The sequence below is a fragment of the Burkholderia sp. WP42 genome (assembly GCF_000745665.1).
GTDB classification, from domain to species: domain Bacteria; phylum Pseudomonadota; class Gammaproteobacteria; order Burkholderiales; family Burkholderiaceae; genus Burkholderia; species Burkholderia vietnamiensis.
Map to the genome: position 1 here is coordinate 56545 of NZ_JQJT01000006.1, position 54719 is coordinate 111263.

A 54719-nucleotide genomic window follows, 5' to 3' on the forward strand; every position below is an offset into this window, starting at 1 on the left:
ATCCGCGCCGTGCCCCTTGAAGCGGAAATCGTTGCCGAGGCCGATGTCGATGTTCGCGCGCGGCGCGAGCGACGGCGCGGGCTTGTTCTCGACCTTCTGCGGCTTGGCCGCCGCGGTACCCGTCTGCACGTCGCCGCGCACCGTGCCCTCGGGGCCGACGATCACGACGTCGTCGGACAGGTGCGGCGCCGATTGCTCGGGCAGGTCGAACAGCGCGTGATCGACGACGAACTTGCCGTCGATCGACAGCGCGCCGCGCGGCCCGTCGTTCGCGACGGTCGCCTTGCCCGACAGCGACAGCTTGCGGTCCGGCGCGGCGAACAGCTCGAGCTTGTCCGCGACGATGCTCGCGGTCAGGTCGGGCGCCTCGCCGTCGAGCCGCACGCGGCCGATCGCGCGCAGCGTGCCGTCGCCGCCGTGGAACTCGACCTGCTGGAATTCGACGAGGTTCTCCGCCAGCTTGACGCGCACGATGCCGTCCTTCAGCTGCACGCCCTGATCGACCAGCGTCGCGGACAGCTCGTCGCCCGTCAGCATCCCGGACACGCTCGGCTTGACCGGCGTGCCGGCGATCGTCAGCTTCAGCGCCGCGCGCCCGCCGAGCAGGTAGCTCGGCCCGAACAGGTTGCCGGTCGCCCGCAGCGACGGGATGTCGGCGTCGATGCGGCCGGCCAGCGGGCCGTCGTCGACGACGCCGAACACGCCGTCGCGCAGCGCCACCGGCACCGTGACGTTCGCGTCGAGCGTGCCGACCCGGTTCGCCTTCGCGAGCGCCACGACGTTGAGGCGGTTGCCCGGCACGAAGTTCGCGCGCGCCGACAGATCGGTCAGCCCGAGCGATGCGATGCCGCGCCCCGTCTCGATCGTCACGTCGCCGCCGCGCCGCTTCACCTGCAGGTAGCCGGTCGAGTTCGCGCCGAGCGAGAAGTCCCAGTCGGCGTCGAGCACGACGTCGGTTCGCACCGGCGAGCGCTGCCCCGTCAGCGCCTGGCGGATCTCGAGGAAGCGCGCGACCGACGCGCCGCGCACGGCGCCGGCCGAGCGCATCTGGCCGTGATCGAACACGAACGACTTCAGGTCGATCGCGGCGCCTTCGAGCGTGAGCTGCGTGGCGCCGAGCGTCACCCGGCCGGCGCCGGCCGACACGGCGAGCGGCGCCTGCAGCGCGAGCGTCGGCGTGCCGCGGTTCGCGAGGCGCGTGACGGTGCCGTCCCAGCGCATCCCGTCGCGATTCTCGACCACGCCGCCGTTGGCCGCGACCGTCAGGTCGATCATGCGGCCGCCGGCCGCGCCCGTCGCCGATGCCTCCAGCGTGTGCTTCGCGCGCGTGCCGTTCAGGTTCGCGCGCAGCGACTTCAGCTGCAGCGAGCCGAGCGCGACGTCGGTCGCGTCGGCGGTGAACACCAGCGTGCCGTTCGCGCCGTCGCGGATGTCCGCGTGCCCATCGGCGGCGCCGATCCGGTTCGAGCCGATCACCAAGTGCTGCACCTTGTAGGCGGCCGTCACGTTCGGATGCGCGAAGCTGCCGGTCAGGTCGCCCTGCGCCTGCACGAGCCCCTGCAAGCCGAAGCCGAGCCGCTCGAGCGCCGGCGCATCGACGACGAAGCGCAGCCGGTCGCCCGGCGCGCCGAAGCTGCCGTGCAGGTCGACGTGGTTGCCGGCGATCGACAGGTTCGCGTTGCTCGGCAGGATGCGCGTCCCGGCGAGCTGCACGACACCGGCGCCGGTCAGCGGCACGCCGTCGTACAGGCTGTCGCCGAGCTTGAAGGTCGCCTTGGTCGACAACTGCGGCGCCAAGACGCCCGATGCGGTCAGCGTGCCCGACACGCGCGTTTCGCCGCGCCTGGGCCGCGCCGTCGCCGGCGCTTTCGGCTGCTTGCCGCCGCCTGCGGCCGGCGCCTGCAGCGCCGCGAGCAGCAGCGGATCGAACGCGGTCAGCGTCGCCTTCGCGTCGTAGCTCGCATGCGCGTCGTGGCGGAACACGCCGGTCAGGTCGATGCGGCCCTTGCCGGCCGTCACGCGCGCGTCGGACAGCACCGTCTGCTGCGACGTCAGCGCGACCTTCGCGCGCGCGCCCAGTGCGAGCTTCGGATCGTTCAGGTCGAAGTCGACGGTCGTCACGCCGCCGGCCAGCGTCACGCCGAGCGGGCCGCCGAGACGCATCGGCCGCAACTGGGCGACGAACGCGTTGAGGTCGAGATTCGCGGCCTTCAGATCGAAGCGGCCCTTGCCGCCCGTCAGCGTGCCGCCGCCCGTCACGCTGCCGTCGCGGATCAGCTTCAGCGCGAGGCCGTCGACGCGCTGCGCATGCGCGTCGAGCTTCACGGTCGCATGCGCGTCGACGACCGGCAGCAGGTGCTCGCCGAGCGTGCCCGGCTTCGCGTTGACGATCGACACCGGTCCCGTCACGGCGAAGCCCTTCGCGGCCGCGGCGCCCGGCGCGGCGGTGACCGGCGCGAGCTCGGCGCGCAGCGCGAGGTCGGCGGCCGGCGCGCCGGGCGCAAACGCCTGCGGATTCACGTGATCGAACGCCAGCGACGCGCGCGTGAGCGGCACCGCGCCGAACGCCGCGGCCTCGACGTGCGCGCGGCCGTTCAGCTTCATCCCGCTCGCGGACACGTCGGCGACGAGCGCTTCGAGCGAACCCGACACGTTCGCGCTCGCGTTGACCGGTTCGTCCGACAGCTTGCCGGCGTACGTCGCGGTGCCCGTCAGCGCGAACGGCTTCACGCCGTCGAGCTTGGCGCGCGCGGTCAGCGCGCCGTACGGCGTGTCGATGCCGTCGAGCGCGAGCTCGTGGTGACGGCCGTCGCTGCGGCCGTTCAGCGCGAGATGGTCGAGCTGGGTCGTCGATGCGCCTTCGTGGATCGCCAGATGATCGACGCGCAGGTCGTCGATGCGCAGCTGCAGCGGCACGCGCAGGTCCTGCGGCGTCGTGGACGGCTTCGACGGTCCCGGCACGATCCGCACGTCGACGGTGCCCGCGCGCAGATACGCGATCGACAGCCGCCACGGCGCGCGCGTCAGCGCCCAGCGGCCGTCGAGCCGGTCGATCCGCACTTCGGTGCCCGCGCCGGCCGGGCTGGTCCATGCGAAGTCGCGCAGCCGCACGCCGGTCGCGAGCGACCCGCCCTCGAGCGTGCCGGCGAGGCGCCCGCCCAGCACGCGCACCGCGCTCTGCCACGCGAGCCGCGTGCCCCGCTCGGTGGTCGCCGCGGCCAGCACGAGCGCGACCGCCAGCACGACCAGCAACACGAGCGTCGCGAGCGTCCACGCGACGACGCGCCACGCGCGGACGCGCCGCCGCGCACGCGGCGGCGGGTCGGGCTCACCGTGGGGCGCCCCCTCGGGCGAGTCCGGATCGTGAGGCGGCGGCGTGTCGTTCGGGTCCTTCGTCATGCGGTTCGTCGTGGATCGGGCTGCGAGGTCAGAAAGCGATGCCGAGCGTCAGGTACGGGCGCACGCTGCGGTTGCGCAGCCCGTATGCGACGTCGACGTTGATCGGGCCGACGGGGCTGCGCCAGCGCGCGCCGATGCCGACGCCCGGATAGAACACGCGCTCGCCCCACGCATCGGTCGCGGTGCCGATGTCGAAGAACGTCGCGGCGCCCCAGTCGTGGTTGAACCAGTGCTGGTATTCGGCGGTGCCGGTCATGAGGTACTTGGTCGGCAGCACGGAGCCGTCGACGTTGTTGCCGATGCTCTGATAGCCGTAGCCGCGCACCGAGTTCGAGCCGCCCGCGCGGAACAGCAGCGACGCCGGCACGCCGGCCGAGCTGCCGCTGGTGAACACGCCGCCGAGCTCGGCGCGGAACACGAACAGGTCGCGCCTGCCGATCGGCAGGTATTGCTGGCCGCGCGCGTAGCCGCGGATGAAGGTCTGGTCGGTCAGCACGCCCTTGATCGCGAAGCCGGCTTCCGCGTGGATCAGGTTGCCCGAACGCGGGAACAGCGGATCGTCGACGTTGCGGCGCGTCCACGACCACTGCGGCACCAGCGCGCGGCTCGTGGTCGGGCCGGCGCTGTTCTGGTCGAGCCGGTCCTGGTAGTACATCAGCGAGTACGCGTAGTCGATGAACTGGCCGGAGCGCGTGCGCTGCGCGCCGACCCGCGCGCTGTAGATCCGCGTGCCCGACACGTTGGTGTTCGTGTACGACGCGAGCACGCTGTTGGTCCATCCTTTCTGGCCGGGCGGCATCGACAGCTGGACCTGCCCGTACTGCTGGATCTGGTCGAGCCGGCCCGACACGGTGAGCGGCCACGCGGCGCCGAACGTGTCGAGGTACGTGTACGACCCCTGCACGTGCGGGCCCGTGTCCGTCGCGTAGCCGACGCCGCCGCGGATGCTGTTGTACGGAAACTCGCTGACCTTCACGTGTACGGGCGTGCGTTCGGGCTTCGACGTGTCGTCGCCGACGTCGATCGCGACGCTCGCGTAGTACGGCGTGTTCTGCAGCTGCCGCTGCAGCTCGGCGATGCGCTGCGCGTCGTAGATCTCGCCTTCCGACAGCGGATTGACGTTCGTGACGATCTTTTCCGGATAGCGGCGCACGCCGTCGACATCGAGCTTGCCGATCGTGAAGGTCGGGCCGCTGTCGAACGTGACGGCCAGCGTCGCGCGCTGCGTGCGCGGATCGACGCGCGCCTCGGACGACACGATCTTCGCGCCGAGGTAGCGGCGCGACTGCAACTGCTTGAGCGCCGCGTTCTTCGCGCCGTCCCAGTCGGACTGCGTGAACGGGTCGCCCGGTTTCAGCGAGAACGCGAAGCGCGTCGCGGCCTCCTGCTTCGGGTCTTCGGCGTCGACCGGGCCCTTGAACGTCAGGTCGACCGCCGAGACGACGGTCTGCGGCCCCGGGTCGACGGCGACGCGCACGTCGCGCTTGCCGTCGCGGCTGCGCACGTCGGTGCGCACGACCGGCGAGAAATAGCCGGCCGTCGCGGTCAGGTCGCGCACCTGCTGCGGCGTGGCCGTCACGAGGAAGTCGAATTGATCGTCGCTGATGTCGTCGCGCTTCGCGAAGCGCGCGATGTCGAGGTGCGCGCCGAGCAGCTTGCGGATCGCGCGCGGCGCGTCGATGTCGACGTCGTATTTGGCATAGGCGGGCAGCGCGAAGAATGCGGCGACGCAGCCCGCGACGGCGGCCCGCGCCGCGGCGGCGGCGCCGCGGCGCGAGCGCCGGCGCGAATCGCGGGCCGAACGTGCGGCCGCGTCGTGCGCCGTATCTGCGTGGTGGTGGTTCGCCGGACCCGCCAAATATGACCTCGCCCTCGGTTGTCGTGATTTCGTGGAAAACCCTGTATTTGACCACACGGCCGCGGCCGCGCCCGCAGCGGCGCCGCTTTGATGCTTGCACGCAACGCCGGCGGCCGGCAGCGCGGCCAGCGCGGCCAGCGCGTTCGACGTGCGATTGACACCGGCTGTTCCCCGCTATGCGGTAAAATCCCGCCATCGCGAATCCGGCGCATCGTGCGCCGCCAGAAACGGAAAGCCAAGCCATGCCGTACCAGTCCGACGTCACGCAGTTCCTGAACCAGCTCAAGCAACAGAAGCCGACGCTCGAGGAAGAGCAACGCAAGGGTCGTGCCCTGCTGTGGGACAAGCAGCCGATCGACCTCGACGAGCGCGCCGAGCAGCAGGAATCGCGCGTGAAGCAAACGTCCTACGTCTACTACCAGAACTTCTGACGACGTGAGCGCCGCCGACGAGGCCAGCGCCGCCCGCAAGGACGACGCGATCGCCGCGCCCGCGGGCGCCGATTCGACGCCCGACACCGTCGACGGTGTCGCGGCGTTCGCACGTCTGTACGGCGAGCCGCTCTTCAAGCTGCCGCAGGATCTGTACATACCGCCCGATGCGCTCGAGGTGTTCCTCGAGACCTTCGAAGGCCCGCTGGACCTGTTGCTGTACCTGATCCGCAAGCAGAACTTCAATGTGCTCGACATCCCGATGGCGCAGGTCACCGCGCAATACCTCGGTTATGTCGACCAGATCCGCACGTCGAATCTCGAGCTGGCAGCCGAATATCTGCTGATGGCCGCGATGCTGATCGAGATCAAGTCGCGGATGCTGCTGCCGGTCAAGAAGGCCGACACCGGCGAGGAAGCCGAGGATCCGCGCGCGGAGCTGGTGCGCCGGCTGCTCGAATACGAGCAGATGAAGCTCGCCGCGCAGCGCCTCGATCAACTGCCGCAGCTCGGCCGCGACTTCCTGCGCGCCGAGGTCTATATCGAGCAGAGCATCACGCCGCGCTTTCCCGACGTGAACTCGGACGACCTGCGCGCCGCGTGGGCCGACGTGCTCAAGCGCGCGAAGCTCGTCCAGCATCACAAGATCTCGCGCGAGGAGCTGTCGGTGCGCGAGCACATGAGCCTGATCCTGCGCCGGCTGCAGAATGCGCGCTTCATGGAGTTCGCCGAGCTGTTCGACACGTCGCGCGGCGTGCCGGTGGTCGTCGTGAACTTCATCGCGATGCTCGAGCTCGCGCGCGAATCGCTCGTCGAGATCACGCAGCCCGAACCGTTCGCGCCGATCTACGTGCGCCTCGCCTACCTGCCCGCCTGATTCCGGCACGGTCGCAGCGCCCGCCTCCCCTGCAATGCAGCATCGAGCGCGCTCACACCCGCGCCGCCCCGCCGCGCCATGCCCGGATAAAAAGTGAACGACCGTTCTCTTTGCGGTGCGTGCGGCGGCCAAATCCTCTACAATCCGCCGACGCCCGATGCGCCGCCCGCGCACCGGCGTGCTCCGCTTCGACCCCGACGCCGCTGCTGCGGCGCCAACGCGCGCATGCGCGAGGAACCCGCTACCCGATCATGAAAGTCATCAGCTCGATCCAGGAACTGCGCGACCAGCTGCGCGGCCAGAACCGCACGGCGTTCGTGCCGACGATGGGCAACCTGCACGAAGGTCACCTGTCGCTGATGCGCCTCGCGCGCCAGCACGGCGACCCGGTCGTGGCGAGCATCTTCGTCAACCGGCTGCAGTTCGGCCCGAACGAGGATTTCGACAAATATCCGCGCACGCTGCAGGACGATATCGAGAAGCTGCAGAACGAAAACGTCTACGTGCTGTTCGCGCCGACCGAGCGCGACATGTATCCCGAGCCGCAGGAGTATCGCGTGCTGCCGCCCGACGACCTCGGCGGCATCCTCGAAGGCGAGTTCCGGCCCGGCTTCTTCGCCGGCGTATGCACGGTCGTGACGAAGCTGATGTCGTGCGTGCAGCCGCGCGTGGCCGTGTTCGGCAAGAAGGACTACCAGCAGCTGATGATCGTGCGCCGCATGTGCCAGCAGCTGGCGCTGCCGGTCGAGATCATCGCGGCCGAGACCGTGCGCGACGAAGACGGCCTCGCGCTGTCGTCGCGCAACCGCTACCTGACGGCCGACGAACGCACCGAGGCGCCCGAGCTCGTGAAAACGCTGCAGCGCGTGCGCGAAAGCGTGCTGGGCGGCGAGCGCGACCTCGGCAAGCTCGAGCAGCACGCCCGCGCGCATCTGGCCGAACGCGGCTGGGCGCCCGACTACATCGCGATCCGCCGCCGCGCGAACCTGATCGCGCCGAGCGCCGCCGAGCTCGAGGCGGGCGAGCCGCTCGTCGTGCTCGCGGCCGCGAAACTCGGCGCGACGCGCCTCATCGACAACCTGGAAATCTGACCGGCCGCGCCGCCTGTCACGCATCACGGAGATACCATGCAGCGCCATATGCTCAAATCGAAGATCCACCGTGCGGCCGTCACGCACTGCGAGCTGCACTACGAAGGCTCGTGCGCGATCGACGAAGACCTGCTCGAAGCGGCGGGCCTGATCGAAAACGAACGGATCGACATCTGGAACATCAACAACGGCGAGCGCTTCTCGACCTACGCGATCAAGGGCGAGCGCGGCAGCGGGATGATTTCGCTGAACGGCTCGGCCGCGCGTCGCGCGCAACTCGGCGACCTCGTGATCATCGCGGCGTTCGCGATGGTCGATGAAGCCGAGCTGCAGGCCGGCTGGAAGCCCAAGCTCGTGTTCATCGACGAAGGCAACAAGATCAAGGGCCACCGCGATCACGTCCCGACACAGAGCTGGACCTGATGCGCACGGCCGCCGGCACGTCGCAGCGGCTTGCCCGAGGCGGCCGCTGCGCCGCCGAGGCACGAAGGGCCTGATCGGGCACGCTGCCGGATCAGGCCCTTCGTCATTCGGCCGAGCTTCGCTGAGCGTCACTGAACGAGCCGGCAGGCGGGTGACGCCCGCCTGCCGCCGACGCGGCAGCGGCCAGTCGACTCACGACGCGCGGGCGGCCTTCTCCGCTTTCGGCGCGCGGCGCTCGGCCCATTCGACGATCGGCCGCCACTGTTCGAGATCCTTCTCGACGCGGCTCCTGGCGACGTCCCACAGCGTCAGGCCGTGCGCGGCGATCTGCACGTAGTTCTGCGTGTCGCGCACGTAGCCGAGCACCGGCAGCCCGAGCCCTTCGACGAAACGGTGCAGCTGGTCGGACGAGCGCGTGCGCGCGTCGACCCGCATCCCGACGATCCCGACCTCGACGCTGCCCTTGCGCACGGCCTTCTCGCCGGCGAGGCGCTCCAGAAACTGCTGGGTCGCGAGAATATCAAACATGGAAGGCTGCAGCGGCACGATCACCTTGTCGGCCAGCCGCAGCGCGACGTCGAGCCGGTTGCCGTGCAGCCCGGCCGGCGTGTCGATGACCGCATATTCGAGGCCGCGCGGCGGCTTCGAAGGCGCGTCGGGGTCGAGATTCCACGCCTCGATCTGCGGCAGCCCGGCCGGCCGCAGATCGAGCCACGCATGCGCCGACTGCTGCCGGTCGAGATCGGCGAGCGCGACCCACGCGCCCTGCGCCGCGAAATAGCCGGCAAGATTGGTGGACAGCGTGCTCTTGCCGACGCCGCCCTTCGGATTCGCCACCACGATGACCGTCATGAATTCCCCCGAAAAAGCCGCGCGGCGCCCACCGTCCGGCAGGCGCCGCTCGATTGCGGATACAGGGAGCGATGATATCGGCAAACGGGGCATCACCGAAACCGGTGGAGCCGACGCGGGCGGCGCGCGGTTACGCGGTTACGCGGTTACGCGGTTACGCGGTTACGCGCTGCGCCGAGCGCGAACGCGCCGCCGCCGAGCAGCGCCTGGACGGCCAGCGTGACGGCCCAGAACGCCGGATATTCCCAACCGCCGTGCGGCGACGCGAAACTCCAGCCGTTCGGCAAATGCGCGCACACCGCGCCGAGCATGAACGGCAGCAGCACGAGCGCGGCAGTCCGTACGCGCAGGCCCGCGAGCAGCGCGAGGCCGCCGGCCAGCTCGACGGCCGTCGTCAGATACGCGAGCCAGCCGGGCAGGCCGATCGACGCGAAGAACTGCGCGGTGCCGGGCAGCGTGAAGACGAACACCTTCTGTGCGACGTGCGCGAGATACAGCACGCCGAGCGCGACACGCAGCAGCGTCGCGCCGAGATCTTGCAGACGGGTGGGGTTCATGGCGGATTCCTTCGTGAGTGGATGACGATGGATCGCACTCTATTCGAAGCTATTTCGCCGATAAATGCGCGATATGGCTTTGAATGATTCTCGGCAGGAACGAATTGACCCGCAAAAAGGGGCATGAGTGGGCCGTGGGCCGGTTATGCCTTCTGCCGCGCGACGCCGTCATCGCCGCCGCTGTCGCATCGTGCGGCGCCGCCGCACCGAACTCCCGCGCGGCCCAGCCGAACGCGGACGCACGCACCATGCGGCGCCCGCCCTCGGCCCCGTCAGCGAAATTCCGCGTACAGCGCGCGCAGGTCGAGGTGCTCGGCGAACGAATCGGCGAGCCGCTCGATCGACGCCTCGCGCAGCGCCGGGTAATCGATGCGCTCCACCCCGTCGAGCCCCGCCCATGCGAGCAGCGCCGCGCACGCAGCGGGCGTGTCGAACAGGCCGTGCACGTAGGTGGCGAGGAGCTGGCCGTCGGCGGACAGCGCGCCGTCGGCGCGGCTGCCGCCCGCTGCATCGTCCGCCGCCAGTTGCAGCGCCGGCGCCGCGAGCGCGGGGCCGCGCGTGTCGCCCATGTGGATCTCGTAGCCGCGCACGGCGGGCACGCCGGGCAGCGCCAGTTGGCCGGTCACGTTCTTCAGCGTCTTGTGCGGCAGCAGCGTCGTGTCGAAATCGAACAACCCGAGGCCCGGCACGCTGCCCGGCGCGCCTTCCAGGCCGAGCGGATCGTCGAGCGTGCGGCCGAGCATCTGCATGCCGCCGCAGATGCCGATCACCTTGCCGCCATAGCGCAGATGCCGGCGGATCACCATGTCCCAGCCCGCGTCGCGCAGCCATTGGAGATCGCGCTGCACGCTCTTCGAGCCGGGCAGGATCAGCAGATCGGCGGCCGGCACCGGGCCGCTCTTCCAGTACGTGAATTCGACCTGCGGATGCGCGCGCAGCGGATCGAAATCCGTATGGTTGCTGATGCGCGGCAGCGCCGGCACCACCACCCGCAGCACGCCCGCGCCGGCGCGCGTGGCGGCGCTGCGCGCCTGCCGCGGCAGCATGTCCTCGGCGTCGAGCAGCAGCCCGTGCAGGTACGGCAGCACGCCGAACACCGGCTTGCCCGTCTGCGCGCGCAGCCAGTCGAGCCCCGGCTCGAGCAGTCCGATGTCGCCGCGAAAGCGGTTGATCACGAAGCCGCGCACGCGCGCACGCTCGCTGTCCGACAGGCATGCGAGCGTGCCGACCAGATGCGCGAACACGCCGCCGCGGTCGATGTCGGCCACCAGCACCACCGGGCAATCGACGCGTTCGGCGAACCCCATGTTGGCGATGTCGCCGTCGCGCAGGTTGATCTCGGCCGGGCTGCCGGCGCCTTCGACGATCACCGTGTCGTAGCCGTCGCGCAGGCGCGCATACGACTCGAGCACCGCGTCGAACGCGACCGGCTTGTAGTCGTGATACGCGCGCGCATCGAGGTTCATCCGCGCGGCGCCGTGGATGATCACCTGCGCGCCGCGATCGCTGGTCGGCTTCAGCAGCACCGGGTTGAAGTCGGTATGGGGCGCCACGCCGGCCGCGAGCGCCTGCAGCGCCTGCGCGCGGCCGATCTCGCCGCCGTCGGCCGTCACCGCGCTGTTCAGCGCCATGTTCTGCGGCTTGAATGGCGCGACGCGCGCGCCCGCGCGCCGCGCGAGACGGCACAGGCCCGCGACCAGCGTGCTCTTGCCCGCGTCGGAGGTCGTGCCCTGGATCATCAACGTGCCGCGCGGCGGTTCGGGTGCGTTCATCGTGGGAATCGTGGGGATCGGGAAGAAAAATCGTGGCGACACAAAGCGGGCATTATCGCCCGCGTCGTGCTGCGCGCGCCGTTACAATCACGCGATGATTCCGCACGACCTCACCTTCGTCCTCGGCGGCGCGCGTTCGGGCAAGAGCGCGCACGCCGAGCGTCTCGCCGCCGACAGCGGCCGCCCCGTCACCTATGTCGCGACCGCGACGCCAAGCGCCGACGACGCCGAATTCGAACGCCGCATCGCCCATCACCGCGCGCGCCGGCCGGCCGACTGGGGCTTCGCCGCCGCGCCGGTCGATCTCGCCGGCACGCTCGCGCGGCTCGACGATCCGCACGCATGCGTGCTCGTCGACTGCCTGACGCTGTGGCTCACCAATCTGCTGTGCCCGCTCGACGGCGAGCCGCTCGACGACGCGCAGTACACGGCGGAGGTCGAGCGGCTCGAGCGCGCCTTGTGCGAGACGCGCGCGAAGGTGATCGTCGTCAGCAACGAAATCGGGCTCGGCGTCGTGCCGCTCGGCTCGGTCACCCGCCGCTACGTCGACGAACTCGGGCGGCTCAATCAGCGCATCGCCGCGCTCGCCACGCGCGTGACGCTGCTGGTCGCCGGGCTGCCGCTGACGATCAAGGCCGGAGCGCCGTCATGCTGATGCTGTCGCTGCCGGTCGTCGCCGTGCTCGCGGTCGCCGCCGCCTTGGTCGATCGGCTGATCGGCGAACCGGCCGGCTGGCATCCGCTCGTGGCGTTCGGCCGGCTCGCCGCGCGCATCGAGGCCGCGCTGAACACGGGCCGGCGCGGCCGCATCGTCGGCGTCGCCGCGTGGGGCGCGGCCGTGCTGCCGCCGGTGGCCGTCGCCGCGTGGCTCGCGAGCGTGCTGCCGTGGCCGCTCGCGGCCGCGCTGCACGTCGCGCTGCTGTGGTTCGCGCTCGGCGCGAAGAGCCTCGGCGAGCACGTCGCGCCGATCGCCGCCGCGTTGCTGCGGCACGATCTCGCCGCCGCGCGCGCGCTGACCGCTCGCATCGTCTCGCGCGACACGAGCGACGCCGACGAAGGCGCGCTGTCGCGCGCGGCCGTCGAATCGGCGCTGGAGAACGGCAACGACGCGATCTTCGGCGCGCTGTTCTGGTTCATCGTCGCGGGCGGCCCCGGCGCGCTGCTGTTCCGGCTCGCGAACACGCTCGACGCGATGTGGGGCTATCGCACGCCGCGCTTCCTGACCTTCGGCTGGGCCGCCGCGCGCATCGACGATGCGCTGAACTGGATTCCCGCACGACTGACGGCGGCGAGCTATGCGCTGCTCGGCGACACGGCCGCCGCATGGCGCTGCTGGCGCACGCAGGCGCGCCACTGGGACAGCCCCAACGCGGGGCCCGTGATGGCTGCCGGCGCCGGCAGCCTGAACGTGCGGCTCGGCGGCCCGGCCGTCTATCACGGCGCGCTCGAGGAGCGCCCGACGCTCGGCACCGGCGCGCCGGCGTCGGCCATCCACGTCGCGGCCGCGCTGTCGCTCGTCACGCGTACGCTCGCCCTGTGGCTCGCGCTGCTGGTCGCGAGCGGCGCGCTCATCCTCGCTACCCATCATGTCTGACGCACGTATCACGCACGGCGGCAACCTGCACGAAGCCGCGCGTCGCCATCGCATTCCGTACGACGGGTGGCTCGATCTGTCGACCGGCATCAATCCGGTCGGCTATCCGGTGCCGCCGGTGCCCGCCGACGCATGGCGCCGCCTGCCCGACGACGGCGACGCGCTCGCCGCGCGCGCGGCCGCTTACTATCACGCGCCCGACGCCGCGCACGTGCTGCCGGTCGCCGGCAGCCAGGCGGCGATCCGCGCGCTGCCCGCGCTGTTGCCGCCCGGCGACGCCGCCGTCGCGGCGCTCGCCTACGGCGAATATGCGCCAGCGTTCTCGCGTCACGGCCATCGCGTCGTCGCGCTCGACATCGAGGCCGACCGCCTGCCCGCGACGCTGCTGCACACGATCGTCGGGAACCCGAACAATCCGACCGCCGACGCGGTGCCGGTCGAGCGACTGCTGGGCTGGCATGCGCAGCTGTCGGCGCGCGGCGGCACGCTGATCGTCGACGAGGCGTTCGCCGATACGGGCGCGACGCCGTCGCTCGCCGCGCACGTCGATCGCCCCGGCCTCGTCGTGCTGCGCTCGGTCGGCAAGTTCTTCGGGCTCGCCGGGATCCGCGCGGGCTTCGTGCTCGCGCAGCCGGAACGGATCGCCGCGCTCGGCGACATGCTCGGCGCGTGGACCGTCAGCGGCCCCGCCCGTCACGCGGTCACGGCCGCCTTCGCCGATCGCGCCTGGCAGGCCGCCGCGCGCGCGCGGCTCACGGCCGACGGCGAACGACTCGCCGCGCTGCTGCGCGCACACGGCTTCGCGGTGCGCGCGACGCCGCTGTTCAGCTGGACCGACGATCCGCGCGCGGCCGCCTTGCACGAGGCGCTGGCCGCGCAAGGCATCTGGACCCGGTACTTTGCCGCGCATCCGAGCGTGCGCGTCGGCCTGCCGGGCAACGACGCGCAATGGCAGCGCCTCGCGCATGCGCTCGCGCAGTGCGTGCCGACGCTGCACCGGGTGTCCGCGTGAACGCCGCCGTGTGGCGCGTCCCAGTCGCGCTCGCGGCGATCGTTGCGTTCGCACCGATCGCGCGCGCCGACGTCACGGCCCGCGACGACGCCGGCAATACCGTCACGCTGCCGGCGCCCGCGCAACGCGTGATCAGCCTCGCGCCGCACGCGACCGAACTGATCTACGCGGCCGGCGGCGGCGCGAAGCTGGTCGGCACCGTGACGTACAGCGACTATCCGCCCGCCGCGCGCGCGGTGCCGCGCGTCGGCGACAACAAGGCGCTCGACCTCGAACGGATCGCCGCGCTCAAACCCGACCTGATCGTCGTCTGGCGGCACGGCAACGCCGAGCGGCAGACCGATGCGCTGCGTGCGTTGCACATTCCGCTGTTCTTCAGCGAGCCGAAGCATCTCGACGACGTCGCGACGTCGCTGCGCCGGCTCGGCACGCTGCTGGGCACCAACGCTGCCGCCGATGCGGCCGCGGCCGCGTACTCACGCGACATCGCGGCGCTGCGCGCACGCTACGCGGCGCGCCCGGCCGTCACGATGTTCTTTCAGGTATGGGACCGGCCGCTGACCACGCTCAACGGCGCGCACTTGTTCAACGACGTCATTGCGCTGTGCGGCGGCCGCAACGTGTTCGCCGCGCTCGAGCCGCTCGCGCCGACCGTCACCGACGAGGCCGTGCTCGCCGCGAATCCGGAAGCGATCGTGACGACGAGCGCCGGCGCGACGCGCTCGGACGCGCCGCTGCCGAGCCTCGCGCGCTGGCGTGCCTGGCCCGCGCTGACGGCCGTTGCACGCAACAACCTGTTCGCGATCGACGGCGATCTGCTGACGCGGCCGTCGCCGCGGATCGCGCAGGGCGCGGCCGCGCTGTGCGCGGATCTCGACGCGGCGCGCGCACGGCGGCCCGCGCATTGAGGGCGGCGCGCGATCGCCCGCCGGTCCAAGATCGGCACGCGGCGTCTACGCGTCCCAGTGGACGATCTCCCACGCACGGGCCGCATCGATCATCCGCAGCCACACGACCCCGCCCGTCGGCACCGGTCGCGCGAGCAGCGTGTCGAGCGGCACGCGCAACGCGTACGCGGCGAACGCGCGAATCACGCCCGCGTGCGTGAGCGCCCATTGCGCGGCGCCCGCCTGCTCGACAGCAGCAGCCACCTGCGCGACGCGCGCGGCGAACTGCGCGACGCTCTCGCCGCCGTGCGCGCATGCATGCAGCAGATCGGCCGCCCACGCATCGAGCGCGGCGCGGTCGATGTCGTCCCAACGCTGCAGCTCCCACGCGCCGAAGTCCATCTCCTGCCAGCGCGGATCAGCTCGTAACGGCGCGTCGAATACGTGTGCGAGCCGTTCGGCGACCGACGCGCAGCGCGCGAGCGGGCTCGTCCAGATCTGCTCCGGCAACGGCGCGTCCAGCGCCGCGAGACGCGCACGCACCGCCTGCGCACCGGCGTCCGCCGATTCCGCGAGCGGCACGTCGCTGCGCCCGTAGCAGACACCGCGCTCGACGCCGACGGCCGGATGGCGAATCAGGACGACGTCCATCCGAGCACCACGAGATAGATCGCCAGTTCGTTCAGCTGCTGCGCGAAGCCGAGGCAGTCGCCCGTATAACCGCCGATCCGCTTCACGAAGTAGCGCGCGGCCCACGCGCGCACGAGCGCCAGCGCGATGAACGCCGCGACGCCCGCGCGCCAGTCCGGCCAGAACAGCCACGGCAGCCCGAACACCGCGGCGGCGGCGGCCGCGCGCGCGCTCATGCGTTGCGCGACGGGCTTCGCCTTGCCTTCCGGGCGGACGTAGTCGAGCGACATCAGCAGGCTCACCGCCGCCGCGCGGCTGGCCGCATGCGCGGCGATCATCGTCCATGCCGCGCGCAGCGGCGGCATGGCGGCCAGCGCCTGCCATTTCAGGCCGAGCGCGATCACGAGCGCCGCCGCGCCGAACGTGCCGATCCGCGAATCGTGCATGATCCGCAGCACGTCGTCGCGCGTGTAGCCGCCGCCGAACGCATCACAGCTGTCGGCCAGCCCGTCCTCGTGGAACGCGCCGGTCGCGAGCAAGGTCGCGGCCATCGACAGCCCGACCGCGATCGCCGCGGGCAGCACGCGCAGCGCGGCCAGATAGACCAGCGCGCCCCATGCGCCGACGCATGCGCCGACCAGCGGGAAGTAGCGCGCCGCCTGATCGAGATCGCCGGCCGCGTAGCCGATCGCGCGCGGCACCGGCACGCGCGTGAAATAGCCGAGCGCGACGAAGAAGTAGCGCAGTTCCGCGCGCATGCCGCGTGCGCGCTCACGCATCACGATCGTCGACGCCTGCGGATTCGAAGCTCGCCATCTCGGTCAGGAACGCGGCGGCCGCGCGCACCAGCGGCAGCGCGAGCGCGGCGCCCGTGCCCTCGCCGAGCCGCAGGTCGAGCGCGAGCAGCGGCTTCGCGCCGAAATGCTCGAGCATGCGCCGATGCCCGGCTTCGTGCGACGCGTGCGAGAACACGCAGTAGTCGCGCACGCCGGGCGCGATGCGTTCCGCGACGAGCAACGCGGACGTCGCGATGAACCCGTCGACGAGAATCGTCATCCGCTCGCTCGCGGCGGCCAGATACGCGCCGGTCATCATCGCGATTTCGAAGCCGCCGAACGTGGCGAGCACGTCGAGCGGCGCGATCGCATGCGTATGCCGCGCGAGCGCGCGGCCGAGCACCGCGCGCTTGTGGGCGAGCCCCTGGTCGTCGAGGCCGGTGCCGCGCCCGACGCACGCGTCGATCGGCACGTCGAGCAGGCGGCTCATCAGGCACGCGGCCGACGACGTGTTCGCGATCCCCATCTCGCCGAAGCCGATCACGTTCGTGCCGAGCGCTGCGTGCTGGCGGACCCGCGTGGCACCGGCGGCGAGCGCCGCGTTCGCTTCGTCGAGCGTCATCGCGGGCTCGAGCGCGAAGTTGCGCGTGCCGCGCGCGATCGGCAGCGACACGAGCCGCTCCGACGCCGGCAGCGGCGACGCGACGCCGGCGTCGACGATCTCCAGCACGCTCTGCGCGACGCCCGCGAACGCGTTGATCGCGGCGCCGCCGGCCAGGAAGTTCGCGACCATCTGCGCGGTGACCGATTGCGGATACGGGCTCACGCCCTCGGCCGCGATCCCGTGGTCGGCGGCGAAGACGATCGTCACCGGACGCTGCACCTGCGGCCGCTCGGTGCGCTGGATCAGCGCGAGCTGCAACGCGAGCGCCTCGAGCTGGCCGAGACTGCCGGGCGGCTTGGTCTTGTGATCGATCACATGCTGCAGGCGCTCGCGCAGCGTAGCGTCGAGCGGCGCGAGCGCGGGCGGGAAGTCGGTCGGGTTCGTCATCGGGAAAGTGCCTCGTTGGCGCGGCCGGTGCCGCGTGCGAAAGAAGGAAGGTGGATCATCGTCGCTCGGGCCAGGCCGGCAGCAGCGCGTCGCGGCCGCTCTCGCGAATCAGCACGAGCGGATAGCCGAACGCATCGCTCGCGCGCGCAGGCGTCAGCACGTCGTGCACGCGGCCCGCCCACGCATGGCCGCGGCCGTCGAGCAACAGCGCGTGAGTCGCGAAGCGGCGCGCGAGATTCAGGTCGTGACACGAAAACAGCACCGTGCGCGGGCCTGCGTCGACCCACGCGGTGAGCGCGGTCAGCGCGTCGATCTGGTGATGCAGGTCGAGATGCGCGAGCGGTTCGTCGAGCAGCAGCAGCGGCGCGTCCTGACACAGCGTCGCAGCCAGCGCGACGCGCTGCCGCTCGCCGCCCGACAGCGACAGTACGTCGCGCGAGGCGAGCGCGGCGAGCCCGAACGTCGCGAGCGCATCGCGCGCCGCGGCGCGGTCGCCGTCGCGCTCCCATCCCCAGCCGCCCAGATAGGGGAAACGGTTCAGCAAAACCGTATCGAACACCGTCGCGCTGAACGCGTCGTGCAGTTGCTGCGGCATCAGCGCGCGGCGGCGTGCGAGTTGCTCGGGCTGCCATGCCGCGAGCGGCCGGCCGTCGTACTCGACGTGCCCGCCGGCCGGCTGCTGCAAACCCGCGAGCGTCGCGAGCAGCGTCGTCTTGCCGGCGCCGTTCGGCCCGGCGACGCACCAGATCTCGCCCGGCCGGAACGCCTGCGTGAAGCCGTCGAGCAGCGTCCGCTCGCCGGCCTCGAGCGTGAGCGCGAGCGCCGTGCAATCCGCGTCGGCAGCGTGCGTCATCGCGGCGGCCTCCTCAGCAGCATCCACAGGAACACCGGGACGCCGATCAATGCGGTCATCACGCCGACCGGCAATTGCGCGGGCGCGATCGCGGTGCGCGCGAGCAGGTCGGCCGCCATCACGCCGCCGCCGCCCGCGAGCATCGCGGCCGGCAGCAGCATGCGCTGGTCGTTGCCGAACGCGAGCCGCAGCGCATGCGGTACGACGAGGCCGACGAAGCCGATCGTGCCGGCCGTCGTCACCGCGGCCGCGGCGGCCAGCGACGCGACCAGGTAAATGCGCACGCGCACGCGCGCGACCGGCACGCCGAGCGCCAGCGCGGTCGCGTCGCCGCGCAACATCACGTTCAGCTGCGGCGCGGCCGGCAGCGCCGCCGCGGCGGCGAGCAGCAACGCGCCCCATGCGAACCACGGCGCGCTCACGCCGCTCAGGTCGCCGGTCAGCCAGAAGATGATGCCGCGCAGCCGCGCGTCGGGCGCGAGCGACAGCAGCAGCGTGACGAGCGCGCCCCACCCGGCCGCAATCACGACGCCGGTAAGGAGCAGCCGCGGCGATGCATCGCGCGAGTCGCCGCGCCGCAATTCGCGGCGCGCCAGGCCGAGCACGAGCGTGACCGACACGAGCGCGCCCGCGAACGCGCATGCATCGACGAGCCACCACGCGGCGCCGGCGATCATCGCGACGAGCGCGAAGCCGGCCGCGCCGCCTGACACGCCGAGCACGTACGGTTCCGCGAGCGGGTTGCGCAGCAGCACCTGCAGCAGCGCGCCGGCCAGCGCGAGCAGCGCGCCGCACGCGAAACCCGCGAGCGCGCGCGGCAAGCGCAACGTGCGCACGATGTCGGCGAACAGCGCGTCGCCGCCGTGCGACACGAGCGATGCGAGCGCCTGCCACGGCGACATCGGCACACTGCCGATCGACAGCGACGCGACGAACAGCAGCGCCACCACGCCGGCGAGCGTGGTCCAGATCGCGACGGCACGCGCGGCATTCATGCGCCGCATCCGACGAGGGTCGAGCAGCGGCACACGCGCGTGGCGCTGCGGTGAGACGAACGCATGACGGAGATTGCGTTGCGCCGAGGCGAACGCCGAACGGACGTCGCGCTGCGACGTGTCGAACCGATGTGCAGGTTGCCGGCCCCCGTACGGCGAGTTGCTGCGCCGCACTTCGGCGACGCCGGCCCGTGACGGTCGAGATCCATCGAACGGCCGGTCCGCGCGCACGGCGTCGCGCGCACGCTCGCGCCTCGCGCGCTTGCCGGTCGTGCGGCATCGCGCTCGCGTGCGAGGCCGCCGCACTCGCCGAACTCGCCGAGCCCGGCGCAGCCGCACTGGCCGCACGCAACGTGACGGCGGCACACGGCACGCGGCGGCATGCGCAGCGTCGTGCGAATGATTGGGGTCGGCATCGAAGACAGTTCCCGTGAAGCGCTGCGCACCCTGCTTCCCCGCAGCGCGCGCGTCATGAAGCCCGACGGGCTCCTCGTCTCGGCCGGTATCCGGGCTGACGGCGTGCCGGCTCGCCTTCCCGCGCGCATCGCGCGCAGTGGCCCGCGCCCGCATGCGCAAGCTGCATGCGAAACGCGCCCGAGCCGGCCTGCGTCGTACGACGCGGCCGCTTACCGTTGCGGGGGCAGCGCAGGTTGGCGAGCTCCTGGCGAAGCGCCCGCCCTGCTTCCCGTTTAACCGCGCGACGCACGCGCGAGCACCGAGGCCGCGCCAGTTTAGGAGCGGGCCGCGCGAGCGTCAAGAAAGCGTCGGCACGCACGCGGCGCATGCGTCGGATGCGCATATTCGCGGCAAGAAGCCGGGGTGTTACGACTGGAAACGTTACAGATGTCGGAAAGCGGGGTATTCCGCGCTAAAATGCTGGGTCTTTAGAGGACGCAGCAGATGCTCAACGAACTCGAAACCTTATCTCAAAATATTGGCCGTCTGATTTCGCTGAACAAGCGCTATCACTCGGAACGGCTCGCGCTCGAGGAGCAGGTCACGCAATTGCGCGCGGACGCGGACACGGTCCGTGCGGAACTCGCGCAGCTGCGCGAAGAACGCAATGCGCTTGCGGCCGAGCGCGACACGCTGTCGGCAAAGATCGACGACGCCCAGGTCAAACTGAACGCGATCCTCGAGAAGCTGCCGCGCACGAAGAGCGTGGAGCAAGCCGACAACCAGCTCGACCTGCTGGACGGGCAGGCGCGCCCCGATAGCGACGACGCGGCCAGCCACGGAGAACATGCATGAGCACCAAGCAGATCGAAGTCTCGATTCTCGGTCAGCCGTATCGGCTCGCTTGTTCGGCCGAGACCGAAGCGGCGCTGCTCGAGGCCGTCGCGCGCGTCGATGCCGAAATGTCGAAGATCCGCGCGAACAGCTCGGTGCGCGGCACCGATCGCATCGCGGTGATGGCCGCGCTGTCGCTCGCGTCCGAATTGCTGCGGCTGCAAACGAGCGTGCGGCACGGTGAAGCATTTCCGGCCGAGGAAATCCGTCGTACAATGCACCAGATGAACGAACAGCTCGGCGCTGTGCTCGCACAGCACGAGACGCAGTAACAAGCGCAGTAACGTTTGATTGTTGTGTCGATTCCCCTTGATCTCGGCGATCAACGGTGTTCAAATTGGCGCAACGAAACACAGTTTAGTCAGCTTCCCTGCCTGGTTCGCCAAGGTCATATATTCCTTGAACCAATGCCATGTGCACGGTTGCGGAAATTTGTAGCACGGGCGCGCGCGTCACTCTGTCTGATGTACCCGATGTGCTGCTAACTGCGACCAATTCTGAACCCCAGGTTCAGGATGCCGGCCTAGCGGCCAAGGCGGGGGCCTATTCAACGGCATCGGGCTTGTCCCGATGCCGTTTCCTTTTGCAACAGCCCTTTCTGCGTCGATCACGATCCATGCAATACTGGCTGATGAAGTCCGAACCGGACGAAGCAAGCATCGACGATCTCGCACACGCACCGCAGCGCTCGCTGCCATGGACCGGCGTGCGCAACTATCAGGCGCGCAACTTCATGCGCGACACGATGAAGATCGGCGACGGCGTGCTGTTCTATCACTCGAGTTGCCCCGAACCGGGCATCGCGGGCCTCGCCGAAGTTGCATCGGCGCCCTACCCCGACCCGACCCAGTTCGATCCGAAGAGCCCGTATTACGACCCGAAGTCGACGCACGAAACGCCGCGCTGGCTGCTCGTCGACGTGCGCTTCGTGAAGAAGTCGGCGCTCGTGCCGCTCGCCGCGCTGCGCGAACACGACGAGCTCGCCGACATGCGCGTGCTCGCGCGCGGCAACCGGCTGTCGATCACGCCGGTCACGCGCGCCGAATGGCGCTTCATCACCGAAAGGCTGATGAAGTAGTCGCGCATCGAAGGTCAAATCCGGTCAGAACGCGCGGCCGTCGAGGAACTCGCGGCGCGCTTGCGCAGCCTAAGCAACGGCCGTCGCCCGAACGGGCCGACGGCCGTTTTTTCGTCGCGCGGTACGCCCGCGTCGCGCACGCGCGATCCGCATGCGCGCTCTCGCACAAGGAGTCCAACAATGACCAAGAAATCCGCTCTCGCGCTGTCGCTCGCGCTCGCCGCCGCCGTGCCCGTCGCGCTGACGCTCGCGTCGCCGGCCGCGCACGCACAAACCGCCAACCCGCATTTTCCGGAGCCGGCCGGCGTGCTGTCGCTGTCGTCGCAGGCGAGCGCCGACGTGCCGCAAGACATCATCCACATCACGCTGTTCTACGAACAGCAGGCCAAGGACGCCGGTAGCCTGACGGCTACGCTGAACCAGCGCGCCGACGCCGCGCTCGCGCAGGCGAAGGGCGTGTCGGGCGTCACCGCGCATACCGGTGCGTTCTCCGTCTATCCGAGCACCGATCGCGACGGCAAGATTTCCGCATGGCGCGGCCGCACGGAAGTCGTGCTCGAGTCGCGCGACTTCGCGGCCGCGTCGAAGCTCGCGGGCCAGCTGTCGAACCAGATGCAGATCGCGAACGTCGAATTCTCGCTGTCGCCCGAAGCGCAGCGCGCGGCCGAGCAGAAGCTGACGACCGAAGCGATCAAGTCGTTCCGCACACGCGCGGACGAAGCCGCGAAGGCGTTCGGCTACAGCAGCTACTCGATCCGCGACGTGAACGTCGGCGGCAGCCGCAACGTGCAGCCGTATCCGCGCATGATGGCGATGGCCGCGGCGCCGATGGACAACGCGAAGATGAGCGCGCCGATTTCCGTCGAAGGCGGCAAGGCCACCGTGTCGGTCACGGTCAACGGTTCGGTGCAGATGAAGTAAGCACGAAGCAACGCGCGGCGCGCAACGCCGCGCAGATGCGAAAACGCCGGCCCTCGGGCCGGCGTTTTTCGTTCGAGCATCTGCATTGCGACGAGCACGTGTGGCGAACCCGTCGGCGTGGCGTCACGCGGCATGCATGTCACGCAGCCGCATTCGCTCCACGGCGACGATACGCCCACACCAGCATCGCGATGCCGGCGACGATCATCGGCAGCGACAGCCATTGCCCCATCGACAGGCCGAGCGCGAGCAGGCCGAGGAAATCGTCGGGCTCGCGGGCGAACTCGACGGTGAAGCGCGCGAGGCCGTAACCGATCAGGAACAGCGCCGACACCGCCCCCATCGGCCGTGGCTTGCGCGAGAAGAAGAACAGCACGAAGAACAGCACGACGCCTTCGAGCGCGATTTCATAGAGCTGCGAAGGATGGCGCGGCAGCATCTGGTACTGCATGAACACGTCGGCGAGATGCCACTTCTCGACGAGCGCCGGGTGCTTCGGCAGCCATGCGGCGTCGTCGCGCATCGCGCCCGGGAACAGCATCGCCCACGGCGCGCTCGGATCGGTCACGCGGCCCCACAGCTCGCCGTTGATGAAGTTGCCGAGCCGCCCGGCCGCAAGCCCGGTCGGCACCATCGGCGCGACGAAGTCGGTCACTTGCAGCCAGTGCCGCTTGCGCTGCCATGCGAACAGGATCATCGCGAGCGTCACGCCGAGAAAGCCGCCGTGAAACGACATCCCGCCTTCCCATACCTTGAATATGTCGAGCGGGTGCGACAGGTAGAAGTCGGCCTTGTAGAACAGCACGTAGCCGAGCCGGCCGCCGAGCACGGTGCCGAGCACGCCGTAGAACATCATGTCGTCGATGTCCTTCGCGGTCCAGCCCTGCGCCGCGACGTGCGGCAGCTTCAGGCGGACCCGGCCGACGACGATCGCCGCGATGAAGCCGACGAGATACATGAGGCCGTACCAGCGCACGGCCAGCGGGCCGAGATGGATCGCTACGGGGTCGAAATTCGGGTGAATGATCATGAGTTCGCGATGAAGTTTTCGAATGCGGTACGGCTCGCACAGGGCACGCACCGCGCGTTGGACGGCGCCGACGCGCCATCGTTCGCATCGCGCGGCGACTCCGTGCACGCGTGACATCGACGAAGCGGGCGAGCACCGCGCCGACGTCACCGGCGCACCACACGAGCCGCGCGTCGACGACCGGCGCGTCGAGCACGCCGGTGCGCCGCAGGTTACGCAGCGACTGCGGCATCCGTGCGACATCCAGGCCGGCCGACACGAGGCTGACGATCGTCTGCATCTGAATCGCCTGCGGGTCGATCGGCGGGTTTGCCCGGCTGCACCGTAGCAGGCCGTAATGATGTCATAAAAGCCGGGTGCCAAACGAAGCCGGGAGATCACGCGTCGCGACGCGGCGAGGTCGGTCGAGCGCACTGGCCCTTCGGCTTCGGCTTCGTCAGCGCCGGCGGCAGGCGCCGCGCCCACCGACCTCGCCATCACGGCCACCTCGCCCGCCATACCGCAGCGCGACAACCGTCACGATACAGCGCACCGTACCTGCGACCGCGTAGCGCGCCCCGACTCGGGAAACGCGCAAAACGCGCGTTCCCTTTGCTCTTATAATGCGCGGACCGTGAAGCCGGCCGTTCGCGCCGGCGGAGGACTGCATGAAACAGACGATATCCGCCGCGCTGCTCGCGGCGCTGTTGGCGGCCGGCGCAGCGGCGGCGCACGCCGAGCCGGCCGGCGACGGGCTCGCACTCGCGCAACGCAAGAACTGCATGGCGTGCCACGCGGTCAACAAGCCACTGATGGGTCCGTCATTCCGCGACATCGCCGGCAAGTACGCGGCGCGCGCCGATGCGGCCGACTACCTCGCGCAGTCGATCGTGAAGGGCAGCGTCGGTGTGTGGAGCGGCGTGCCGATGCCCGCCAATACGCAGCTCACGAGCGCCGAAGCGCACACGCTCGCGCAATGGGTGCTGTCGCTGCGTTAACGCAATTCCGGGCACAACCCGGCGCGCGCGGCGGCGTCGTGCGACGCGGGCCGCTCCGGCACGCCGCCGCGCAGCAGGCCGCGCGCGTCATCCTAGCCGCGCAGCGCGTTACCCGAAACGACTACACACGCCGCGTGCCGGCCTCTCAGCCCGAATGACCGGCGCGGCGACGATCGATCTCTTCGTCGACCGCGTCACGCACCCATTCCATCACTTCGGTTTCCAACGCAAGCGCGACTTCGCGCGTGATCTGGCCGACCAGCCAGGCCGTGTGGTCGTGCAGCGCGTCGCGACAGCGCGCCTCGATCGCGTCGCGCCCGGCACCGGTCAAATAGTTCGTGAGCCGGTTGCGCAAACGCTCGGCGATATGCTGCGCGTCCTCGGGCGTCAGCGCCGCCGCGGCGGCGGGCGCGCCCAGCGGCGGCGGCGACGCGTCGGCCGGTCGATCCGCGAGCGCCGCGGCAGCGGCCGCAGCCGGCACGAGTGCCTGCGGCAGTGTCGCGTCGTCGAGCGGCGCCGCGGCGAGCTCGGGCTGCGACGGCGCATCGTCCGCCAGGACCGAGCGCAGCGGCGCCGGCGTGGCGGCCGCTTCCTCGGCCACCACGTGCCCGGCCGCGGCCGGTTGCGCCGGCGCATCGCTGTCGCCGGGCAGCTCGACGGTCGGCAGATACGGCGTCGGCACCGGCTCGACGATCACCGCCTCGGCGCCCGCCGTGTCGTGATCGAGCGCGTCGAACGCTGCCGTTCGGCCGCGCGCAATCGTGTCGTTCAGCACCGGAATGTCGGCATCGTCGCGCGATCGTGCGTCGCCCACTGACGGCGCGGCCGGCACCGGCTTGCCGGGCACCAGCACGTCGGTCAGCGTCGGGATCGAGAATGGTTCGGCTTGTGTCACGGGAACGCTCCGTCGCCGGTTTCGGCTAGCTGCCCTGCTTGTAATTGTTCAGCGCGTATCCGCGATCGCGGTAGAAGCGGTAGCGGTCGCGGCCCGCAGCCAGCTCGTCGGGCGCGTTGCCGACCACTTCGAGCAGGCGCTCGAAGCGCGCGAACTGCGCGGGCACCGTCGCGCCGAGGTTCAGCAGCACCTGATGATGCGGCGCCTGGTCGAGATCGGCGGTGAGCAGAATCGGCGTGGCGGCCGCGTGCGGGCTGTCCACGCTGCAGTGCGGGATGAAGTCGAGCGGCGAAAAGGTCCACAACCGCTCGTCGAGCGCGCGCAGGCGCGCGGCTTCGGCGAGCACGACGACCGGCTGCCCGGCCTGATAGGCCTTGCGCAGCAGCCGGCATGCATACGCGAGCGAATCGCCGACGTTCGAATGGAAATCGATTCGCGTCATTGCCCGCTCGCCCGCATCGTCGTGTGACCGGCCATCACTGCCCGGCGCGGTCGATCAGGAATTGCGCGAGCAACGGCACCGGACGGCCCGTCGCGCCCTTCGCCGCGCCGCTCTTCCATGCGGTGCCGGCGATGTCCAGGTGCGCCCACGGGTAGCTTTCGGTGAAGCGCGACAGGAAGCACGCCGCCGTCACGGCGCCGGCCGGCCGGCCGCCGATGTTCGCGATATCGGCGAAATTCGACTTCAGCTGATCCTGGTACTCGTCGTCGAGCGGCATGCGCCACGCCGCATCGTTCGCTTCGCGCGATGCGTCGAGCAGTTCGCCCGCGAGCGCATCGTCCTTCGAGAACAGGCCGCTGTTGTGGCCGCCGAGCGCGATCACGCACGCGCCCGTGAGGGTCGCCACGTCGATCACCGCGGCCGGCTTGAAGCGCTCCGCATAGGTGAGCGCGTCGCACAGGATCAGACGGCCTTCGGCGTCGGTGTTCAGCACTTCGATCGTCAGGCCCTTCATGCTCGTGACGATGTCGCCCGGCTTCGTCGCGTTGCCGCCCGGCATGTTCTCGCAGGTCGGCACGATCGCGACGACGTTGATCTTCAGGCCCATTTCGGCGACCGCACGCATCGTGCCGAGCACCGAACCGGCGCCGCACATGTCGTACTTCATCTCGTCCATGCCTTCGCCCGGCTTCAGCGAGATGCCGCCGGTGTCGAACGTGATGCCCTTGCCCACCAGCACGACCGGCGCGGCCTTCGCCGCGGCGCCCTGGTAGTGCAGCACGATGAACTGCGGCGGCTCGACGGATGCGCGCGCGACCGACAGGAACGAGCCCATCTTCAGCGCCTGGATCTGCTTGAGCCCGAGCACCTCGGCCTTCAGGCCCCAATCCTTCGCGAGCTTCTTCGCGGTGTTGCCGAGATAGGTCGGCGTGCACACGTTGCCCGGCAGATTGCCCAGATCGCGCGTGAGGTCCATCCCGTTGGCCAGCGCGACGGCCTGCTTCGCCGCGAGCTTCGCCGCCTTTTCGTCGGACGGATCGACGCTGAACACGACGCGCTTGAGCGCGTGCGACGCCGGCTCCGGCTTGCTCTTCATCTGCGTGAAGCGGTACGTTTCGTTGCGCAGCGCGAGAATCGCGGCGCGCACGCCCCAGTCGGAGCCGCGCTCGTCGACCGGCAGCTGCGCGAGCGTGAACGTGACCTGCCCGACCTTGGTCGCCAGCAGCGCGCGCCATGCGGCCGTAGCCGCATCGTTATAGGCTTTCTGATTGAAAGCATCCTGCTTGCCGAGACCGACCAGCAGCACGCGCGATGCGCCGATCCCCGAGACCTCCGGCAGGAACAGCGTCTTGCCGCGCTTGCCGTCCATGTCGCCGGCCTTCACCACGCGCGAGATCAGCCCCTTGGTGGCCGTATCGATGTCGAGCGCCGCGCCCGAAAGAGTTTGCGCCTCGAAGATGCCGAGTACGATGCAATCGGACTTCCCGGTCAGGAACCCCTTGGCCTCGCCTTTGCTCCAATCACAGCCTTTTATGCTAAAGTCCATCGCGCTTGTCCTCGGATAAAATCTGGGCTAAGGATGAAAGCCGCAATTATCCGCTATTTTTCCCGTGGCGGCGCGAGCGCTCCACCACGCGTGCGCAGCCTCCCGCCCTCTTCTCATCAAGAATGATCTTCGAACGCTCCCTCCAGCGCGAGCTTGCGTATACGGCTGGCGCCGTGTTCATGGTGCTGCTCACGATCATGCTCACGACGATGATGATCCGCATCGTCGGCTACGCCGCGTCCGGCGAAATCGATCCGCGGGACGTGCTCGTGCTGATCGGCCTGACCGTGATCGGCTATCTCGCGGTGATGCTCGTCGTCACGCTGTTCGTGTCGATCCTGTTCGTGCTGACCCGGTGGTACCGGGACTCCGAAATGGTCGTCTGGCTCGCGTCGGGCGTCAGCCTCACGCGCCTGATCAAGCCGATCGGCGTGTTCGCGACGCCGATCATCCTGCTGATCGCGTTCTTCGCGTTCGTCGGCTGGCCGTGGTCGAACCAGCAGAGCAAGATGATCAAGGCGCGCTTCCAGCAGCGCGACGAAATCTCGCTGCTCGCGCCGGGCCAGTTCCGCGAATCGGCGTCGAACCATCGCGTGTTCTTCATCGAAAAAATGTCGCCGGATCAGAGCAAGGTCCAGAACGTGTTCGTCACGTCGACGGAGAACGGCAAGGTCAACGTCGTCGTGTCGCACGCGGGCCATACCGAGACGCGCGACGGCGACCGCTTCGTCGTGCTGGAGGACGGCCGCCGCTACGACGGCACGCCGGGCCAGCCGAACTTCAAGATCATGGAGTTCCAGCGTTACGGCGTGAAGATCACGAGCACGCCGGTCACCAACGTGCCGACCACCAACAGCACGCCGACGCCGGAGCTGCTGAGCAACCCGACGCGCAACAACCTCGCCGAGTTCGCATGGCGCGCGGGGCTGCCGCTGATCGCGATCAACCTGATGGTGCTCGGCATTCCGCTGTCGTACCAGAACCCGCGCCGCAGCCGCACGATCAACCTCGTGATGGCCGTGCTGATCTACCTCACCTACTCGAACCTGCTGAACGTCGTGCAGGCGCAGATCGAGCAGGGCAAGATGTCGTTCGGCGTCGGGCTCGTCGGGCTGCATCTGGCCGTCGCGGTGATCGTCGCGGTGATCTTCTGGTTGCGCGTGCGCAATCGCCCGCTGTTTACACGCGCGCTGTTCGGCCGCTCGGGAGCATGATCGATGCGGCTCTATGAAAAGTATTTCGCGCGACAGATCTACGTCACGTTCGTCTTCATCCTGTTCGCGTTCTCGGGGCTGTTCTTCTTCTTCGACCTGATCAGCGAACTGAACTCGGTCGGCCACGGCAATTACAAGTTCGGCTACGCGGTGCTGCGCGTGGCGCTGCAGACGCCGTCGCGCTTCTACGAGATCATCCCGGTCGCCGCGCTGATCAGCGCGATCTACGTGTTCGCGCAGATGGCCGCGAGCTCGGAATTCACGATCTTCCGCGTGTCGGGCCTCGCGACCAACCAGGCGCTGCGCTCGCTGCTGAAGATCGGCGTGCCGCTCGTGATCATCACCTATCTGATCGGCGAATTCGTCGGCCCGTACGCCGACCAGCTGTCGGAGCGCGTGCGATTGCAGGCGCTCGGCGCATCGGTGTCGTCGAACTTCCAGTCGGGCGTGTGGGTGAAGGACACGCTCGCGGCGCGCGAGAACGGCGAGCAGGTCACGCGCTTCGTCAACGTCGGCAGCCTGTCGCCGGATTCGACGATCAGCAACGTGCGCATCTACGAGTTCGATTCGAAATTCCAGCTGCAGAACGTGCGGATCGCGCAGACCGGCCGCTACGAGCCGCCCGGCCACTGGCTGCTCAAGGGCGTGACGGAAACCGAACTGATGCCGATCAAGCCGATCGCCGGTCAGCCGGCCGACGCGCTGAACCCGGTGTACCGGTCGCAGCAGGTGTCGCTGCCCGAATACCGGCTGCGCTCCGATCTGACGCCGCAGATCCTGTCGGTGCTGCTCGTGTCGCCCGAACGGATGTCGCTGATCAACCTGTTCCGCTACATCCAGCATCTGCGCGAGAACCAGCAGGACACGCAGCGCTACGACATCGCGTTGTGGCGCAAGCTGCTCTACCCGTTCGCGGTGTTCGTGATGCTGGTGCTGTCGCTGCCGTTCGCGTACCTGCATACGCGCGCCGGCGTGGTGGGCGTGAAGGTGTTCGGCGGCATCATGCTCGGCATGAGCTTCCAGCTGCTCAACACGCTGTTCTCGCACATCGGCACGCTGAACACGTGGCCCGCGCCGCTCACCGCGGCAACGCCGGGCCTCATCTATCTCGCGCTCGGCCTGTTCGCGCTGAAGTGGGTCGACCGGCACTGAGCGCCGCCACGAGGGAGATCACGACATGAGTTCGCACGGCATCGTCCTGTTCGGTCACGGCGCGCGCGATCCGCGCTGGGCCGAGCCGTTCGAACGGCTCGCCGCGCGGCTGCGCGGAGCCAGCGAACCGGCCGCTCACGTGTCGCTCGCGTTCCTCGAACTGATGACGCCGTCGCTCGACGCGGCCGTCGCCGCGCAGGTCGCGGCGGGATGTACGCGGATCACCGTGGTGCCCGTGTTCTTCGGCCAGGGCGGCCACGTGCGGCGCGACCTGCCGCAGCTGATCGACGCGTGCCGCGCCGCGCATCCGCACCTCGACATCCGCTGCGCGACGGCCGTCGGCGAGGACGACGGCGTGCTCGACGCGATCGCGCGCTACTGCATCGATCAGATCGGCCGCGACGCGTAGCCGAATCGGCGGCATCCAAACAAAAAAGCGCTGGCTTCATCGAAGCCAGCGCTTTTTTTTGCCCGGACGCCAGGTCGATTCACGCGGCGTTGCGCAACGCATCACCCTCGTTCGCGCGCGCGGCGCGTTCGGCGAACGCGTCGCCGATCATCAGCAGGCTCGGTTCGGCCGGATCGAGCCACGACTGCGCGTCGCCCGCGGCCATCTGCGCGAGCGTCAGCGTCAGCGTGCGTTCGCGCGCGGTGCTGCATGCCTCGACGATCGCCACCGGCGTCGCCGGGGCGCGGCCCGCGTCGATCAGCTGCTGCGCGATGCCCGGCGCGCTGTCGCGCCCCATGTAGTAGACGATCGAATCGGCGCGCGCGGCCTCGCGGATCTCGTCGCTGCCGGGCGCGCGGCTGTGCGTCGCGAACGCGACGCTGCGCGACACGCCGCGCAGCGTCAGCGAGCGCTTCAGCGTCGCCGCGCCGGCCAGCGCCGCGGTGATGCCCGGCACGACCTCGTAGTCGATGCCGGCTGCCTCGAGCGCGCGCATTTCTTCTTCGGCGCGACCGAACAGCATCGGGTCGCCGCCCTTCAGACGCACCACGCACGCATGCTCGCGCGCCGCATCGACGATCTGCTTGTTGATGAAGTGCTGCGCGGTCGAACGCTGGCCGCAGCGCTTGCCCACCGCGATGCGGCGCGCGTTCGGCGCGTAGTCGAGCATCGCCGGCTCGACGAGCGCGTCGTGCAGCACGACGTCGGCTTGCTCGAGCAGCCGTGCGCCGCGCACCGTGATGAGGTCCGCGGCGCCCGGCCCTGCTCCGATCAGATACACCTTGCCCATGTTTGTCGCTTCGCTAGTCGTGCCATGGCGGCTCGCGCGCCGCCGCAGAGGCGGCGCGCGGTGCCCCGCAGTGCCCGTTACGCCGAGAAGGCGCGGATCATGCCGGCGGCGACCGTGTGATGCGTCGCCTCGTCGATCAGCACGAACGCGCCCGTGCCCGGATGCGCGTCGTAGGTGTCGCAGACGATCGGCTTCTGCAGCGTCAGCGCGACGCGGCCGATGTCGTTCATCTTCAGTTCCTGACGGTCGGTCGCGTGCGACAGCGTATGCACGTCGAGCACCTCGTTGACCGCGCCGATCTTCGCGAACACCGTGCTGGTGGTCTGCTTCAGCAGGTACTTGCGCTGCGGCGACAGCGGCGTCTCGTCGAACCAGCACAGGTCCGCGTCGAGCTTCTTCGCCGGTACGACCGGCTCGGCTGCCGTCACGAACATGTCGCCGCGCGACACGTCGACGTCTTCGCCAAGGCGGATCGTGACCGTCTGGCCCGCGAACGCGTGCGGGACTGCCGCGGTGCCGCCCGGCACCGGCGCGATGATCTCGGCGATCGTCGCGGTGCGGTTCGACGGCAGCACGACGATCTCGTCGCCGACCTTCACCTCGCCCGATTCGATCCGGCCCATGTAGCCGCGGAAATCGTCGGCCGAGCTGCCGTCCTGGCGCGCGACCCACTGCACCGGGAAGCGCAGCGCGTCATGCGCCTGCGTCTCGACCGGCAGCGATTCGAGCACGTCGAGCAGCGGCTCGCCCGCGTACCACGGCATGCGCTCGCTCGCGCCGACGATGTTGTCGCCCTTGAGCGCCGACACCGGCACGAAGCGCACGTCGGTCAGGCCGAGCTGCTGCGCGAGCGCGACGTACGCGTCGCGGATCTCGTTGAAGCGCGCTTCGCTGTAGTCGACCAGGTCCATCTTGTTGATCGCGACGATCACGTGCTGCAGCGCCAGCAGCTTGACGATCGCGCTGTGGCGTTTCGTCTGCGGCAGCAGCTGCGCGACGCCGTTCTCGATCGTCACGCGCGTCGCGTCGACCAGGATGATCGCCGCGTGCGCGGTCGACGCGCCCGTCACCATGTTGCGCGTGTACTGCTCGTGGCCCGGCGTGTCGGCGATGATGAACTTGCGCTTCGCCGTCGCGAAATAGCGGTACGCGACGTCGATCGTGATGCCCTGCTCGCGCTCGGCCTCGAGCCCGTCGGTCAGCAGCGCGAGGTCGAGCTCGTCGCCGACCGTGCGCTTGTTCTTCGCGCGCGACAGCGCGGACAGCTGGTCCGACAGCACGGCCTTGCTGTCGTACAGCAGGCGGCCGATCAGCGTGCTCTTGCCGTCGTCGACGCTGCCCGCGGTGATGAAACGCAGCACGCCGAGGTCTTCGGTGTTCTCGATGATGCTCATGATGTGAATGTCCTCGTGTGCTTCAGAAATAGCCTTGCTTCTTGCGCTGCTCCATCGCAGCTTCCGACGCCTGATCGTCCATCCGCGTCGCGCCGCGTTCGGTGATCTCGGTCACGGCCGTCTCGGCGATGATCTTCTCGACGTCGTCCGCATCGCTCTCGACCGGGCACGTGCAGCTGATGTCGCCGACCGTGCGGAAGCGCACCTGCGCGAGCTCGCTCGTCTCGCCGTCACGCATCGGCGTGAGCGGCGTGACCGGCACGAGCAGCCCGTTGCGGCGCACGATCTCGCGCTGGTGCGCGTAGTAGATCGACGGCAGTTCGAGGTTTTCGCGGGCGATGTACTGCCACACGTCGAGCTCGGTCCAGTTCGAGATCGGGAACACGCGCAGGTGTTCGCCCTTGTGCAGACGCGCGTTGTACAGGCTCCACAGCTCGGGGCGCTGCGCCTTCGGGTCCCACTGGCCGAATTCGTCGCGGAACGAGAAGATCCGCTCCTTCGCCCGCGCCTTCTCTTCGTCGCGGCGCGCGCCGCCGATCAGCGCCGTGTAGCCGTGCTGCTCGATCGTCTCGAGCAGCGTGACGGCCTGCGCGGCGTTGCGCGAATCGGTTTCGCGGCGCAGCACGACGGTGCCGCGCTTGATCGAATCCTCGACGTGGCCGACCACCAGCTCGGCGCCGAGCTCTTGCGCACGGCGGTCGCGGAAGTCGATCACTTCCTCGTAGTTGTGGCCCGTGTCGATGTGCACGAGCGGGAACGGCAGCGTCGTCTTGCGGTTCGCGCCGAGGCCGAATGCCTTCAGCGCGAGATGCAGCACGACGACCGAATCCTTGCCGCCCGAGAACAACAGCGCCGGCTTGCTGCATTCGGCGACCAGTTCGCGCAGGATGTGGATCGACTCGGCTTCGAGCCAGTCGAGGTGGCCCATGCGGTTGTCGGCACCGGCGGGCGGGGCAAAGGCGGATTGCTCGAGCGTCGTGCTCATGATTTCGGTCCTTCTCTTCTGGGTTCGTGCGGCCCGTTGTCGCGGGCCGCGCAATATTCGGGTTCTGGTCGGCGTTCAGTGCGCGGCGCCGGCTTCGGCGCTCGCGGGAATCGGCGTGATCGTCGTGATGTGCAGCCCGCATTCCTTGGTGTCGCGCGACTCCCACCACCAACGGCCCGCGCGGCTGTCCTCGCCGGGGCGAATCGCACGCGTACACGGCTCGCAGCCGATGCTCGGGTAACCGCGCGCGTGCAGCGGATTGACCGGCACTTCGAACGCGTTAAGGTACGCCCACACGTCGGCTTCCGTCCAGTCGGCGAGCGGGTTGTACTTCGCGATCCCGCGCGATTCGTCCCTTTCTTCCTCGTGCAGCTCCGCGCGCGTCACCGACTGCTCGCGACGCTGGCCCGTGACCCACGCGCCGACGTCGGCCAGCGCGCGGTTCAGCGGCTCCACCTTGCGGATGTGGCAGCACGACTTGCGCAGCTCGACGCTGTCGTAGAACGCGTTCGCGCCGTGCTCGGCGACGTACTGATCGACCGCCTCCTGGTTCGGATGGAACTGCTCGATCTCGTAGCCGTAGCGCTCGCGCACGCGGTCGATCATGCCGAGCGTCTCCGCGTGCAGGCGGCCGGTGTTCAGCGAGAAGATGCCGATCGGCACCTGCTTCGACAGGATCGCGTGCGTCAGCAGCATGTCTTCCGCGGCGAGGCTGCTCGCGAACTTGACCTTGTCGTGGCTCGCGCCGATCTGCGCGAGCAGCGCGTCGAGCCGCTCGACCTTGGCGGCCAGTTCGGGCGTGAGTGCGGTCGCGGCGCTCATGCGTTCACCTTCGCGTCGGATGCAGCCGCGCGGCGGCGGAACAGCGGCGCCGGCTCGTCGAACGCGCCCTGGTAACGCTGCGTGAATTCGCCGAACGCGTTGAGCGCGTCGTGGATGTCCTTGTCGGCACGCACCGCGAACGCGTCGAAGCCGCAGCGCGACATGTACAGCAACTGATCGCGCAGCACGTCGCCGATCGCGCGCAGCTCGCCGGTCCAGCCGTAGCGCTCGCGCAGCAGCCGCGCGATGCTGTAGCCGCGGCCGTCCGCGAACCGCGGGAAGTCGACCGCGATCAGCGAGATCGCGCCGAAGTCGGCCGCCAGCTCGGCCGGCTCGCTGTCCGGCGCGAGCCATACGCCGAGTTCGTCCTTCGTCTTCGCCGCGACGAGCGCCGCGCGCTCCGCTTGCCACAACGCGAACGGCACCAGCACCTTGCCGGCCGGCAGTGCGTCGACCGCGGGCAGCGCGCCGTCTTCCGCCGCGCGCACGACCTGCCATGCGTCGTCGATCACTGCGCGGTTCTTGATAATCGAAGCCATCTGCAAATTCCTTCTAGCCGGTGGGTTAGGCGTTCACTGCCTGGCGCGCCGCATAGACGCGCTCCTTGAACGGCGCGATGCCGATGCGGTCGTACGTATCGATGAAGCGCTCGCCGTCGGCGCGCGCATCGACGAACGTGTCGATCAGCTTCGCGATCACGTCGGGCACTTCGTCGGCGGAGAACGACGGCCCGATCACGCGGCCGAGGCGCGCGCCGTTCTGGCCCGTGCCCTGCTCGCCGCCGAGCGACACCTGGTACCACTCGGCGCCGTCCTTGTCGACGCCGAGGATGCCGATGTTGCCGACGTGATGGTGACCGCACGAGTTCATGCAACCGGAGATGTTCAGCGACAGGTCGCCGAGGTCGTACACGTAGTCGAGATCGTCGAAACGCTGCTGGATCGCCAGCGCGATCGGGATCGACTTCGCGTTCGCGAGCGAGCAGAAGTCGCCGCCCGGGCACGCGATGATGTCGGTCAGCAGCCCGATGTTCGGCGTCGCGAAGCCGGCCGCCTTCGCCTTTTCCCACAGCGCGAACAGGTCGCGCTTCTTCACGTTGGCCAGAATCAGGTTCTGCTCGTGCGATACGCGCACTTCGCCGAACGAGTACGCGTCGGCCCATTCGGCCACTTGATCCATCTGCTCGGCGCTCGCGTCGCCCGGCGCGACGCGGTGATCCTTCAGCGACAGCGTGACCGCCGCATAGCCGGCCACCTTGTGCGGCGCGACGTTGCGCTCGACCCAGCGCGCGAACGCCTTGTTCTCGAGCAGGTGCTGTTCGAACGACGCGTCGGTGTCGGCCAGCTTCTCGTAGACGGGCGGCGCGAAATACTGCGACACGCGGTCGAGTTCGGCCTGCGTCAGCGTGGACGGGCCGTCCTTCAGGTGCTGCCACTCTTCTTCGACCTGCTGCGCGAACTTCGCCGGTGACAGCGCCTTCACGAGGATCTTGATCCGCGCCTTGTACAGGTTGTCGCGGCGGCCGTAGCGGTTGTACACGCGCAGCACGGCTTCGCAGTACGTCAGCAGATGCTGCCACGGCAGATCTTCCTTGATCACCGCGCCGACGATCGGCGTGCGGCCGAGGCCGCCGCCCGCGAGGATGCTCGCGACCACCTCGCCCTGCGCGTTCTTCTTCAGATAGACGCCGAGGTCGTGGATCTGCACGGCCGCGCGGTCGTCGTGCGAGCCGGACACCGCGATCTTGAACTTGCGCGGCAACCACGCGAATTCGGGATGGAACGTCGACCACTGACGCAGGATCTCGGCCCACGGACGCGGATCGATCTCCTCGTCCTGCGCGACGCCGGCGAACTGGTCGGCCGTGATGTTGCGGATGCAGTTGCCCGACGTCTGGATCGCGTGCATCTGCACCGAGGCGAGCTTCGCGAGGATCTCGGGCGTGTCTTCGAGCTCGACCCAGTTGAACTGGATGTTCGAGCGGGTCGAGAAGTGACCGTAGCCGCGGTCGTGCTCGCGGGCGATGCGCGCCAGCATGCGGAGCTGGTTGCTGCGCAGGTTGCCGTACGGAATAGCGATGCGGTGCATGTACGCGTGGCGCTGCATGTACAGGCCGTTCTGCAGGCGCAGCGGACGGAACTCGTCTTCGCTCAACTCGCCCGACAGGCGGCGGCGCACCTGATCGCGGTACTGTGCGACACGCTCGTCGACGATCGTCTGGTCGTACTGGTCGTACTGATACATTCGGGGACCCCAGGGTGTTCGTGGTGACCGCGCGACGTCCTAGCCACGTCGCGCCCGAATCTCTGTTTCGCCGCTCCGGCCGGCCTTCCGCTGCCCGGCTGGATTGCTAATGACGAAAACAGATATCCATATTTGAAAAACTCCGGTGAATCGTAATAAACTCGCCTTATATTTCAAACGACTAAAAAATTCTGTTGATATGCGGAAGGGTTATAAATGAACCTGCACCAATTTCGCTTCGTGCGCGAGGCCGTCCGGCAGAATTTCAACCTCACCGAGGCCGCCAAGGCGCTCTATACGTCGCAGCCGGGGGTGTCGAAGGCGATCATCGAGCTGGAGGACGAGCTCGGCGTCGAGATCTTCACCCGCCACGGCAAGCGGGTTCGCTCGCTCACCGAGCCGGGCAGAATCATACTCGCGTCGGTCGAGCGGATCCTGCAGGAAGTCGAGAGCCTCAAAAGGGTCGGAAAGGACTACGCCGCGCAGGACCAGGGCAACCTGACCATCGCCGCCACGCACACGCAGGCGCGCTATTCGCTGCCGGCCGCGATCGCCGAATTCAAGAAGCGCTTCCCGAAGGTGCATCTGTCGATCCTGCAGGGCAGCCCGACGCAGGTCGCCGAGATGGTCATCCACGACCAGGCCGACCTCGCGATCGCGACCGAGGCGATCTCCGACTACAAGGAGCTCGTGTCGCTGCCGTGCTTCCAGTGGCATCACGCGGCCGTGGTGCCGGCCGACCATCCGCTGCTCGAGCGCAAGCCGATCACGCTCGACGACCTCGCGCAGTATCCGCTGATCACGTATGACAACGCGTTCGCCGGCCGCAAGAAGATCAACCATGCGTTCGCGCTGCGCGGGCTATCGCCGGACATCGTGCTCGAGGCGATCGACGCCGACGTGATCAAGACCTACGTCGAGCTCGGGCTGGGCGTCGGGATCATGGCCGACATCGCGTTCAATCCGGAGCGCGACCGCAACCTGCGGCTGATTCCGGTCGGCCATCTGTTCGGCAGCAACGTGACGCGCGTCGCGCTCAAGCAGGGCGCGTACCTGCGCAGCTATGTGTATACGCTCGTCGAGCTGCTGTCGCCGACGCTGAACCGCAAGCTGATCGAGCAGGCGCTCAAGGGCGAAGCCGAATCGTACGAGCTTTGACGCACGAGGTATGAACGCGGGGGCGCGGTTCGATATCGCGCCCCTTTTGGTTGCCCGATGCAGATGGAGACTTCCGCATGACGCTTCCCGCCCTGTTGCGCCGCGCCGCTGCCGGCGCCCTGTTGCTCGGCTGCGCGGCCGCGCATGCCGACCTGAAGGTCGGCGTCGACCTGTCGTCGACCGGCCCGGCCGCCGCGATCGGCATCACCAGCAAGAACGCGATCCTGATGTGGCCGAAGACGATCGCCGGCCAGCCGGTGCAGCTGACGGTGCTCGACGATGCGTCCGATCCGGGCGCGGCCGTGCGCAATATTCGCAAGCTGGTCGACGAGGATCACGTCGACGTCGTGGTCGGGCCGAACATCACGCCGGCCGCGCTTGCGGCGCTGGACGCGGTGGCCGCGTCGCAAACGCCGATGATTACGCTGGTCGGCTCGGGCGCGATCGTCGAGCCGCAGGAAGGCGCGCGCACCTGGGCGTTCAAGATGGCGCAGAGCGACAGCGCGATGGCCGACGTGATGACGCGCTACATGGCCAATCACGGCGTGAAGACGGTCGGCTTCATCGGCTTCGCGGACAGCTATGGCGACAGCTGGCTGAACGAGTTCACGCGCTTCGCCGAGATCCGCAAGATCCGCGTGATCGCGACCGAGCGCTTCAACCGGACCGACGCGAGCGTGACCGGGCAGGCGCTGAAGCTGATCGCGGCGAAACCGGATGCCGTCCTGATCGCGGGCTCGGGCACGCCGGCCGTGCTGCCGCAGCGCACGCTGATCGAGCGCGGCTACAAGGGCGCGATCTACCAGACGCACGGAATCGCGACGCCGGAATTCATCCGGCTCGGCGGCAAGGACGTGGAAGGCACGCTGTTCCCGACGCAGCCGGTCGTCGTCGCCCGCACGTTGCCGGCCGACGACCCGGCGCGCAAGGCGGCGCTGGCGTTCGTCGATGCATATGAAGCGCGCTACGGCGCGGGCACGGTCACGCAGTTCGCGGGCGACGCGGCCGGCGTGTATCCGCGCCTCGCGGACGCGGTCGGCCGCGCGCTGAAGGCGGCGCAGCCGGGCACGCCGGCGTTCCGGACGGCGCTGCGGCGCGAACTCGAACGGGCGCACGAGCTGGTCGTGCCGAACGGCGTCGTCAACACGAGCGACAAGGACCACGTCGGACTCGATCAGCGCGCGAGCGTGATGGGGATCGTGAAACAGGGCCGGTTCGTCTACCTGAGCCGGTAACGGGCGGCGCGGCGCGCCGATGGCTTGCCCGGCGCCCCATTTTCCGCCATAATCCGCGTTTCGCCGCGCAGCATCGCTGGTGCGGCAACGATCACAAGCCCAGGTGGTGAAATTGGTAGACGCAGGGGACTCAAAATCCCCCGCCGCAAGGCGTGCCGGTTCGATTCCGGCCCTGGGCACCAGTCTTTCGCAGCGTCGTGCGCTGCGTCTGTCGAACCCCGCGCAAGCTCGCCGCTTCGCGGGTTTTTTGTTGGTGCCGCGCGTTCCGCAGCGCATCGGCTAACCGGCGGCGGCCAGCCGCCCGGTGCGCTCAGACCATCAGCTCGCGGACGAAGTCCAGAAACACCCTCACCTTCGCCGAAACGAGATTCGACGCATGGTGATACGCGTAAAGCGGGAAAGTCTCGTCCGCCCACTCGGGCAACAACTGCACCAACCTTCCGTCGGCCAGGACGTCCCGCGCATAGAGTTCGAGCAGTTGCGCAATGCCGACGCCGCCCAGGCACGCGCCGAGCAGTCCGCCCGTATCGTTCACCGTCAGCCTGCCGACGGCGTCGACCGGCACGACTTCGTTGCCGCGATGAAACTCCCATTCATACGGCCGCCCGGTCACCGGATCGCGGATCAGCACGCACCGGTGACCGTCAGCGAGATCCCGCGGGTGCAGCGGTTCGCCATGACGCGCGATGTAGGCCGCCGACGCGCACGTCAGCACGCGCGTCTCGAGCAGCAATCGCGCGCGATATGACGACGGCTCCGGGATGCCGAAGCGCACGGCCACGTCGAAGCCGTCCGCGACGAGGTCGCCCATCCGGTCGCGCACACTGATCTCGACCGACAGCTCCGGATAACGATCGAGAAATTCCGCCATCCGCGGCGCCAGCACGTAGTGGCCGAACGTGCCGTCCACATTGACCCGCAGCCGCCCTCTCACGCGCGCCTTCGACTGACCGGCGTCGAGCGCCGCCTCCTCGATGCCGGCCAGCAGCGGCGCGACCGTCTCGTAGAAGCGCCGCCCTTCGTCGGTCAGCGTGATCGCACGCGCCGTCCGGTTGAAGATCCGGATCCCGACGCGCTCCTCCAGCCGCGCCACCGCACGGCTCACCGCCGGCTGCGTCAATCCCATCGCCTCGCCCGCCCGCGCGAAGGTACCCGCCTCGATCACCGCGGAGAGCACGCCGATACCGCTGAGCAATCTGCTGTCGAATCCCATGAGACATACTTTCAGTCATTCATTGACTGATCATTATTCATTATTTTTATTTATCGAGGAAGCCTACAGTGGTCCTGTCGCCGGATCGAACGGCACTCATCCACTCGACAGGAGCAGAACATGAGCACATCGGAACAGGTCGCCATCGTCACAGGTTCGTCGCGCGGCATCGGCGCGGAAATCGCGCGCCAACTCGCCCGGGACGGCTTCCGGGTCGTCGTCGACTATGCCGGGAGCGCCGGCCCGGCCCGCGAAGTGGTCGACGCGATCATCGCCGACGACGGTCAGGCGATCGCCGTGCAGGCGAACGTCGCCGATCCGGCCGCCGTCACCGCGCTGTTCGACGCGGCCCGCGATGCCTTCGGCGGGATCGACGTGGTGGTGAACTCGGCGGGCGTGATGAAGCTCGCGGCGATCGCCGAGTTCGACGATGCGGTGTTCGACAACACGTTCGCGATCAACGTGAAGGGCACGTTCAACGTATGCCGCGCGGCAGCGCAGCGCGTGCGCGACGGCGGCCGGATCGTCAACCTGTCGACCAGCGTGATCGGGATGCGCATGCCGACCTACGGGCTGTACGTCGCGAGCAAGGCGGCGGTCGAAAGCATGACGCAGGTGCTCGCCCAGGAAATGCGCGGGCGCGGCATCCGCGTGAACGCCGTCGCGCCGGGACCGGTCGCGACCGAGTTGTTCCTGCAGGGCAAGAGCCCCGAACTTATCGATCGGCTCGCGAAGCTGAACCCGCTCGAGCGGCTCGGCCAGCCCGACGACATCGCGCGCGTCGTCGCGTTCCTCGCCGGCCCGGACGGCGCGTGGATCAACGGCCAGATCCTGCGCGCCAACGGCGGCATGTGCTGACGGACCGCTCGCCGCCCCCTCATCTTTCCGCCAGGAGATTGCTCATGAAGGAAGTCGTCCTCGTCACCGGCGCGTCCAGCGGCTTCGGCTTGCTGACGGCCCAGGCGCTCGCCCGCGCCGGTCACGCGGTCTACGCCTCGATGCGCGAGAGCGCCGGGCGCAATGCACCGCGCGTCGCCGCCGTCGCCGCCTATGCGCAACAACACGGCGTCGATCTGCGCAGCGTCGAACTCGACGTCGGCGACGACGCATCGGTCGACGCCGCCATCGATCGCGTGATCGCCGACAACGGCCGCCTCGACATCGTCGTCCACAACGCCGGTCACATGGTGTTCGGGCCGGCCGAAGCGTTCACGCCCGAACAGCTGGCGCAGCTCTACGACGTCAACGTCGTGTCGACCCAGCGCGTGAACCGCGCGGCGCTGCCGCACCTGCGCCGCCAGGGCCGCGGCCTGCTCGTGTGGGTGTCGTCCTCGTCGGCGCGCGGCGGCACCCCGCCGTTCCTCGCGCCCTACTTCGCCGCGAAAGCCGCGATGGACTCGCTCGCGGTGTCCTATGCGGCCGAGCTCGCCCGCTGGGGCATCGAAACGTCGATCGTCGTGCCGGGCGCGTTCACCCGGGGCACGAATCACTTCCTCCATGCGGGCAAGCCGGCCGATACCGCCGTGCAGGCCGCCTACGACGGCGGGCCGTACGCGGGTGTCGCCGATCAGGCGTTGAAGGGCCTCGCCGCGCTCGAACCGGCCGACGCCGACGCCGGCGCCGTCGCCACGGCCATTGCCGAACTCGTCGCGGCGCCGGCCGGCAAGCGCCCCTACCGCGTATTCGTCGACCCGTCGCAGGACGGCGCCGAGGAAGTGTTCCGCGTCGGCGATCGCATCCGCCGCGAGATGTTCAGGAACATCGGGCTCGCCGATCTGCTCGCGCCGCGCGTCGGCGGCTGATCCTTCGCGCGCCGGGCCGGCCGGCACCGTGCTGCTGGCGCGCGCGACACGCCGTACGCGTACGCGCGCAACATGGTCGGCATGGAGCGCGAAGTGCGCGCGCGGCTGCGCGCCGCGTCGATCTTGCCGAGCAGCCACTGCATGCCGGCCAGATGCCGCCGGTCGCGGCGGCACAGGTCGTGGACGAGCCCGCGCACGGTCAGCGAACCGTAGCCGTCGAACTCGCCGATACGCTCGAACTGAACGAACGGCCGCCGCCGGGCGTTCCGGCAGCTTACCGGCGCATGCGCGTTCATGCCGTCCCTGCGCCGCCGCTTGATAGAATGCGCGCGCTATGGACCTCGAAAGCATTCTCTACACGCAGGGCTTCGGCTCGCGCCGCCAGTGCCGCGGCCTGATCGAATCGGGCCGCGTCACCGTCGCGGGCGCGAGCGCGACCGACCCGGACGCAGCCTTCGACACGGACGGCCTCGTGTTCACGCTCGACGGCACCGCGTGGCCGTTTCACGCGCGCGCCTATCTCGCGCTCAACAAGCCGGCCGGCTACGAATGCTCGCGCGACCCGCAACACCACGCGAGCGTGTTCAGCCTGCTGCCCGCGCCGCTCGTCGCGCGCGGCGTGCAGTGCGTCGGCCGCCTCGACCAGGACACGACCGGCCTGCTGCTGCTGTCCGACGACGGCCAGTTCGTGCACGCGTACACCTCGCCGAAGCGCAAGGTGCCGAAGACCTACGTCGCGACCGTGCGCCATCCGCTCGACGAAACCCAGCTGAACGCGCTGCGCAGCGGCGTCCAGCTGCACGGCGAGCCGAAGCCGATCGCGGCAGTCGCGGCGGTCGCGCGCGATACCCACACGCTCGCGCTGACCGTCCTCGAAGGCAAATACCATCAGGTCAAGCGGATGGTGGCGGCCGCCAGCAACCGCGTCGAGGCGCTGCACCGCGAGCGTATCGGCGGTTTCGCGCTGCCGGCCGGGCTGGCGCCCGGTAGCTGGTGCTGGCTCGCAGAGGCTGACCTCGCAGCGCTGCGCAATCCGGTCGAAACCCTGTAAGGGAAAATCCGCACGACCGTTCGACGCCGCTGCGCATCGCGGCCGCCCGATCCCCCGCTATACTCAAATCACAAGCTGTCCGAGCAGCGAAGCAGGGGAGACATCATGGGCGTCAACCACTCTTTCGAACTATCGTACGTGATGATCGCGTTCGCGATCATCGGTGTCGTGGCAATCGGCGCGCTGCTGGCCGCGATGCATCTGAAGCACCGCTATCACCCGAACCTGATCGGCGCGCTGATCGGCGCGTTGCTGTGCTTCCTGTTGATCGAGGCGCTACCGGCCCTCACCTGACGCGCGACGCTGCGCCAGCGTTTGAAGGAATTCGTCTACGGTCGGATAGCGCAGCGTCACGCACAATTCGGCCTTGAGGCGGGCATTGGACAGGCGCCGCGACTCGCGCATGAACGACAACAGCGTCGGCTCGAGCCGGCCTTCGGCGTCCGCGCGGCTGATGCGTGGCGGCGGCGGCAGGCCGAACGCCTGCGCGACCCGGTCGAAGTACTCTCCCATCCGCAGTTCGCTGTCGTCCGACGCGTGCACCGCGCGCGCCGGCCGGCCGCGCACGGCCGCACGCCGCAGGATCACGGCGAGATCGTCCGCGTGGATGTGGTTCGTATAGACGTCGTCGGCCGGCAGCAGCGCCGGCGTGCCGCGCTCGAGCCGCGCGAGCGGCAAGCGGTTCGCCGCGTAGATGCCCGGGATGCGCACGATGCGGGCGGACACCACGCCGCGCACCGTCGCCGCCCGCAGCTGACGCTCGGCCGACACGCGCCGGAACGCGCGCGGATTCGCAGGCCGCAGCGGCTGCGTCTCGTCGATCCGCGCGCCGCCGCAATCGCCGTATACGCCGGTCGTGCTGGCATAGACGAGCGTGGGCGCGCGAAGGGCCTCGGGTACAATACGCGCTGCCCGCGGCACCACGCCGGCCTGTCGGGTCGCGGCGCGCAGCGTGCGCAGCCGGCCGACCGACGCTACCGCCGGCGCGTGCAGCTGCCGCGCGGGCATGGACAATGCGGCGATCAGCGCGCGAGTGCGCCGGTCGTCGCGACCGTCGGATTGCGGCGGCGCGAGATGCAGGATCGTGCGCGCGACTCGCGCGATGCGCTCGAGCGTGGCCCGCTGGTCGAGGTTGCCGACGATCGGCGTCACGCCTGCCGCACGCAATGCGTCGCGGCGGTCCGGATGGCTCGTCAGTGCGACGATGCGCAGGTCGCGGCGCGCGGCGCGCCATTGCGCGACGCACCGCAGCCCGACGTCGCCGCAGCCGACGATCAAGGCGCGCGGCCGGCGAAGGATTCGAGTCGCGATCATGTTGGTTGCGAAATGAGTAGCCACCGTTGCGCGGCGCACAACGGTTTTGCATTGTAGCTGCCGTGCGCGACATGCACGGTTTCCCCATTTTGTTCTATTCGGTTCTATGGCATTCAACGTTACTCTCAAGCAAAGCGGCCGGCAGTTCCAGGTCGAGTCGGACGAAACCGTGCTGGCGGCGGCGCTGCGCCAGAACGTCCACCTGCCGTACGGCTGCAAGAACGGCGCATGCGGCTCCTGCAAGGGGCAGATCGTGTCGGGCCAGATCGAACAGGGCCCGCACGCAGCATCGGCGCTGTCCAGCGACGAACGCACGCGCAGCCTCGCGCTGCTGTGCTGCTCGAAGGCGCAATGCGACCTCGAGATCGACGTGCGTGAAATCGCCGGCGTCGACGGCGTGCAGGTCAAGAAGCTGCCGTGCCGGGTCGCCGCGCTCGAGCGCCGCGGCGACGACGTGATGATCGTGAAGCTGCAGTTGCCGGCGAACGAACGCCTGCAATACCTGGCCGGCCAGTACGTCGAATTCATCCTGAAGGACGGCTCGCGCCGCAGCTACTCGATGGCGAACGCGCCGCACGAGGAAGGCCCGATCGAGCTGCACATCCGTCACATGCCGGGCGGCAAGTTCACCGATCACGTGTTCGGCGCGATGAAGGAACGCGACATCCTGCGCTTCGAAGGCCCGCTCGGTACGTTCTTCCTGCGCGAGGATTCCGACAAGCCGATCGTGCTGCTCGCGTCGGGCACCGGCTTCGCGCCGATCAAGGCGATCATCGAGCACGTGAAGCACGCGGGCATCACGCGCCCGATGACGCTCTACTGGGGCGCGCGCCGCAAGCAGGACATCTATCTCGGCGAACTCGCCGAGCAATGGGCGCGCGAGATCCCGAACTTCAAGTACGTGCCGGTGCTGTCCGAACCGGAAGACGCCGACCAGTGGACCGGCCGCACCGGCTTCGTCCACCGCGCGGTGATCGAGGATCTGCCCGACCTGTCCGGCTACCAGGTGTACGCATGCGGCGCGCCGGTGATGGTCGAATCGGCGCAGCGCGACTTCACGCAACACCACGCGCTGCCGGCCGACGAGTTCTACGCCGACTCGTTCACGAGCGCCGCCGATCTCGTGAATCCGGTCTGAGCGCCGGGCGCACGCGCGCCCCGCTGCGCGCCGCCGTGTCACATCCGTGGCATCGCGGCGGTTTACAGTGGGGCGCGGGATGCCTTATGCTTGCGCACATGAACCGCTTCCTGTCCGCTCTCCGACGTCGCCGCTCGCCGCTCCTCCCGGATGCCGCCGGCTCGTCACGGACTCGCGCGTAACCCACCTCCGCTTCACCGGTTACGCACAAGCTGTTCGATCCACCAGCCACGGCCTTCCGTGGCTTTTTTATTGCCCGTTTCCCTTTCAACGCCCGCTGGAGTCTGTTGCCATGCCCCTGAACGATTACCCGATCGACTCGCTGATGTACATCACGAACCGCCCCGACATCGTGTTTACGCACGGCAAGGGCTCGTGGCTCTACGATCACACGGGCAAGCGCTATCTGGACTTCATCCAGGGTTGGGCGGTCAACAGCCTCGGTCACTGCAACGACGGCATCGTCGAAGCGCTGAAGACGCAGGCCGAGAAGCTGCTGAACCCGTCGCCGGCGTTCTACAACGAACCGATGGCGAAGCTCGCGGGCCTGCTCACGCAGCACAGCGTGTTCGACAAGGTGTTCTTCACCAACAGCGGCGCGGAAGCGAACGAAGGCGCGATCAAGCTCGCGCGCAAATGGGGCCGCAAGTTCAGGAACGGCGCATACGAGATCATCACGTTCGACCACAGCTTCCACGGCCGCACGCTCGCGACGATGTCCGCGAGCGGCAAGCCGGGCTGGGACACGATCTACGCACCGCAGGTGCCGGGCTTCCCGAAGGCCGAGCTGAACAACATCGAGTCGGTCGAGAAGCTGATCACCGACAAGACCGTCGCCGTGATGCTCGAGCCGATCCAGGGCGAAGGCGGCGTGATCCCCGCGACGCGTGAATTCATGCAGGCGCTGCGCGCGCTGACGCGGCAGCACAACCTGCTGCTGATCGTCGATGAAGTGCAAAGCGGCTGCGGCCGCGCCGGCACGTTGTTCGCGTACGAGCTGTCGGGCATCGAGCCGGACATCATGACGCTCGCGAAGGGCATCGGCGGCGGTGTACCGCTCGGCGCGCTGCTGTCGAAGGCCGACGTCGCGGTGTTCGAGGCCGGCGACCAGGGCGGCACCTACAACGGCAACCCGCTGATGACGGCGGCCGGCTATTCGGTGATCTCGCAACTCGTTGCGCCCGGCTTCCTCGAAGGCGTGCGTGCGCGCGGCGAATACCTGAAGCGCAAGCTGCTCGAGCTGTCGGAGGAGCGCGGCTTCGAGGGCGAACGCGGCGAAGGCATGCTGCGCGCGCTGCTGCTCGGCAAGGACATCGGCCCGCAGATCGTCGAGAAGGCACGCGACATGCAGCCCGACGGCCTGCTGCTGAACGCCGCGCGTCCGAACCTGCTGCGCTTCATGCCGGCGCTGAACGTCACGACCGAAGAAATCGACCAGATGATGGCGATGCTGCGGTCGATTCTCGACACGCTCTAAGGAGACCGCCGCGATGGATGCCGCCGCCGATGTCGTCACCATCCGTCCGTTCGAACGCGCCGACACCGCAGCGGTCCTCGCCGTCTGGCGCGACGCGTTCCCGAACTACAGCGCGGCCGGCGCGCCGCCGCATCGCGATCCGCTGCGATCGATCGAGCTGAAGTTCGCGACGCAGCCGGAGCTGTTCTTCGTCGCGATCTGCGGCGGCCGGCTGGTCGGCACGCTGATGGCGGGCTTCGACGGACATCGCGGCTGGCTCTACTCGTTCGGCGTGGCGAACGACGCGCGACGACTCGGCATCGGCCGCGCGTTGCTCGATCATGCCGAGCGCGCACTCGCCACGCTCGGCTGCCTGAAGATCAATCTCCAGGTGCTGCCGGGCAACGACGATGCATGCCGCTTCTATGCGGCGCTCGGCTATCGCGTCGAGGAGCGCATCACCTTCGGCAAGGCGCTGCCGGCTGCCTGACGGCACCGGCCCGCCGGCGCATGCCGGCGTCAGTGCGTGATCGGCCCGGCGCCCGGCAGCGGGTTGCCGAGCGCGTCGGTCGGCACGGCCTGCTGCTCGAACGCCGCGAAATACGCGGCCCATTGCGACTCGCTCACGCGCACGAACAGCGCGCCGTCCTGCCACACGTCGTTGTGATCGTTGTGGTCGTCGCCGGCGCGATGCAGGTAGTTCGAGCCCGTCGAGCCCTGGTTCATGTGCGTGTCGTGAATCCCGTTGCCTTCCGAATAGGTGCGGCCGAACACGACCACGTCGAGCCCGTGCGACTGCGCCGCGTTCACGAGCCGCAGCAGCGACGGGATCGGCTCCGCGTGCTCGGTGCCGTCCATCACCGCGCTCGCGCGCCAGGTGCCCGTCTCGTTCAGGATGTCGCTGCGCAGATAGTCGAGCGCCGGCAGCGCGCTCTGCCCGGTGAGATCGGTATAGCCTTCGGCCGCCGCCGCGAGCGTCGCCGTGAGCGGATGGTGGAAATCGTAGACGAGCTTGTAGTTCAGCAAGTCGTCCGCATCGTTGGTACCGACGTTGATCGCGACGTCCCAGTCGCCGCCCGGCAATGCGAGCGTCAGGTGGACGTGATACTGGATCTCGCCGCCATGCGGCGAGCCCTTGAGCCGCGCCACCGACGTCACCTTCGCCTTCACGAAACCGTAGTCCAGACTCATGCGTGCTCTCCGTGTCCTGATGGATCGACCATGCTACGCAATCCGCGTGTCGGTTTGCGCAGCGCCGCCTGCCGGCGTTCGCCTGCCCGGCTTGCGCCCTGTCGAGACAATGGAGTCGCATCCGCGCGCACAGTTCGCCGCGCGGTGCACCGCATGAAAAAAGGCTGCCACGGTATCCCGTGACAGCCTTTCGAAAGCACCCGGCGACGCGCCGGCATGCGCCGGCGCCTCGCCGCGGCGGTCATTCGCCCAGATACGCGGCGCGCACCTTCGGGTCGTCGAGCATCTGCTTCGCGTCGCCTTCCATCGTCACCGTGCCGGAATCCATCACGTAGCCACGGTCGGCGGCCTGCAGCGCGAGGCGTGCGTTCTGCTCGACCAGCAGCACCGTGATCCCTTCCTTCGAGATCTCGCGCACCACTTCGAAGATCTTCTCGACCATGATCGGCGACAGACCCATCGACGGCTCGTCGAGCAGCAGCAGCTTCGGCTTCGACAGGATCGCGCGCGACATCGCGAGCATCTGCTGCTCGCCGCCCGACAGCGTGCCGGCGAGCTGCGTCGCACGCTCCTTCAGACGCGGGAAGAAGCCGAACATGCGGTCGACGTCCTTCTTGATCTGGTCCTTGTCGTTGCGCAGATAGGCGCCCATCTGCATGTTCTCGATGATCGACATCCGCGCGAAGATCCCGCGGCCTTCCGGCACCATCGCGAGGCCGCGCTTGAGTAGCTCGTGCGGCGGAATGCCCTTGATCGACTTGCCCTCGTACTCGATGTCGCCCGCCGAGTACGGCTTCAGGCCGGTGATCGCCTTCATCGTCGTGGTCTTGCCTGCGCCGTTCGCGCCGATCAGCGTCACGAGCTCGCCCTGGCGAACTTCCATGTCAACGCCCTTGACGGCCTGGATGCCGCCGTAGTTGACCTGCAAGCCCTTGATTTTCAACATTGCCGCTGCCATCAGTGCACCCCTGCGCCGAGATATGCCTCAATCACCTTCGGATCCTTCTGCACGTCCTGCGGCAGACCCTCGGCGATCACCTTGCCGTAATCGAGCACCGTCATCCGGTTGCACAGACCCATCACGAGCTTCACGTCGTGCTCGATCAGCAGGATCGTGCGGCCGTCCGAGCGGATCTTGTCGAGCAGGCGCGTGAGTTCGACCTTCTCGGTCGCGTTCATCCCGGCCGCCGGCTCGTCGAGCGCGAGCAGCTTCGGATCGGTCGCGAGCGCACGGGCGATCTCGAGACGGCGCTGGTGGCCGTACGACAGGTTGCGCGACGTGTAGTCCGCGTACTGCAGCACGCCCACGTAATCGAGCAGCTCGATCGCGCGCTCCTTGATCTCGCGCTCTTCCTGGCGCTCGGCCGGCGTCTGGAACACTGCGCCGAGCAGGCCGTGCTTGGTGCGCACGTGGCGGCCCACCATCACGTTCTCGAGCGCCGTCATCCCGCCGAACAGGCGAATGTTCTGGAACGTACGGGCGATGCCGGCCTTCGCGACCTGGTGCACGGCCGTCGGCGTGTAGTTCTGGCCGTCCAGCTTGAAGTCGCCGGAGTCCGGCGTGTAGAGGCCGGTGATCACGTTGAAGAACGTGGTCTTGCCGGCGCCGTTCGGGCCGATCAGCCCGTAGATCTCGCCTTCCCTGATCTGGAGGCCGACGTCGGACAGCGCCTGCAGGCCGCCGAAGCGCTTGTTCACGCCCTGGACGGACAATCGGATTTGCTTGTCGCTCATGTGTGATATCCCCTTGTCCGTTGGTTAAGCGCGCACCGGCTTCTTGCTGTTGCGCTTCGCCAGTTTCGCGATCTTGTCCTCATGCTTCGGCGCCGGCCACAGGCCTTCGGAGCGATACAGCATGATGACGACCATCGCGAGGCCGTACAGCGCCTGACGGATCACTTCGGTGTCGACGATGTCGTGGCCGAACAGCGCGTGCTGCAGCGGGCTCATCGTCGAACGCAGGAATTCCGGGAAGATCGCGAGCAGCACCGCGCCGAGGATCACGCCGGGGATGTGGCCCATGCCGCCGAGCACGACGCATGCGAGCACGACGATCGATTCCCAGAACGTGAACGACTCGGGCGACACGAAGCCCTGGAACGCGCCGAACATCGCGCCCGACAGGCCGCCGAACGATGCGCCCATCGCGAACGCGAGCAGCTTCACGTTACGGGTGTTGATGCCCATCGCCTTCGCCGCGATTTCGTCTTCGCGGATCGCCGCCCATGCACGGCCGATACGCGAGTGCTGCAGACGCGTACAGACCCAGATCACCAGCAGCGAGCACAGCACGAACAGGTAGTAATACATGTAGACCGACGGCAGCTGGAAGCCGAAGAGCGAGTGCGTCTGCGACAGGTTGAAGCCGCCGATGTGCACCGGATCGATACCCGTGATCCCCTTCGGGCCGTTCGTGATGTTCACCGGACGGTCGAGGTTGTTCATGAAGATCCGGACGATTTCACCGAAGCCGAGCGTCACGATGGCCAGGTAGTCGCCGCGCAGGCGCAGCGTCGGCGCACCGAGCAGGATCCCGAAGGTCGCCGCCAGCGCCATCGCGATCGGCACGATGATCAGGAACGGGATGTGCAGCCCGTTCGGCGCGAGCGCCGCGATCCACTCGAACTGCGAGGTCAGGTGCGGCGAGCTCAGCAGCGCGGCCGTGTAGGCGCCCACCGCGTAGAACGCGATGTAGCCCAGGTCGAGCAGGCCGGCGAAGCCGACCACGACGTTCAGGCCCAGCGCGAGCATCACGTACAGCATCGCGAAGTCGAGCACGCGGACCCAGTAGTTGCCGCCTGCCGAGCCGATGATGATCGGCGCGGCGATCACGAAGGCCGCGGTCAGGATGCCGATGAGGACGGTCTTCGTCGTGTTGCGCTCTTCGACGAGCGACGTCGACGATTCGATCGGTTGAATGGATGTCATGTTGTTTGCTCCCCTTCCGTTACGCGCGGTCCGCGACACGTTCGCCCAGCAGGCCCGACGGACGGAACACCAGCACGATGATCAGCACCACGAACGCGAACACGTCCTGGTAGTTACTGCCGAACACGCCGCCCGTGAGGTTGCCGATGTAGCCCGCACCCAACTGCTCGATCAGACCGAGCACCACGCCGCCGACCATCGCGCCGCCGAGGTTGCCGATCCCGCCGAGCACCGCCGCGGTGAACGCCTTCATGCCGGGGATGAAGCCCATGTAGAAGTGCACGTTGCCGTATTCGGACGCGATCATCACGCCGGCCAGCGCGGCGAGCGCGGAGCCGATCATGAACGTCGCCGAGATCACGAAGTTCGGGTTCACGCCCATCAGGCTCGCGGTGTTCGGGCTTTCGGCGATCGCACGCATCGCGCGGCCGAGCTTGGTCTTGTGCACCAGCAGCAGCAGGCCGGCCATCACGATGAACGCCACCGCGATGATCACGATTTCGGTCACCGAGATCACGGCGCCCGGCGTCGTGTCGGTTGCCTTGATCACGTTGATCGGATCGGTCGGCAGCAATTGCGGGAACGGCAGCGGGTTACGCGACCAGATGATCATCGCGGCCGTCTGCAGCAGGATCGACACGCCGATTGCGGTGATCAGCGGTGCGAGACGCGGCGCGCGGCGCAGCGGCCGGTATGCGACGCGCTCGATCGTGTAGCCCACGCACGCGCAGACGACCGCCGCGATACCCAGGCCGATCGTCAGCGTCGCGACGTTGCCGAGTTGGGGGAAGTGATTCTGCAGCACGGTGATCGCCGACAGGGCGACCATTGCGCCGATCATCAGCACGTCGCCGTGCGCGAAGTTGATGATGCCGAGAATGCCGTACACCATCGTGTAACCCAACGCGATGATGGCGTACACACTGCCGAGCACCAGCCCGTTGAGGATCTGTTGGATGAAAATATCCATTTAAAGCTCCTTGGCCCATGCTGCCGGATGACGTTGCGCCCCGCGGGTAAGCGAGGAATCGCGCCTTCTCGGCGACACTGCGGGTACTAGTCGATACCGGTAAGGGTGGATCGTCCCGGCGCGCACCGCCCGGCCTGTACGGCCGGGCTTGCCGCCGGAGCGGATACAAAAACGGCACCGCACTGTTTCGGTGCCGTCATGAGTCCTGTCGCTAAATCGTCACGACGTCGAGGACGGTGTACTTGGCCTCCTTGAAGTCGTAGGGCAGCGTGCCGACACGCCCGGCGTCCGGCTGTCCGGAATCCGTGCCTTTTTCCGTCCGGGCCGCGGCGAACGCCGTGTCCGGGCCGATCAGGTTCCGCGCCGCGTCGCCCGCGGGCTCGACCACCTTGCCGACGCACGCGCCGATGTCGCCAAGGGTTTGTACTCCGATGCCGAACGGCGCCGCCTGCGCTGCAAGCCCGCCGTCCGCTGCCCGCGCGGCGCCGGAACCGGCTGCGCGAAGAACGCGCCCGACTTTCGTCCGGCACGCGTCGGAATTCATGGACCGAAGCAGGCCGCCGGCCGCGACGCGATGCGTCGTGCCGACACGCGGCCAGGTCGAATCGATATGAAAGGAGAGCGGTGCCATCTGCACGTCGCCTGCGTTGCCGCGGGTCTTGCCGCGAATCTGGCCGCAAAGCGCACGCGCCGGCGGTGTGCCGCGTGCCGCCGTCGTCGCCTCGCGGTTGCCCGCGCGGGCTGCGGCAATCGCCGTGCCCGTTGCGCTGCCGCGCGCGGCGCACCGTGCCGAATGCATGCCGTGCTTCGGGCGCTGCGCGTTGAATGCGTCGCTCGCCAAACCTGCCCCGTTATCCGTGTCACTGTCCGATTGCGCGATGCGGCACACGGCCCGCCGCGCATGACCGGTGATGGCAACGCGCACGTCGTTGGCTGCCGGAACCGCATATGCCACTACTGCCCTGCCATCGCTCTTTTTGCTGCCCCGGCCGAGCATTGCAACCGGTGCGGCGACGGACATGGCGTACACCAACTTCACATGCATTGAATAGGTCTCCCGCGCCTTGCCAAAACCCGATTTCAAAGCCATTCCGGCCTGAAAACGGGCGCATTGTAACTCCATTTACAAGACGCCAATAATCCTGATGCGATGGGGTTTTCCTGCATTGCAACCAATTTTGAGAGGGGCTTAATCGCGCGGATAGCAACCCGGTTGCACCAATGGTGTGAATAATGGTTGCGCCCGCATTTTCGCGGTGCAAAAAAAAGCGCGCCGGGAGGCGCGCTTCGGGTATTGCGAAAGCGGAGCGGACAATCAGGCGGCGGGCGGCAGATTCAGCCCGCGCGGCAGCGGAAACGCCACGTTTTCCTCGATGCCTTCGAGTGCGCGGACATTGCGCACGCCGAGTTCGCGCAGCCGGGCGATCACGGCCTGCGCGAGCACTTCCGGCGCCGATGCGCCGGCCGTCACGCCGATGCGGCGCTTGCCGGCGACCCACGCCGGATCGATCTGCTCGGGCGCGTCGACCATGTACGCGGCCACGCCGCGCTTCTCCGCGACTTCGCGCAGGCGGCTGGAATTCGAACTGTTCGGGCTGCCGACCACGATCACGACGTCGCACTGCGGCGCCATGAACTTCACCGCGTCCTGGCGGTTCTGCGTCGCATAGCAGATGTCCTGCTTCTTCGGCTCGCGGATCTTCGGGTACTTCGCCTTCAGCGCGCCGATGATTTCGGCTGCGTCGTCAACGGACAGCGTCGTTTGCGTGACGAGTGCGATGCGCTCGGGATCGGCGAGTTCGAGCTTCTGGACGTCCTCGACGCTTTCGACCAGATGCATGCCGCGCTCGACCTGCCCCATCGTGCCTTCGACTTCCGGGTGGCCCTTGTGGCCGATCATCACGATGTCGACGCCGTCCTGGCGCATCTTCGCGACTTCGACGTGCACTTTCGTGACGAGCGGGCAGGTCGCGTCGTAAATGCGCAGTCCGCGCACGTCGGCCTCGTCGCGCACGGCTTTCGACACGCCATGCGCACTGAAGATCACCGTGTTGCCGGCCGGCACTTCCTCGAGCTCTTCGACGAAGATCGCGCCCTTCTTCCTCAGATCCTCGACCACGTACTTGTTGTGGACGATTTCGTGACGCACGTAGATCGGTGCACCGTGCATCGCAATCGCGCGCTCGACGATCTCAATCGCGCGGTCGACACCGGCGCAGAAGCCGCGCGGCTGTGCCAGCAGGATTTCGGCATCGGCTGCGACGGTCTGCCCGGGCAGCGTATCGGTGTTGCTCATGGTTACAGAATTCCGATGATTTTCACTTCGAACGTGAGCGCTTGGCCCGCGAGCGGATGATTGAAATCGAACAGGGCCGAGGTTTCGCTGACTTCCTTCAGCACACCTGCATAGCGGCCGCCGTCCGGCGCGTTGAATTCGATCAGGTCGCCCGGCGTGAAGTCTTCGCCGACCATGCCGTTCTCACGCAGCGTCGACAGCGTCACGCGCTGCAGCATCTCGGGATTGCGGGGACCGAACCCTTGCTCCGGCGTTAGCTGAAAAGTCGAATGGTCGCCGACCCGCAGCCCGAGCAGAATCTGTTCCAGCGACGGCGCCAGTTGTCCAGCGCCGAGCAGCAGCGTGGCTGGCTTGTCGGAAAAGGTGTTGACGATGTCGGCGCCGTCGGCCAGCGCAAGCCGGTAATGCAGCGTGACATGGGAACCGGGCTTCACTTCGGATAGATCGATGAGGCTCATGAATGACTCGTGTTCGTCGGCGCCCGAACGGGCCGCAAGGCCCGGCGCAAAGTCAATATTGTAAGTCACCTTCGCGCGCAAGGCTGAAAGTGCGACGACGTCGCGCCCGTGCCCGCCGCCATTGGAGTTTCGAACATGCCTTCATCCTGCGTCGCCGCCCCGGCGACGGAATGTCGCGACCTCGCGGACCCCGCGCCCGCTCCGGCCCACCGGGTCGCCATCGA

At 68.6% G+C, this 54719-nt stretch carries 56 protein-coding genes, 1 tRNA gene, 1 other RNA gene, 1 pseudogene and 1 riboswitch (2 of these 60 only partly in view); of the genes and pseudogenes, 28 read left to right on the forward strand and 31 right to left on the reverse strand.

Annotated features, from left to right (window positions below; genetic code table 11):
• Together EX20_RS02475 and EX20_RS02480 are read right to left on the reverse strand one after the other, a co-directional pair.
• A protein-coding gene (locus EX20_RS02475) for a translocation/assembly module TamB domain-containing protein (RefSeq protein ID WP_034192603.1) crosses the window boundary here: on the reverse strand, positions 1 to 3399 show its 5' portion. It extends 657 nt beyond the left edge of the window; the window shows 3399 of its 4056 coding nt (coding positions 1-3399); the start codon lies at positions 3397 to 3399; its stop codon lies beyond the left edge, outside the window.
• Between the two features lie 28 nt (positions 3400 to 3427).
• The gene (locus EX20_RS02480) at positions 3428 to 5257 is read right to left on the reverse strand and encodes an autotransporter assembly complex protein TamA (RefSeq protein WP_034192604.1); all 1830 of its coding nucleotides are present in this window, start codon (positions 5255 to 5257) and stop codon (positions 3428 to 3430) included.
• Between the two features lie 242 nt (positions 5258 to 5499).
• Here EX20_RS02480 and EX20_RS02485 point away from each other — a divergent pair, with 242 nt between their 5' ends.
• The 4 genes from EX20_RS02485 (at position 5500) to panD (ending at position 8079) form a co-directional block, all read left to right on the forward strand.
• On the forward strand, positions 5500 to 5688 hold the full coding sequence (locus EX20_RS02485) for a DUF3460 family protein (protein WP_011885713.1): 189 nt from the start codon (positions 5500 to 5502) through the stop codon (positions 5686 to 5688).
• 4 nt (positions 5689 to 5692) lie between these two features.
• On the forward strand, positions 5693 to 6565 hold the full coding sequence (locus tag EX20_RS02490) for a segregation and condensation protein A (RefSeq protein WP_011885714.1): 873 nt from the start codon (positions 5693 to 5695) through the stop codon (positions 6563 to 6565).
• A 251-nt stretch (positions 6566 to 6816) separates the two neighbouring features.
• Positions 6817 to 7656: a pantoate--beta-alanine ligase gene (gene panC / locus EX20_RS02495; RefSeq protein ID WP_011885715.1), complete on the forward strand. Its 840-nt coding sequence runs from the start codon at positions 6817 to 6819 to the stop codon at positions 7654 to 7656.
• A gap of 36 nt (positions 7657 to 7692) precedes the next feature.
• The gene (panD, locus tag EX20_RS02500; RefSeq protein WP_011885716.1) at positions 7693 to 8079 is read left to right on the forward strand and encodes an aspartate 1-decarboxylase; all 387 of its coding nucleotides are present in this window, start codon (positions 7693 to 7695) and stop codon (positions 8077 to 8079) included.
• Between the two features lie 192 nt (positions 8080 to 8271).
• Here panD and EX20_RS02505 read toward each other — a convergent pair whose 3' ends face one another.
• From EX20_RS02505 to EX20_RS02515, 3 genes are all read right to left on the reverse strand, one after another.
• Positions 8272 to 8931 (reverse strand): ParA family protein, encoded by a 660-nt coding sequence (locus tag EX20_RS02505; protein ID WP_011885717.1) that lies wholly within the window; start codon positions 8929 to 8931, stop codon positions 8272 to 8274.
• Positions 8932 to 9077: 146 nt separating this feature from the next.
• A complete protein-coding gene (locus tag EX20_RS02510; RefSeq protein WP_034192605.1) occupies positions 9078 to 9488 on the reverse strand; it encodes a DoxX family protein in 411 nt (136 codons plus the stop codon).
• Between the two features lie 272 nt (positions 9489 to 9760).
• A complete protein-coding gene (locus EX20_RS02515) occupies positions 9761 to 11260 on the reverse strand; it encodes a cobyric acid synthase (protein ID WP_034192606.1) in 1500 nt (499 codons plus the stop codon).
• 94 nt (positions 11261 to 11354) lie between these two features.
• Between EX20_RS02515 and cobU the strand changes: the two genes are divergently transcribed.
• From cobU to EX20_RS02535, 4 genes are read left to right on the forward strand one after another with little or no spacing between them, the layout of a single operon-like run.
• Positions 11355 to 11915, forward strand: a complete 561-nt coding sequence (cobU, locus tag EX20_RS02520) for a bifunctional adenosylcobinamide kinase/adenosylcobinamide-phosphate guanylyltransferase (RefSeq protein WP_011885720.1) — start codon at positions 11355 to 11357, stop codon at positions 11913 to 11915.
• Positions 11909 to 12853: an adenosylcobinamide-phosphate synthase CbiB gene (cbiB, locus tag EX20_RS02525; RefSeq protein ID WP_014723468.1), complete on the forward strand. Its 945-nt coding sequence runs from the start codon at positions 11909 to 11911 to the stop codon at positions 12851 to 12853. Before cobU ends, cbiB begins: the two co-directional genes overlap by 7 nt.
• Positions 12846 to 13865: a threonine-phosphate decarboxylase CobD gene (cobD, locus tag EX20_RS02530; RefSeq protein WP_034192607.1), complete on the forward strand. Its 1020-nt coding sequence runs from the start codon at positions 12846 to 12848 to the stop codon at positions 13863 to 13865. Before cbiB ends, cobD begins: the two co-directional genes overlap by 8 nt.
• Positions 13862 to 14773 (forward strand): cobalamin-binding protein, encoded by a 912-nt coding sequence (locus EX20_RS02535; RefSeq protein ID WP_034192707.1) that lies wholly within the window; start codon positions 13862 to 13864, stop codon positions 14771 to 14773. Before cobD ends, EX20_RS02535 begins: the two co-directional genes overlap by 4 nt.
• A gap of 45 nt (positions 14774 to 14818) precedes the next feature.
• Here EX20_RS02535 and cobC read toward each other — a convergent pair whose 3' ends face one another.
• From cobC to EX20_RS02560, 5 genes are read right to left on the reverse strand one after another with little or no spacing between them, the layout of a single operon-like run.
• Positions 14819 to 15403, reverse strand: a complete 585-nt coding sequence (gene cobC / locus EX20_RS02540) for an alpha-ribazole phosphatase (RefSeq protein WP_034192608.1) — start codon at positions 15401 to 15403, stop codon at positions 14819 to 14821.
• Complete coding sequence (locus EX20_RS02545) at positions 15388 to 16161, reverse strand: adenosylcobinamide-GDP ribazoletransferase (protein ID WP_034192609.1); 774 nt, start codon at positions 16159 to 16161, stop codon at positions 15388 to 15390. Before EX20_RS02545 ends, cobC begins: the two co-directional genes overlap by 16 nt.
• A complete protein-coding gene (gene cobT, locus EX20_RS02550; protein ID WP_034192610.1) occupies positions 16154 to 17209 on the reverse strand; it encodes a nicotinate-nucleotide--dimethylbenzimidazole phosphoribosyltransferase in 1056 nt (351 codons plus the stop codon). Before cobT ends, EX20_RS02545 begins: the two co-directional genes overlap by 8 nt.
• Positions 17210 to 17264: 55 nt before the next feature.
• A complete protein-coding gene (locus EX20_RS02555) occupies positions 17265 to 18062 on the reverse strand; it encodes an ABC transporter ATP-binding protein (RefSeq protein ID WP_034192611.1) in 798 nt (265 codons plus the stop codon).
• Positions 18059 to 19057 (reverse strand): FecCD family ABC transporter permease, encoded by a 999-nt coding sequence (locus EX20_RS02560; RefSeq protein WP_011885728.1) that lies wholly within the window; start codon positions 19055 to 19057, stop codon positions 18059 to 18061. Before EX20_RS02560 ends, EX20_RS02555 begins: the two co-directional genes overlap by 4 nt.
• Before the next feature lie 480 nt (positions 19058 to 19537).
• Positions 19538 to 19792, reverse strand: a riboswitch (cobalamin riboswitch).
• 165 nt (positions 19793 to 19957) lie between these two features.
• On the opposite strand from EX20_RS02560, the gene EX20_RS02565 reads away from it, so the two are divergent.
• The 5 genes from EX20_RS02565 (at position 19958) to EX20_RS02580 (ending at position 22346) form a co-directional block, all read left to right on the forward strand.
• Positions 19958 to 20308 carry a hypothetical protein gene (locus EX20_RS02565; RefSeq protein ID WP_011885729.1) on the forward strand — a complete coding sequence of 117 codons (351 nt, stop codon included), beginning with the start codon at positions 19958 to 19960 and terminating at the stop codon, positions 20306 to 20308.
• A complete protein-coding gene (locus EX20_RS02570; protein WP_011885730.1) occupies positions 20305 to 20619 on the forward strand; it encodes a cell division protein ZapA in 315 nt (104 codons plus the stop codon). The genes EX20_RS02565 and EX20_RS02570 overlap by 4 nt, the downstream gene beginning before the upstream one ends.
• Positions 20620 to 20711: 92 nt before the next feature.
• A non-coding RNA gene (gene ssrS, locus EX20_RS30135) (6S RNA) lies at positions 20712 to 20893 on the forward strand.
• 70 nt (positions 20894 to 20963) lie between these two features.
• Positions 20964 to 21425 carry an EVE domain-containing protein gene (locus EX20_RS02575; RefSeq protein ID WP_011885731.1) on the forward strand — a complete coding sequence of 154 codons (462 nt, stop codon included), beginning with the start codon at positions 20964 to 20966 and terminating at the stop codon, positions 21423 to 21425.
• A gap of 180 nt (positions 21426 to 21605) precedes the next feature.
• On the forward strand, positions 21606 to 22346 hold the full coding sequence (locus tag EX20_RS02580) for an SIMPL domain-containing protein (RefSeq protein WP_011885732.1): 741 nt from the start codon (positions 21606 to 21608) through the stop codon (positions 22344 to 22346).
• Positions 22347 to 22485: 139 nt separating this feature from the next.
• On the opposite strand, the gene lgt is transcribed toward EX20_RS02580, so the two are convergent.
• A complete protein-coding gene (gene lgt / locus EX20_RS02585; RefSeq protein ID WP_034192612.1) occupies positions 22486 to 23376 on the reverse strand; it encodes a prolipoprotein diacylglyceryl transferase in 891 nt (296 codons plus the stop codon).
• Positions 23377 to 24023: 647 nt separating this feature from the next.
• Here lgt and EX20_RS02595 point away from each other — a divergent pair.
• The gene (locus EX20_RS02595) at positions 24024 to 24353 is read left to right on the forward strand and encodes a c-type cytochrome (RefSeq protein WP_011885733.1); all 330 of its coding nucleotides are present in this window, start codon (positions 24024 to 24026) and stop codon (positions 24351 to 24353) included.
• A gap of 145 nt (positions 24354 to 24498) precedes the next feature.
• Here the strand turns inward: EX20_RS02595 and EX20_RS02600 are convergent, their stop codons facing one another.
• From EX20_RS02600 to EX20_RS02610, 3 genes are read right to left on the reverse strand one after another with little or no spacing between them, the layout of a single operon-like run.
• Complete coding sequence (locus tag EX20_RS02600) at positions 24499 to 25248, reverse strand: DUF2486 family protein (RefSeq protein WP_034192614.1); 750 nt, start codon at positions 25246 to 25248, stop codon at positions 24499 to 24501.
• Positions 25249 to 25273: 25 nt separating this feature from the next.
• Positions 25274 to 25690, reverse strand: coding sequence for a DNA polymerase III subunit chi (locus EX20_RS02605; protein WP_011885735.1), 417 nt, complete (start codon positions 25688 to 25690; stop codon positions 25274 to 25276).
• Between the two features lie 34 nt (positions 25691 to 25724).
• On the reverse strand, positions 25725 to 27236 hold the full coding sequence (locus EX20_RS02610) for a leucyl aminopeptidase (RefSeq protein ID WP_011885736.1): 1512 nt from the start codon (positions 27234 to 27236) through the stop codon (positions 25725 to 25727).
• 122 nt (positions 27237 to 27358) lie between these two features.
• On the opposite strand from EX20_RS02610, the gene lptF reads away from it, so the two are divergent.
• From lptF to EX20_RS02625, 3 genes are read left to right on the forward strand one after another with little or no spacing between them, the layout of a single operon-like run.
• Positions 27359 to 28450, forward strand: coding sequence for an LPS export ABC transporter permease LptF (gene lptF, locus EX20_RS02615; RefSeq protein ID WP_034192615.1), 1092 nt, complete (start codon positions 27359 to 27361; stop codon positions 28448 to 28450).
• A gap of 3 nt (positions 28451 to 28453) precedes the next feature.
• Complete coding sequence (gene lptG, locus EX20_RS02620; RefSeq protein WP_034192616.1) at positions 28454 to 29602, forward strand: LPS export ABC transporter permease LptG; 1149 nt, start codon at positions 28454 to 28456, stop codon at positions 29600 to 29602.
• Between the two features lie 25 nt (positions 29603 to 29627).
• Positions 29628 to 30011 carry a sirohydrochlorin chelatase gene (locus EX20_RS02625; RefSeq protein ID WP_034192617.1) on the forward strand — a complete coding sequence of 128 codons (384 nt, stop codon included), beginning with the start codon at positions 29628 to 29630 and terminating at the stop codon, positions 30009 to 30011.
• Positions 30012 to 30090: 79 nt separating this feature from the next.
• Here EX20_RS02625 and cobA read toward each other — a convergent pair whose 3' ends face one another.
• From cobA to EX20_RS02655, 6 genes are all read right to left on the reverse strand, one after another.
• Positions 30091 to 30840, reverse strand: a complete 750-nt coding sequence (gene cobA / locus EX20_RS02630) for a uroporphyrinogen-III C-methyltransferase (protein ID WP_011885740.1) — start codon at positions 30838 to 30840, stop codon at positions 30091 to 30093.
• Between the two features lie 77 nt (positions 30841 to 30917).
• Positions 30918 to 32234, reverse strand: a complete 1317-nt coding sequence (locus EX20_RS02635; protein ID WP_011885741.1) for a sulfate adenylyltransferase subunit 1 — start codon at positions 32232 to 32234, stop codon at positions 30918 to 30920.
• Between the two features lie 22 nt (positions 32235 to 32256).
• Positions 32257 to 33219 (reverse strand): sulfate adenylyltransferase subunit CysD, encoded by a 963-nt coding sequence (gene cysD / locus EX20_RS02640; RefSeq protein WP_034192618.1) that lies wholly within the window; start codon positions 33217 to 33219, stop codon positions 32257 to 32259.
• Between the two features lie 75 nt (positions 33220 to 33294).
• Entirely contained in the window at positions 33295 to 34041 is a 747-nt protein-coding gene (locus EX20_RS02645; protein WP_014723478.1) for a phosphoadenylyl-sulfate reductase, read from the reverse strand.
• On the reverse strand, positions 34038 to 34580 hold the full coding sequence (locus EX20_RS02650) for a DUF934 domain-containing protein (protein ID WP_011885744.1): 543 nt from the start codon (positions 34578 to 34580) through the stop codon (positions 34038 to 34040). The genes EX20_RS02645 and EX20_RS02650 overlap by 4 nt, the downstream gene beginning before the upstream one ends.
• A 25-nt stretch (positions 34581 to 34605) precedes the next feature.
• Positions 34606 to 36285: a nitrite/sulfite reductase gene (locus EX20_RS02655; protein WP_011885745.1), complete on the reverse strand. Its 1680-nt coding sequence runs from the start codon at positions 36283 to 36285 to the stop codon at positions 34606 to 34608.
• Between the two features lie 216 nt (positions 36286 to 36501).
• On the opposite strand from EX20_RS02655, the gene EX20_RS02660 reads away from it, so the two are divergent.
• From EX20_RS02660 to EX20_RS02670, 3 genes are all read left to right on the forward strand, one after another.
• Positions 36502 to 37443 (forward strand): CysB family HTH-type transcriptional regulator, encoded by a 942-nt coding sequence (locus EX20_RS02660; RefSeq protein WP_014723479.1) that lies wholly within the window; start codon positions 36502 to 36504, stop codon positions 37441 to 37443.
• Positions 37444 to 37520: 77 nt separating this feature from the next.
• On the forward strand, positions 37521 to 38678 hold the full coding sequence (locus EX20_RS02665; protein WP_011885747.1) for an ABC transporter substrate-binding protein: 1158 nt from the start codon (positions 37521 to 37523) through the stop codon (positions 38676 to 38678).
• A 97-nt stretch (positions 38679 to 38775) separates the two neighbouring features.
• Positions 38776 to 38860 (forward strand) — tRNA-Leu (locus tag EX20_RS02670).
• 128 nt (positions 38861 to 38988) lie between these two features.
• On the opposite strand, the gene EX20_RS02675 is transcribed toward EX20_RS02670, so the two are convergent.
• Positions 38989 to 39891, reverse strand: a complete 903-nt coding sequence (locus EX20_RS02675; protein ID WP_034192619.1) for a LysR family transcriptional regulator — start codon at positions 39889 to 39891, stop codon at positions 38989 to 38991.
• A gap of 120 nt (positions 39892 to 40011) precedes the next feature.
• Between EX20_RS02675 and EX20_RS02680 the strand changes: the two genes are divergently transcribed.
• Entirely contained in the window at positions 40012 to 40749 is a 738-nt protein-coding gene (locus EX20_RS02680; RefSeq protein ID WP_014723481.1) for an SDR family oxidoreductase, read from the forward strand.
• Between the two features lie 44 nt (positions 40750 to 40793).
• Positions 40794 to 41693, forward strand: a complete 900-nt coding sequence (locus EX20_RS02685; RefSeq protein WP_034192620.1) for an SDR family oxidoreductase — start codon at positions 40794 to 40796, stop codon at positions 41691 to 41693.
• 110 nt (positions 41694 to 41803) lie between these two features.
• Here the strand turns inward: EX20_RS02685 and EX20_RS33300 are convergent.
• Positions 41804 to 42022: pseudogene (locus tag EX20_RS33300) on the reverse strand (DinB family protein); the annotation flags it as partial.
• 5 nt (positions 42023 to 42027) lie between these two features.
• On the opposite strand from EX20_RS33300, the gene EX20_RS02690 reads away from it, so the two are divergent.
• Positions 42028 to 42744, forward strand: a complete 717-nt coding sequence (locus EX20_RS02690; RefSeq protein ID WP_034192621.1) for a pseudouridine synthase — start codon at positions 42028 to 42030, stop codon at positions 42742 to 42744.
• A gap of 105 nt (positions 42745 to 42849) precedes the next feature.
• Positions 42850 to 43038, forward strand: a complete 189-nt coding sequence (locus EX20_RS02695; protein WP_011885752.1) for a hypothetical protein — start codon at positions 42850 to 42852, stop codon at positions 43036 to 43038.
• Here EX20_RS02695 and EX20_RS02700 read toward each other — a convergent pair.
• On the reverse strand, positions 43021 to 44058 hold the full coding sequence (locus tag EX20_RS02700; protein ID WP_034192622.1) for an NAD-dependent epimerase/dehydratase family protein: 1038 nt from the start codon (positions 44056 to 44058) through the stop codon (positions 43021 to 43023). The genes EX20_RS02695 and EX20_RS02700 overlap by 18 nt on opposite strands.
• Positions 44059 to 44164: 106 nt before the next feature.
• On the opposite strand from EX20_RS02700, the gene EX20_RS02705 reads away from it, so the two are divergent.
• From EX20_RS02705 to EX20_RS02715, 3 genes are all read left to right on the forward strand, one after another.
• Positions 44165 to 45196, forward strand: coding sequence for a CDP-6-deoxy-delta-3,4-glucoseen reductase (locus EX20_RS02705; RefSeq protein ID WP_034192623.1), 1032 nt, complete (start codon positions 44165 to 44167; stop codon positions 45194 to 45196).
• Positions 45197 to 45488: 292 nt separating this feature from the next.
• On the forward strand, positions 45489 to 46673 hold the full coding sequence (locus EX20_RS02710; protein WP_011885755.1) for an acetylornithine transaminase: 1185 nt from the start codon (positions 45489 to 45491) through the stop codon (positions 46671 to 46673).
• A gap of 13 nt (positions 46674 to 46686) precedes the next feature.
• Positions 46687 to 47142 carry a GNAT family acetyltransferase gene (locus EX20_RS02715; RefSeq protein WP_011885756.1) on the forward strand — a complete coding sequence of 152 codons (456 nt, stop codon included), beginning with the start codon at positions 46687 to 46689 and terminating at the stop codon, positions 47140 to 47142.
• Positions 47143 to 47171: 29 nt separating this feature from the next.
• Here the strand turns inward: EX20_RS02715 and EX20_RS02720 are convergent, their stop codons facing one another.
• The 8 genes from EX20_RS02720 to EX20_RS02755 all read right to left on the reverse strand — a co-directional run bounded on the left by EX20_RS02720 (position 47172) and on the right by EX20_RS02755 (position 54495).
• Positions 47172 to 47843 (reverse strand): DUF2278 family protein, encoded by a 672-nt coding sequence (locus EX20_RS02720; RefSeq protein WP_014723486.1) that lies wholly within the window; start codon positions 47841 to 47843, stop codon positions 47172 to 47174.
• Positions 47844 to 48084: 241 nt separating this feature from the next.
• Entirely contained in the window at positions 48085 to 48801 is a 717-nt protein-coding gene (locus tag EX20_RS02725; RefSeq protein ID WP_011885758.1) for an ABC transporter ATP-binding protein, read from the reverse strand.
• A complete protein-coding gene (locus EX20_RS02730) occupies positions 48801 to 49577 on the reverse strand; it encodes an ABC transporter ATP-binding protein (RefSeq protein ID WP_011885759.1) in 777 nt (258 codons plus the stop codon). The genes EX20_RS02725 and EX20_RS02730 overlap by 1 nt, the downstream gene beginning before the upstream one ends.
• Before the next feature lie 24 nt (positions 49578 to 49601).
• The gene (locus EX20_RS02735; protein ID WP_011885760.1) at positions 49602 to 50771 is read right to left on the reverse strand and encodes an ABC transporter permease subunit; all 1170 of its coding nucleotides are present in this window, start codon (positions 50769 to 50771) and stop codon (positions 49602 to 49604) included.
• A gap of 19 nt (positions 50772 to 50790) precedes the next feature.
• On the reverse strand, positions 50791 to 51741 hold the full coding sequence (locus EX20_RS02740) for a branched-chain amino acid ABC transporter permease (RefSeq protein WP_011885761.1): 951 nt from the start codon (positions 51739 to 51741) through the stop codon (positions 50791 to 50793).
• A 211-nt stretch (positions 51742 to 51952) separates the two neighbouring features.
• Complete coding sequence (locus EX20_RS02745; RefSeq protein WP_034192624.1) at positions 51953 to 52786, reverse strand: hypothetical protein; 834 nt, start codon at positions 52784 to 52786, stop codon at positions 51953 to 51955.
• A 270-nt stretch (positions 52787 to 53056) separates the two neighbouring features.
• Entirely contained in the window at positions 53057 to 54037 is a 981-nt protein-coding gene (gene ispH, locus EX20_RS02750) for a 4-hydroxy-3-methylbut-2-enyl diphosphate reductase (RefSeq protein ID WP_011885763.1), read from the reverse strand.
• A gap of 2 nt (positions 54038 to 54039) precedes the next feature.
• Positions 54040 to 54495, reverse strand: coding sequence for an FKBP-type peptidyl-prolyl cis-trans isomerase (locus EX20_RS02755; protein ID WP_011885764.1), 456 nt, complete (start codon positions 54493 to 54495; stop codon positions 54040 to 54042).
• Positions 54496 to 54630: 135 nt separating this feature from the next.
• On the opposite strand from EX20_RS02755, the gene radC reads away from it, so the two are divergent.
• Positions 54631 to 54719 carry the 5' portion of a RadC family protein gene (radC, locus tag EX20_RS02760; protein WP_011885765.1) on the forward strand. It continues 688 nt past the right edge of the window, so only the first 89 of its 777 coding nucleotides appear in the window; the start codon lies at positions 54631 to 54633; its stop codon lies beyond the right edge, outside the window.

Bases quoted from the DNA above. Each gene is read 5' to 3' on its own strand.
- cobD (WP_034192607.1), top strand. From the start codon at position 12,846: ATGTCTGACGCACGTATCACGCACGGCGGCAACCTGCACGAAGCCGCG.
- EX20_RS02565 (WP_011885729.1), top strand. From the start codon at position 19,958: ATGCTCAACGAACTCGAAACCTTATCTCAAAATATTGGCCGTCTGATT.
- EX20_RS02645 (WP_014723478.1), bottom strand. From the start codon at position 34,041: ATGAGCGCCGCGACCGCACTCACGCCCGAACTGGCCGCCAAGGTCGAG.
- EX20_RS02730 (WP_011885759.1), bottom strand. From the start codon at position 49,577: ATGAGCGACAAGCAAATCCGATTGTCCGTCCAGGGCGTGAACAAGCGC.
- cobU (WP_011885720.1), top strand. From the start codon at position 11,355: ATGATTCCGCACGACCTCACCTTCGTCCTCGGCGGCGCGCGTTCGGGC.
- EX20_RS02695 (WP_011885752.1), top strand. From the start codon at position 42,850: ATGGGCGTCAACCACTCTTTCGAACTATCGTACGTGATGATCGCGTTC.
- lgt (WP_034192612.1), bottom strand. From the start codon at position 23,376: ATGATCATTCACCCGAATTTCGACCCCGTAGCGATCCATCTCGGCCCG.
- EX20_RS02510 (WP_034192605.1), bottom strand. From the start codon at position 9,488: ATGAACCCCACCCGTCTGCAAGATCTCGGCGCGACGCTGCTGCGTGTC.
- ispH (WP_011885763.1), bottom strand. From the start codon at position 54,037: ATGAGCAACACCGATACGCTGCCCGGGCAGACCGTCGCAGCCGATGCC.
- lptF (WP_034192615.1), top strand. From the start codon at position 27,359: ATGATCTTCGAACGCTCCCTCCAGCGCGAGCTTGCGTATACGGCTGGC.
- EX20_RS02660 (WP_014723479.1), top strand. From the start codon at position 36,502: ATGAACCTGCACCAATTTCGCTTCGTGCGCGAGGCCGTCCGGCAGAAT.
- EX20_RS02560 (WP_011885728.1), bottom strand. From the start codon at position 19,057: ATGAATGCCGCGCGTGCCGTCGCGATCTGGACCACGCTCGCCGGCGTG.
- EX20_RS02485 (WP_011885713.1), top strand. From the start codon at position 5,500: ATGCCGTACCAGTCCGACGTCACGCAGTTCCTGAACCAGCTCAAGCAA.
- EX20_RS02710 (WP_011885755.1), top strand. From the start codon at position 45,489: ATGCCCCTGAACGATTACCCGATCGACTCGCTGATGTACATCACGAAC.
- EX20_RS02570 (WP_011885730.1), top strand. From the start codon at position 20,305: ATGAGCACCAAGCAGATCGAAGTCTCGATTCTCGGTCAGCCGTATCGG.
- cobA (WP_011885740.1), bottom strand. From the start codon at position 30,840: ATGGGCAAGGTGTATCTGATCGGAGCAGGGCCGGGCGCCGCGGACCTC.
- EX20_RS02675 (WP_034192619.1), bottom strand. From the start codon at position 39,891: ATGGGATTCGACAGCAGATTGCTCAGCGGTATCGGCGTGCTCTCCGCG.
- EX20_RS02725 (WP_011885758.1), bottom strand. From the start codon at position 48,801: ATGGCAGCGGCAATGTTGAAAATCAAGGGCTTGCAGGTCAACTACGGC.
- EX20_RS02650 (WP_011885744.1), bottom strand. From the start codon at position 34,580: ATGGCTTCGATTATCAAGAACCGCGCAGTGATCGACGACGCATGGCAG.
- cysD (WP_034192618.1), bottom strand. From the start codon at position 33,219: ATGAGCACGACGCTCGAGCAATCCGCCTTTGCCCCGCCCGCCGGTGCC.
- EX20_RS02655 (WP_011885745.1), bottom strand. From the start codon at position 36,285: ATGTATCAGTACGACCAGTACGACCAGACGATCGTCGACGAGCGTGTC.
- EX20_RS02720 (WP_014723486.1), bottom strand. From the start codon at position 47,843: ATGAGTCTGGACTACGGTTTCGTGAAGGCGAAGGTGACGTCGGTGGCG.
- EX20_RS02685 (WP_034192620.1), top strand. From the start codon at position 40,794: ATGAAGGAAGTCGTCCTCGTCACCGGCGCGTCCAGCGGCTTCGGCTTG.
- EX20_RS02505 (WP_011885717.1), bottom strand. From the start codon at position 8,931: ATGACGGTCATCGTGGTGGCGAATCCGAAGGGCGGCGTCGGCAAGAGC.
- EX20_RS02580 (WP_011885732.1), top strand. From the start codon at position 21,606: ATGACCAAGAAATCCGCTCTCGCGCTGTCGCTCGCGCTCGCCGCCGCC.
- EX20_RS02555 (WP_034192611.1), bottom strand. From the start codon at position 18,062: ATGACGCACGCTGCCGACGCGGATTGCACGGCGCTCGCGCTCACGCTC.
- EX20_RS02705 (WP_034192623.1), top strand. From the start codon at position 44,165: ATGGCATTCAACGTTACTCTCAAGCAAAGCGGCCGGCAGTTCCAGGTC.
- cbiB (WP_014723468.1), top strand. From the start codon at position 11,909: ATGCTGATGCTGTCGCTGCCGGTCGTCGCCGTGCTCGCGGTCGCCGCC.
- EX20_RS02735 (WP_011885760.1), bottom strand. From the start codon at position 50,771: ATGACATCCATTCAACCGATCGAATCGTCGACGTCGCTCGTCGAAGAG.
- EX20_RS02515 (WP_034192606.1), bottom strand. From the start codon at position 11,260: ATGAACGCACCCGAACCGCCGCGCGGCACGTTGATGATCCAGGGCACG.
- cobT (WP_034192610.1), bottom strand. From the start codon at position 17,209: ATGACGAACCCGACCGACTTCCCGCCCGCGCTCGCGCCGCTCGACGCT.
- EX20_RS02745 (WP_034192624.1), bottom strand. From the start codon at position 52,786: ATGCATGTGAAGTTGGTGTACGCCATGTCCGTCGCCGCACCGGTTGCA.
- EX20_RS02575 (WP_011885731.1), top strand. From the start codon at position 20,964: ATGCAATACTGGCTGATGAAGTCCGAACCGGACGAAGCAAGCATCGAC.
- EX20_RS02625 (WP_034192617.1), top strand. From the start codon at position 29,628: ATGAGTTCGCACGGCATCGTCCTGTTCGGTCACGGCGCGCGCGATCCG.
- lptG (WP_034192616.1), top strand. From the start codon at position 28,454: ATGCGGCTCTATGAAAAGTATTTCGCGCGACAGATCTACGTCACGTTC.
- EX20_RS02740 (WP_011885761.1), bottom strand. From the start codon at position 51,741: ATGGATATTTTCATCCAACAGATCCTCAACGGGCTGGTGCTCGGCAGT.
- EX20_RS02545 (WP_034192609.1), bottom strand. From the start codon at position 16,161: ATGCGTGAGCGCGCACGCGGCATGCGCGCGGAACTGCGCTACTTCTTC.
- EX20_RS02700 (WP_034192622.1), bottom strand. From the start codon at position 44,058: ATGATCGCGACTCGAATCCTTCGCCGGCCGCGCGCCTTGATCGTCGGC.
- panC (WP_011885715.1), top strand. From the start codon at position 6,817: ATGAAAGTCATCAGCTCGATCCAGGAACTGCGCGACCAGCTGCGCGGC.
- panD (WP_011885716.1), top strand. From the start codon at position 7,693: ATGCAGCGCCATATGCTCAAATCGAAGATCCACCGTGCGGCCGTCACG.
- EX20_RS02680 (WP_014723481.1), top strand. From the start codon at position 40,012: ATGAGCACATCGGAACAGGTCGCCATCGTCACAGGTTCGTCGCGCGGC.
- EX20_RS02610 (WP_011885736.1), bottom strand. From the start codon at position 27,236: ATGGACTTTAGCATAAAAGGCTGTGATTGGAGCAAAGGCGAGGCCAAG.
- EX20_RS02605 (WP_011885735.1), bottom strand. From the start codon at position 25,690: ATGACGCGAATCGATTTCCATTCGAACGTCGGCGATTCGCTCGCGTAT.
- EX20_RS02715 (WP_011885756.1), top strand. From the start codon at position 46,687: ATGGATGCCGCCGCCGATGTCGTCACCATCCGTCCGTTCGAACGCGCC.
- EX20_RS02665 (WP_011885747.1), top strand. From the start codon at position 37,521: ATGACGCTTCCCGCCCTGTTGCGCCGCGCCGCTGCCGGCGCCCTGTTG.
- cobC (WP_034192608.1), bottom strand. From the start codon at position 15,403: ATGGACGTCGTCCTGATTCGCCATCCGGCCGTCGGCGTCGAGCGCGGT.
- EX20_RS02755 (WP_011885764.1), bottom strand. From the start codon at position 54,495: ATGAGCCTCATCGATCTATCCGAAGTGAAGCCCGGTTCCCATGTCACG.
- EX20_RS02595 (WP_011885733.1), top strand. From the start codon at position 24,024: ATGAAACAGACGATATCCGCCGCGCTGCTCGCGGCGCTGTTGGCGGCC.
- EX20_RS02635 (WP_011885741.1), bottom strand. From the start codon at position 32,234: ATGAGCATCATCGAGAACACCGAAGACCTCGGCGTGCTGCGTTTCATC.
- EX20_RS02690 (WP_034192621.1), top strand. From the start codon at position 42,028: ATGGACCTCGAAAGCATTCTCTACACGCAGGGCTTCGGCTCGCGCCGC.